Below are 55930 nucleotides of genomic sequence, written 5' to 3'. Positions count from 1 at the left end.
TGGAGCTTCAAAAAGAAGCGGTTGACGTTTTCCCCAATAGCGTGGCGGCATATGATTTCTTAGAGGTAAACGTCCCGCGAGGCTGAAGGCGGAGCTCTTATTTGACAATTTGTGATGACGTTGTATAATAAAACGTAATCATTACGCTTTATAAGGAGATGTTAATTATGAGAGTAAATGTTACTTTAGCCTGCACTGAAACGGGAGACCGAAATTACATCACAACAAAAAATAAACGCACCAATCCAGACCGTTTGGAGCTGAAAAAATATTCACCGCGTTTAAAGAAATATACCCTTCACCGTGAAACAAAATAATATTAAAGACCGGGAATCCCTTACGGCCCGGTCTTTTTTTACGTTAATTGACTGCCTGGTAAAGAGGAGCGGCCTGCTGGCACGCTGCGCACCATACGTCATAAATAGCCAAGTGAACGATATGAGGTTCATCATGATGGATGTTGTGGGAGCTGTTTTTAGCTTGAATCCAGCCGCTTTGGTTAGATAGAGACAATATGCTGCTGTGCAAGTTTTGCCACTCCTGTTCAGCAGCGAATTTCTCAGTCCGTTCTCCTGATGACAACACAAGAAGAGGCATGTTTCCTAAGTGGACTTGCCGCTTTTTGAGCTCCTGCAGACTTTTTGAAAACTCTGCATGTGTGCCCTCAAGCATCATCTTTCTCGTATGTGATTTGTGCATTTCTTCGGGTATAAAGGTAAAGCTGGCGCAATCGCCTAAAGCTGGGTCAAGAAGGACCATGCCGATAATATCATGCTTGTTTTTGCAGGCCCATAAACCGGTGATGACAGCTCCGTATGAGTGTGAAACAGCCAAATAAGGAGGTTTTACATCAGCTGCTTTAAGCAAACTCTCCAATTCTTTCACTTGTTGATCAGCTGTTCGTTTAGCTCTGCTTTGCCCGCTTTTTCCTATGCCTGCCCGATCATATGTGAAAATGCCAAATTCATCATCAATGTCCGCCATTAATGGTTTCCACGTCTCAGAAGAAGTACCATAGCCGGCCTCAAAGACAATCGTTACACCGCTTGATCCTTTCCGGTGCTGTGTATGAAACGCACATCCGTCAATTGTATATGTCTTTTCCATCCAAGCTGATTTCATTGGAGTCATCTCCTCTAATTGGTTCTACTAGGGAGACGGAGAACCTTAGCCGATCGTTTCTCTAAAAATAAAAAAAGAGATATCCTCTACAGGATATCTCTTATGGGCATTACCAGCCTCTTTCGTATTGAACAGGGGCCGGAATCTCTGTATTGAGCTGTTTCGCAGCAGTTCTTGCAAAGAATGGATCCCGCAAAAGCTCTCTGCCGATAAAGATAAGGTCGGCACGTCCGTTTTGCAGAATTTCTTCAGCCATTGAACCGTCTGTAATCATGCCGACGGCACCAGTAGCCATGTCCGCCTGTTCACGGATTTTCTCAGCGAAGCTGACCTGATAGCCAGGGAATACGTTAATGTCTGCGTGAACAAGGGCGCCTGAGCTGCAGTCAATTAAGTCAACACCCTGCTCCTTCATCCATTTTGCAAAACCGATGTGATCGGCAATGTCTAAGCCTTTATCAGTGTAGTCAGAAGCAGATACACGGACAAATAAAGGACCGTCCCATACTTGTTTGACTTCATCAATGATCTCTCTCAAGAAACGATAGCGGTTTTCAGGTGAGCCGCCATATTCATCTGTGCGATGGTTGGAAAGCGGAGACAAAAATTCATGAATTAAATATCCGTGCGCCGCATGAATTTCAATCACATCAAAGCCGGCTTCTTTTGCGCGGGCAGCCGCTTGCTTGAACTCCTGGACCGTTTCTTTTACTTTTTCTGCTGACATTTCTACAGGTGTTGCTGATTGTTCGTCAAACGCAATCGCCGATGGAGCGAAGATATCTCCTTCAAGCTCAGCTTTACGTCCGGCATGGGCAAGCTGAATGCCGATTTTTGAACCTTGTTCTTTGACCTGCTCAGTCAGTTTTGCAAAGCCTTCAATATGCTCGTCGCTCCAAATGCCTAAGTCTTGGTCAGTGATTCGTCCTTGAGGGTTAACCGCTGACGCCTCTACAATAATCAGTCCGACCTGGCCGATTGCGCGCGATATGTAATGTGCCATGTGGAACGGTGTTAATTTTCCGTCCTTTTCATGAGAAGAATACATGCACATTGGCGACATGACAATGCGGTTTTTTAACGTCATATCTTTAATTGTAATAGGTGTAAATAATTTTCTGGCCATTTCTTTCGCCTCCCGTAAGGTTTTTAGAGATTGATTATATCAAGTCATTTCTTTCCCGTCATATAAACTGCTCAAATGAACCGCTTTTGTCAAACATTTCTGTATAATAGACGAGAAATCAGTTTATTTTTCAGTATAGAAGCATTTTTATTCATAGGAGGGGCGGAATCAATGAATTGGCAGACGAAGGACGAATTGCTGGCACTTTTAACTTCTCTTGTGCAATACGAAAGCATCACCGGTTCAAAGGGCGAGGCAGCGCTTGCAGAGTATCTTTATTTTATTTTGAAGGACAAGCCCCATTTTCAAAAGCACCCTGATGATGTAACACTTCATCCGATGGACGATGGCAGATCTTTTCTTACGGCTCTAGTCAAAAAGAAGAATGTCAAAAAGACAGTGCTTCTGCTGAGTCATTTTGATGTCGTTGACATAGAAGATTACGGCGAATTTAAACATATGGCTTGCAAGCCTGCTGAGCTTTTGAGCTCCTTTTTAGAGAAAAAAGAGCTGCTCCCGGAACGTGTGAGAAGAGATGCCGAAAGCGGAGACTGGCTGTTCGGAAGAGGGACGATGGATATGAAAGCGGGGCTTTGTGTTCAACTGTCGATGCTGGAGAGGGCAATGAACGGGCATTTTGAGGGCAATCTGCTGTTGATAACGGTTCCGGATGAGGAAGTGAATTCAAGAGGCATGATTGAAGCGGTTCCTGCATTGAAGGAAATGGAGAAAAAGCATGATATCACATTAACCGCTTGCCTGAATGCCGAACCGATGTTTGAAAAATTTCCCGGCGATCAGCAGCAATATTTTTATACAGGAAGCATTGGCAAGGTGCTTGCGGGTTTTTTCTGCAAGGGGATTGAGACACATGTTGGAGAGCCGTTTTCAGGCCTAAACGCAAATTTAATGGTATCTGAGATTAACCGTTTGCTTGAACTGAATGCTGATTATTGTGAAAAGGTTGATGGCGAGGTCACTCCGCCACCGGTAAACTTAATGCAAAAGGACTTGAAAGAGGCATATTCAGTCCAGACACCGCATACAGCCGTCACATTATTTAATGTGCTGTCAATGAAACGCTCAGCTAGTGAGCTGCATCAGATGCTGCTTAAAACAGCAGAACAGGCGGCGGAGGAAATCATGTCGAACGTTCGGAAGAAAACACAGGATTTTCAACAATTTGAGCCATTTCAGCCGATTGAGCGGGACGTCACTGTTTTGACATTTGATGAGCTGGTCTCGCGTGCAAAAAAGCGTGCGGGGATCTCAGAAACAGAGCGGGCTCTAAATTATGCCTTTGCTAACAGGGGGGAGCTTGGAGACAGGGATTTTTCGACGAAAATTGTTTCTGAGCTTGCTTCGCTTTGTAAGGAGGATGCGCCGCTCATCGTTCTGTTTTATAGTCCGCCGCTTTATCCAGCTGTTTCTTCAAAGGATGATCAATTGATCAGAAATACAGCAGATCAGATAAAGCATTATGCGGCTGAGCGATACGGCATTGCATTACGGGAGGTTCAGTACTTCCCCGGACTTTCGGACTTGAGTTATCTTCAGCTGGAAAAACAGGAGGTTGATGCATACACAAGCAATATGCCGCTCTTTAACAGAGGATATTCATTGCCAAGCGGTAAAAATCAGGCTTTATATGTTCCGGTTTTAAATGTCGGTCCGGCTGGTAAAGACCCGCATAAATGGACGGAAAGATTGTATATGCCTTATTCCTTTGAAGTGCTTCCCGATTTGCTTTCATTTACGATCTCCGCGCTATTAAAGCAATCAGAATCTGCCGGCCAGCTGCTGCGGGAAAAATAAAAAACAGAAGGCACAGTGCCTTCTGTTTTTGTCTTACATCTAAGAATGTCTCTCTAAGGCGGCAACGGCAAACTGTTCTTTGATTTCTGCGCTCCGTTTAGTTGTTTCTTCAATACAGTGAATAATTGCTTCTTCAAAGCGGGAGTCCTGTAAAGCGCGAAGACCTGCCTCTGTAGTGCCCCCAGGACTGGTGATTTCTTTACGCAGCTTTTCCGGCTGTTTGCCGCTTTGAAGGAGCATATCTGTTGCCCCTGCCATTGTCTGCAAAATGAGTGCTTTTGCCGTTTCTTTATCTAATCCTACTTTTTGTGCCGCTTTTTCCATCGCCTCAATATAACGATACACATAGGCCGGGCCGCTGCCTGCGATTGCAGTGACAGCGTCAAGATCTCGCTCCTCAACCAGTGTTGCATCACCGATTGTTTTCAATAGAGCTTTTGCGGCACTAATATCATTCTGGCTTGCTTCAGCGCTTACGGAAAATCCGGTTGCTGATTTTCTGATTGCCGCTGATGTATTCGGCATGACGCGAATGACCGGGAGCTTTCTGCCAAAATAATGCTGAATGGTTTCGATGGTAAGGCCTGCAAGTACTGAAATGACAAGCTGGTCCTTGATATACGGCCGTATGCTGTCGATGCTTTCCGCCGCGTCTTTCGGTTTGAAAGCGAGGATAATGATATCGGTGTGAGTGAAAAACTCATTTTTATCTCTGCATGGACGCACGCCGTACGTTTCCTTTAATTCAATCAGACGCTCGTCATTTGAGCGATTTGTAATATAGATATGTTCTGGTTTTGTGATGCCGCTTTGCAAAATGCCGTTGATCATTGCTTCTGCCATTGACCCGGCGCCGACAAATCCTATCTTTTTCATTGATATCCTCCTTCTATCAGAACAACAAAAAACCTTTTCATCACGTAAAGGACGAAAAGGTTCGCGGTACCACCCTCATTAGCACAAATTGTGCTCAGCTCAAATCCCCGTAACGCGGGAAACGTTTAGGTTTTCCTAACCGCGACTTGAGGGCAGGTTCTACAAACAAGCGGGCCGCAACACCTTTCAGCCGGGGGTATCGCTCTCTTAGGCCATTGCCTTGTATACTATTCCTCGTCATAGCGTTCCAATGGTTCTCGTTTTAGTTTGTTGTTCATTATGCAATGGCGGACAAGCTAATGTCAATAGCTTTTTCAAAAAGGTTTGTTCTCATTCTGCAATAATGACACAAGACCGAGAAAAAGCTAAAATATGAATAATGAATGAAGACAAGGAGCGAAAGGATGACAACTGAAGATGTAATTGCGATCCGCGTCCCGACGCCGTTTGCTGTCGGCGATGTTATCGTTTACCTCGTAAAAGGTGATGCACTGACACTTATCGATGCCGGGCCGAATACAAAAGAGGCTGCCAGAGCCCTACAAGAGCAGCTTGCCGCTGTAAATGTGAAAATGTCAGATATCGAGCAGGTTGTACTGACTCACCATCATGCTGATCATGCAGGCTTGCTTATGTCTTTTCAGATGAAATCGAAGTGATTGGGCATGCGTTCAACGAACCTTATATCAGCCGAAATCAAGCCTTTATGGATTGGCAAAAACGTTTTTTTCAAAAGCTGCTGCCTGAATTAGGCGTTCCATTTGATACGGGGAAGGCGGAAAAGCTGATTCGATCAGCGTACGCATTTTCCTGTACGAGATCTCTGACAAAATCAATCAGAGAAGGTATGGGCATAGATGGGCTTGAGGGCTGGTCTGTGTTGGAGATGCCTGGACATGCTGAATCGCATATCGTTCTGTTCCATGAAAAAAGCGGAAGGATGCTTGGCGGCGATCTACTGCTGGCAAACAGCTCGTCTAATCCGATTTTGGAAGCGCCGAAAGCGGGAGACGTTAGGTCAAAGCCTTTAGTGGATTATCAGCGGTCATTGCGAAGGCTGTCTCAACTTGATCCAACAATCGTATTTCCTGGTCACGGCGAGCCTATCACCAGTGTACAAGCGCTGATTGAGAAGCGTTTTGACAAGCAGAGGAACAGGACGGAGGATGTGCGTCGCATGCTGGATGAAAAGCCGATGACCGCTTTTCAGGTCTGTCAGCAGCTTTTTCCTGCTGTATATGAAAAGGAATTGTTTTTAACGATGTCAGAAACGGCAGGTCACCTTGATGTGTTGGAGGCTGAAGAAGCCATCACGTCATATTGGGAAGGAAATACCGCATACTTTAAAACAATGAAGAGGTGAAATGGGTGAAACATATAGCGGGAAAAAGGATTTGGATAACCGGCGCTTCAGGAGGGCTTGGAGAAAGAATCGCATACTTATGCGCGGCTGAAGGAGCCCATGTCCTGCTGTCTGCTAGACGCGAGGATCGTTTGATAGAAATCAAAAGGAAAATAACCGAGGAATGGAGCGGACAGTGTGAGATTTTTCCTCTGGATGTCGGCCGCCTAGAGGATATCGCCCGGGTCCGCGATCAGATCGGCTCGATTGATGTACTGATTAACAATGCAGGCTTCGGTATATTTGAAACGGTTTTAGACTCTACATTGGATGACATGAAAGCGATGTTTGATGTGAATGTCTTCGGCCTGATCGCCTGTACAAAAGCGGTGCTTCCGCAAATGCTTGAGCAAAAAAAGGGCCATATCATCAATATCGCCTCTCAAGCGGGGAAAATCGCAACACCGAAGTCGAGCCTGTATTCCGCGACCAAGCATGCCGTGTTAGGTTACTCAAACGCTTTGCGGATGGAGCTTTCGGGAACCGGCATTTATGTGACAACAGTCAACCCGGGACCGATTCAGACGGACTTTTTTTCCATTGCTGATAAAGGCGGGGACTACGCCAAAAATGTCGGCCGCTGGATGCTTGATCCTGATGACGTAGCAGCTCAAATTACAGCTGCAATTTTTACGAACAAGCGGGAGATCAATCTTCCGCGTTTAATGAATGCCGGCACTAAGCTGTATCAGCTGTTTCCAGCTCTTGTAGAAAAGCTGGCAGGACGCGCGCTCATGAAAAAATAATGATGGAACTGCCTGTAGTGGAGTGGCTTGTTTCTCACGGGGCAGTTTTTGATAGTGGAAGGGAGAGATTGTTGAATGTCAGTTCATTCAGAAGTCCTTCATGCTCTGCTTAAAGATCCGTTTATTCAGAAACTGATTGATGCAGAGCCTGTATTCTGGGCAAATTCAGGCAAGAAAGAGGGGCCATTACCCCGTGCAGATGAGTGGACAACCGAGATAGCGGAAGCGGAAAAAAGAATGCGGCGGTTTGCACCTTACATTGCCGAGGTGTTTCCTGAGACGAAAGGCGCTAAAGGAATCATCGAGTCTCCGCTTTTTGAGGTTCAGCATATGAAGGAAAAGCTGGAAGCGGCATATCAGCAGCCATTTCCGGGAAGATGGCTTTTAAAGTGCGACCATGAGCTTCCGATTTCAGGATCGATTAAAGCGAGGGGCGGGATTTATGAAGTGTTAAAGCATGCTGAAAATCTCGCGCTTCAAGAAGGAATGCTTCGGGAAACCGATGATTACCGCATCTTACAGGAAGAGCGGTTTACCGGGTTTTTCTCCCGCTATTCGATTGCTGTCGGTTCGACAGGAAATCTGGGTTTAAGCATCGGCATCATCGGCGCGGCACTCGGGTTTCGCGTGACAGTGCATATGTCCGCCGATGCTAAGCAGTGGAAAAAGGATCTCCTCCGCCAAAAGGGAGTCACTGTTATGGAGTACGAAACAGATTACAGCGAAGCGGTCAACGAAGGGAGACGGCAGGCGGAACAAGATCCATTCTGTTATTTTATTGATGATGAACATTCTCGTCAGCTGTTCTTAGGATATGCTGTTGCTGCAAGCCGATTAAAAACACAACTTGACTGTATGAATATACAGCCGAGTCTTGAGACGCCTTTGTTTGTGTATCTGCCGTGCGGAGTCGGCGGAGGACCGGGCGGTGTAGCATTTGGGCTGAAGCTTTTATACGGAGATGATGTTCATGTGTTTTTCGCAGAACCAACTCATTCACCTTGTATGCTGTTAGGGCTTTATTCAGGACTTCACCAGAAGATCTCCGTCCAGGATATCGGCCTGGATAATCAGACTGCTGCTGACGGACTTGCCGTAGGGAGGCCGTCAGGATTTGTCGGCAAGCTGATTGAACCGCTTCTGAGCGGCTGTTATACGGTAGAGGACAATACGCTTTATACTTTGCTTCATATGCTGGCTGTATCTGAAGATAAATATTTAGAGCCCTCTGCTCTTGCGGGCATGTTCGGGCCGGTTCAGCTTTTTTCGACAGAAGAGGGAAGGCGCTATGGTCAGAAATATAAGATGGAACATGCCGTACATGTCGTCTGGGGAACGGGAGGAAGCATGGTTCCAAAAGATGAAATGGCTGCGTATAACCGAATTGGTGCTGATTTGCTAAAAAAACGAAATGAAAAATAAGCAGACAGTGAAAAGGTTTTCCGTTACAATCTTTGTAAGGGTTTTAACCTACAGAGAGTCAGGTGTAAACAGTGAAAAATAAAGAACTTAACCTACATACTTTATATACACAGCACAATCGGGCGTCTTGGTCTGGTTTTGGGGGGCATTTGTCGATTGCTGTATCTGAAGAAGAGGCAAAAGCTGTGGAAGGATTGAATGATTATTTATCTGTTGAAGAAGTGGAAACAATCTATATTCCGCTTGTTCGCTTGCTTCATTTGCATGTCAAGTCTGCGGCTGAACGCAATAAGCATGTCAATGTTTTTTTGAAGCACCCACATTCAGCCAAAATTCCGTTTATTATCGGCATTGCCGGCAGTGTCGCAGTCGGAAAAAGCACGACGGCGCGGATCTTGCAGAAGCTGCTTTCGCGTTTGCCTGACCGTCCAAAAGTGAGCCTTATCACGACAGATGGTTTTTTATTTCCTACTGCCGAGCTGAAAAAGAAAAATATGATGTCTAGAAAAGGGTTTCCTGAAAGCTATGATGTAAAGGCGCTGCTCGAATTTTTGAATGACTTAAAATCAGGAAAGGACAGCGTAAAGGCCCCGGTGTATTCCCATCTAACCTATGACCGCGAGGAAGGTGTGTTCGAGGTTGTAGAACAGGCGGATATTGTGATTATTGAAGGCATTAATGTTCTTCAGTCGCCCACCTTGGAGGATGACCGGGAAAACCCGCGTATTTTTGTTTCCGATTTCTTTGATTTTTCGATTTATGTGGATGCGGAGGAAAGCCGGATTTTCACTTGGTATTTAGAGCGTTTTCGCCTGCTTCGGGAAACAGCTTTTCAAAATCCTGATTCATATTTTCATAAATTTAAAGACTTGTCCGATCAGGAGGCTGACGAGATGGCAGCCTCGATTTGGGAGAGTGTCAACCGGCCGAATTTATATGAAAATATTTTGCCGACTAAATTCAGGTCAGATCTCATTTTGCGTAAGGGAGACGGGCATAAGGTCGAGGAAGTGCTGGTAAGGAGGGTATGAAATTGTGCATCATATTGAACTGTATGTCTCTGATTTGGAGGCGTCTAGGCGGTTTTGGGGCTGGTTCTTAAAAGAACTTGGTTATAAAGAGTATCAAAAATGGAGCTCAGGCATCAGCTGGAAGAAAGATCGTTTTTACCTAGTGATTGTGCAGGCGAAAGAGCCATTTCTAGAGCCGGAATACCATAGATGCCGAGTCGGTCTGAACCATCTCGCATTTCATGCTGAATCCAAGCTTCAAGTCGATCAGATGACTGAAAAACTGACGGCAAAAGGTTATCGTGTGTTGTACCGAGACAGGCATCCTTTTGCCGGAGGAGACGGGCATTATGCAGTCTATTGTGAGGATCCGGACCGGATTAAGGTAGAGCTCGTTGCCCCAAGCTGTTAATCGTGATCTTCGGACAGGCTGTTCAGCTTTTTCTCAATGCGATCCAGCTGCGCTTTTCGGTTTTTCGCATACTTGAAGCCTGTAACAGACGCAAAGATGACAGCGGCAAATATAATAAATACAAACAGCTGAAACATCACATCACCTATATTCATGTTCTTCACCTCATGTTTGCGGGAGAGATTCATTCTCTTCCGTTTTTTATGTAAAGCGGCTTTTCCAGACGGGAACGGTGTTTTGTGGTCTCCATTTTCATTTGCCGATAGGCGAACGCTAAAAATGGCAGGCCGAGCAGGGTAATGCCGCTCAGGACAGAAAAAATATAAATCGGCCGGCCAGCGCCAAACAGGTCTATACATATCCCCCCGACCCAAGGGCCGATGACGTTTCCGAGCTGTGAAAAACCGATTGCCCCGAAATAAGTGCCTTTTAATCCTGGTTTTGCAATCTGGTCTACATACAAATCCATCATAGAGAATAAAAGCACTTCGCCGATTGTAAATGTGATGACAATCATCACAATTGATGGAACACCGTGTGATACGGTGAAAATGGCCATGCTGATGCTAACCATCACATTACCGAGCATCAGAGAACAAAGCGGCGAAAACCGTTTTGCAAAATGGACAATGGGAAATTGCGTCGCCAACACAACGATTGCGTTTAATGTCAGCATCAGCCCATACAGCTTCGTTCCATTGCCGATCAAGGGGTTCTGCGCCATATACTGAGGGAATGTGGAACTGAATTGTGAGTAGCCGAAGGTGCATAGCGTAATGCCGACCAAAGCAATTGTAAAAAGATAATCCTTTTGCGTGACCATAAACGCTTCCCGCACGCTCATATTTCGGGACTGGGCTGGTGCTGATAAGGATGGATGTTTTTTAAATTGGAGGGCAAGCACAATTCCGTATAGTCCGTAAATGACTGCAGGCACCAAAAAGGGCGTAGTCGATTGCGATGAGCCGAAATATAGGCCAAGCACAGGTCCGAAGACAACGCCGATATTAATAGCCGCATAGCGTAAATTAAAAACTAGCAGTCTCGTTTTTTCTTCTGTCATATCAGACAACAAGGCCTTTGAAGCGGGCTCAAACAGTGATTTGCAAAGACCGTTTAATGCGTTTACTACAAAAAACACCCAGAGATTAGATGCTGCCGCAAAGCCTGCAAATACCAGCATCCATCCGAAAATCGATACAAGCATCATGTTTTTTCTGCCGAATTTATCTGAGATATATCCGCCGTAAAAGCTTGCGAGGATGCCGACTGATGAGCTCGCGGCGATGACCAGCCCTGCATAGGAAGCTGATGCGCCTTGGACGGCTGTCAAATAAATCGCTAAAAAAGGAATGCTCATCGATGTTGCCATTCTGCCGAAAATGGTTCCGATTATAATTGTCCAGCTGATCGGGTGGATATCTTTCCATTTCTTCATGAATTATATTCTCTCCTGTATGTATGATCTTTCTCTATCATATATGAAAAAATTTCCTTCTCCAATAGATCGTTCAAAATATTTCGTTATTGACATGTAGTATGCCTGATTGTATGGATGGCAATATACTATGCGTTGAGGATGCGTGTGGCTGACGGAGTTTACATCTTGAAAGAAGGAAAATGACGGGATGTCCGATGAAAAGCAAAGCGATTGGTCAGTGAGGGTGTGTTTGAAACATTAAAAGAGTTTAAGCCGCCAGGACGTAGATCATATCGGCAGTGAAACCGGCTATGAGATCAAGATGTAAGCTGAAAACCGATGGACCGCATGACAGAACAAGAGAGCACATCTCTTCGAAAAAGTGTATACGCGTGATCATGGACAGCTTATTCCGTTTTGCGCGAGCACTGAGGGGAATTTTACGGCAGGCCATATGAATCTATGGAGCGTGAGAAAATCCTGCTTTTTTCTGTAAGCCTGAGACTGTTTATTTGTTTCAGGCGGTGTTTTCAAAGGGAAGCCGCATCAGCGGCTGAAAGAACTGACAGTCATGCGTTTAAGAGAACAGGCCTTGGTTTGTGACATAGTCATAAATGATATCTTCTATATGCGCATGCAAATCCTCATCCGGTTCTTCATTCCGTCTCTCTTGTAGAGCCGCTTTCAGGCTTTGTTTTTCATACGGGCTTAACGGATCTATAGCAACGTTTCTGCCGTATTGCCGCAATGCCTGTTCCATCATTTTTTCGACAAATTTCTCCATCATGACTCTCCTATCCTTATGCTTCACTTTTATTCTACTAAATGTTTTTCTTCTCTCAAACCCTTGGATCATATTTTCTGTCAGACAAGAATCATTTACCAGTATAAAACGAACATACTTTCGCATATAATGAGAACGAACATAAGTTCTTTTTAGAGGTGTGTATGATGAAAGAAAAAGTGATTTTTCTCGTTGACATGCAATCGTTTTATGCATCTGTAGAGAAAGCGGAAAATCCACATTTGAAAAATAGGCCCGTCATTGTTTCGGGTGACCCTGAAAAAAGGGGCGGAGTCGTATTGGCTGCCTGCCCGCTGGCGAAACAAAAAGGTGTGGTGAATGCTTCACGGCTGTGGGAGGCGCAGGAAAAGTGTCCTGAGGCTGTTGTGCTCCGGCCGCGTATGCAACGGTATATTGATGTATCACTGCAAATTACGGCCATTCTCGAGGAGTATACAGACCTTGTGGAGCCTTATTCTATCGATGAACAGTTCATGGACATTACAGGCAGCCAGAAGCTGTTTGGGACGCCGATGGAGATCGCGAAAAGCATTCAGGGCAGAATCATGCGGGAGATCGGCGTTTATGCGCGGGTCGGAATCGGCCCTAACAAAGCGCTGGCCAAAATTGCGTGTGACAATTTTGCCAAAAAGAATACGAACGGTATTTTTACCTTAACGAAAGAAAATATGAAAACCGAAATGTGGACGCTCCCGGTGGGCAGCATGTTTGGCGTCGGGAGCCGCATGAAGCATCATTTAAATCGAATGGGCATCAGCACGATCGGCGGGCTCGCGGCTTTTCCGCTCGATCTTTTAAAAAAGAAATGGGGCATTAACGGCCACGTGCTGTGGATGACGGCAAACGGAATCGACTATTCCCCTGTGTCAACTTCGTCTCTGGACGGGCAAAAGGCGATAGGCCATGGAATGACTCTCCCGAGAGACTACGAACACTTTGACAAAGAAATCAAGGTCGTATTGCTTGAGCTGAGTGAAGAAGTGTGCAGGCGAAGCCGAAACGCCGGGGTCATGGGGCAGACGGTGTCAGTGAGCTGCCGGGGTGCTGATTTTGATTGGCCGACGGGCTTCAACCGGCAAGTGAAGCTGGCAGAGCCGACTAATTCTACGCAGGATGTATATGAGGCTGTACGCCGGCTGTTTCTTACATTTTGGGACGGGAAACCTGTCCGCCGTCTCGGTGTCAATCTGTCTCAGCTCTCATCTGATGACATATGGCAGCTCAATTTATTTCAGGATTATGCAAAGAAAATGAGCCTAGGCTATGTGATGGACGGCATTAAAAATCGATTCGGCGACACAGCAATCATCAGGGCGGCGTCACTGACAGCGGCAGGCCAGGCATTTGAACGTGCGGCTAAAATAGGGGGGCATTATAAATGAACGATCATTTAAAAAGGGGCAACCTGCTGTGGGAAGGGAGCAGGATGTTTCTGCCGGAACATAAGCAAAGCCTGCTGGAGAGAAAGCGGCTTAAACAGAAGCTGCAAAAGCCGATCCTTGACCCCGATAAGCTGGAAGAGATGAATCAAACGCTTTGCGCCGCGATGGAGTTCGCTCAGGATATCACTGTCAGCTGCTTTCAGGACGGTGAGATTGTCCGCTGCACCGGGAAGATCTGCCGGTATGAAGAGTTTGAAAAAGCAGTATGGATAAAAGGAGATGAGGATCAGCTTTATAAGCTGAGACTTGATCAAGTGCTTGATATTGTACTGTAAAGTCTCTCCTCCTGCTTGGGGGAGAAATAGGCTAAAATGATGAAACATTGTTCCCTCGGCAGTCTGGAAACGTATGATACAGGAAAGAAGGCATTTACAATTCCAGCCAGGCAAAATATAATTTTTATATTGTGAGAAAAAGAGCTGACATTCGTTTTGCCAGACGGAGGGAGATCAAATCGTAATGGATATTCGAACAATCACGTCTTCAGATTATGAAATGGTAACGTCTGTACTGAATGAATGGTGGGGCGGCAGACAGCTGAAAGAAAAATTGCCGAGACTATTTTTTGAGCATTTTCAGGACACAAGCTTTATTACATCCGAACATAACAGCATGACGGGATTTTTAATCGGATTTCAATCGCAATCCGATCCTGAAACGGCGTACATTCATTTTTCCGGTGTGCATCCGGATTTCAGAAAAATGCAAATTGGGAAACAATTGTATGATGTATTTATCGAAACAGTAAAACAAAGGGGCTGCACCCGGGTGAAGTGTGTCACTTCACCTGTGAATAAGGTATCAATCGCATATCACACAAAATTGGGGTTTGATATTGAAAAGGGCACCAAAACGGTAAATGGCATCTCAGTGTTTGCAAACTATGATGGCCCGGGCCAAGACAGGGTACTGTTTGTCAAAAACATATGAGGGGGAAATATGATGGATTTTTTATCAAAAACACCTGAGCCTCCTTACTATGCAGTCATTTTTTCTTCTGTCAAAAGCGAAAATGACACAGGATATGGAGAAACAGCGGAGTGGATGGTATCACTTGCGGCGGATCAGCCTGGATTTTTAGGCGTGGAAAGCGTACGTGAAGCGGATGGAAGGGGCATCACAGTTTCCTATTGGGACAGTATGGACGCAATTAACCATTGGAAGCATCACACTGAACATCAAGCGGCAAAAGAAAAAGGAAAAAGCCTTTGGTACGAGTCGTATGCAGTCCGCGTCGCAAAAGTCGACAGACAGCGGCTGTTTCAGGAGAACACGAATGATTGAATTTCTCCAGCATAAGGAAGCCGCTATAGCGCGTGAGATTTTAGCCATACAGATCCCCGCCTACATAAAGGAAACAGAGATTATCGGTTTTGACGGTATTCCCGCTTTACAAGAGAAGGTGAAGGATATTCAAGCATCCCATGAACGGTTTGCGGGATATCGGAAAAACGGCAAGCTGATCGGTGTCATTTCATATGAGAAAAACATGCATTATCTCACCATTTGCAGGCTTGTTGTGCATCCTGACGGTTTCAGAAAAGGAATTGGACGAGCGCTTCTGCAATTTGTCATTGATCATAATGAAGACGCTGAGAAAATCGAAGTAGTCACAGCCGAGAACAATACCCCGGCTGTGTCACTCTATACACAGGCCGGATTCCAAAAGGCAGAAACCGTCAAAGCAGCGCAGGGTCTATTGCTGACGGTCTTTCATTTGTATCCGAAAAGAAAAGTTGAGGTCATTCTCTACAACGAAAAATGGGCAGAATGTTTCGATGAAGAAAAAGAACGGCTGAAACTTGTGTTCGGGCCGGAGATTATCGCTGTTCATCACATCGGAAGCACATCAATACCGAACATGGCAGCGAAGCCAATCATTGATATGTTAATTGAAGTCAGAAGCATTGAAGCCGTGAGCCAATTTGATGAACAAATGAAGGCTAACGGCTATACACCAAAAGGTGAAAACGGCATAGCGGGCAGGCGTTATTTCCAAAAGGGCGGAAATAAACGCACTCATCATGTCCATATGTACGAACAGGGAAACCCTGCTATTGAAAGGCATCTGTTATTCAGAGATTATCTCAGAGCTCATCCAAACATAGCGAAAGAATACGCCGTTCTCAAAAAACGGCTGGCGGCCCAGCATCCTGACAGCATCAATCAGTACATACAAGGGAAAGATGAGTGGATCAAGACTGCAGAAGAAAATGCGAAGCGGTGGAAAAAAGGCAGAAACAATGCGAATGGCAGTGTTGTATGCTACAATAGCGAAAATGATGAAAACGGGGGTTTCACCTTATGAACATACATGTGACAGATGCAGCAAAACAGGCACTGCAGCAGGCGTTTGACGCCAACCCGGGAAAAAAAGCCCAGCTTCGTTACGATGCAGAAGGATGCGGCTGCGCTGTAAGCGGTGTCCCGACAATCTGGCTGGCAGAAGAATTAACGGGACAGTGCGAGCAGCTGGAAACGAACGGCATTCCGCTGTATATCCAATCGTCGCAAAAAGTGTTTTTTGACGATCAAATGACGATCGATTACAATGAAAAAGCCAAAACATTGGCGCTGAAAAGCCCGGCTGAAATGCTCAGCCCCAGAATGAGCATATTAGTAAAGTAGGAGACGCGAAACGTGGAACAAAAGCTGAAGGCAATGAAGAACACAGCACAAAATAAAACGTGGGTATCCTTCCTGAATCAAAACCATCCCTATACCTTGCTTCACTGGTCAATCGGAGGAGCAGAGTCCATCAAGAAAGATGTCTGGCTATTGCAGGATGAAATGACCTTCGAGACGCAGGAGTTTACAACGATAGATCTTGCGATTGAATGGATCAGAGAAAATATGGATGGCATTACCGACGTTCTGTAACATAAAAAAGCGAAAGAGCCGAAGAGGCCTTTCGCTTTTTTATTCTGTTGAATCATTCATGTTGTCTAAAAACTCCTGCACTGTTTTTCGGTACGTATCCCGATTTTTGGTATATGACATGGCGTGTTCACCGTTCTCGGCAATGTACAGCGCTTTCGGCCCGCGTTTCTTTTTATAAAGCCGCTCGGTTGAAGAAACAGGAATGTAGTCATCATCCTTACTGTGAATAAAGAGGACCGGCTTTTCGATTTTATCAATGACAGCAAGCGGAGATACTTCGCGTGCGCGATAGCCGCCCCTCAGCTTCAAAAAGAAGTCGGCGATAGGGAGCAGGGGCCAAGACGGGAGCCTGTATTCCGCTCTCAGCCGGTAGGCAAGCTGTTCATCAAAACATGCGAACGGACAATCGGCAATATAAAAATCAGCGCCATCGCTGCAGTGTGCACCAGCATAAAGCAGGGCGGTCACAGCTCCCATAGACTCACCGTGAATTCCGATCAATCCGCGATGATTTGTTTTGTTTTTGAGCCAGCTGACAACCTTATTGAGATCATCCTTTTCGTAAAACCCGTAGCTGGTCGTCTTTCCGCCGCTTTGGCCATGCCGGCGATGGTCATAAATGAGCACATTCCAGCCGAGATCTAGAAATAAATGCATATACTTAAGAGAATTCAGTACATTCATCGTCACCCCGTGGCAGATGATGATGGTATTTGGTGTGTCATGCGGTGCGACATGGTATCCTTTTATGTCGTACCCGTAAGCGGAGGGTATCACAAAAGCGGTTTTCTCCATTTGTTCAAATGATTCAAACACATCATGTCCGTTGTCTGTCTCTCTTTTGATAATGTCTTCATCCGTTTTTTTCTTGATGAATAGAATCATATTTGAAAAAACAATTCCGATTGCGATGACAGCTGTTACGAGAGCGCCAATGGCCAAAAGGATTTTCTTCAAAAGTCACAGCACCTTTCAACTAAATATAGGTAATTCGTGTTTAAAATCATTATACCTAAACACTGCTCCGCTGAGAAAGTGATCAGAAGAGAGTCTGCTTGTTCAGTGTATATGCTCCGTGATAAACTGTCTTCAAAACAAAACATGGGGGAAGTCTGAATGAAAAAACAAAAATCCGCTGACAAACACCAGCTAAAAGACGGCCTTCAATCCGATATCAAAGCAAAGCTTATGGAGATGAAGAGCCAATTGAAGGAAGAGGATGAAAAGAGGCAGGAAAGAGAAAAAGCAGAACAGATTAGAAAGAAAAAAGAGATCGAAAAAAATAAGAGCTTTGAAGAACTCCTAAATGAAAGCCAAATGGATTGGCATCAATATAAATAAACCAGCACCCGTACAGGTGCTGGTTTTTCTGCTATGAGCGATGAGCTTTGTAAATGTCTTGTTTCGTATGAGATTGGAGCGCTTTGATTTCCTCTTCGGTTAAACGCCGTGCATTTGCTGCCTGAATATTTTCCCGTAACTGCTCAATCTTACTGGCGCCTGTAATCACTGAAGCGACAGCCGGCTGTGCTAGCAGATACTGCAGCGACTTTTCTGTCATGGAAAGATCGGGAGCCACTTCCTCCATTGCCTTGCGGGCATTTGTCAGTTCCTCGAATGAATAGGACAAGTACCCGTTTTGTTTCATACTGTCTGAAGCTTGATCAAGCGGTTTTTCAGTTAAGAGCCCTTTGGCAACAGGACCTCTGGCGACTACGCTGATTTGATGTTCCTCTAAAAGCGGGAGCCATTCCTCAGGGCGTCTGTCAAACAGGCTGAATTGCATCATAATGCTGACGATGTTTGATTTTTTTACATATTCTTTAATCACATTCGGGCGGATGGAAGAAATGCCGTAGTAGCGGATGACACCTTCTTGTTTTAATTCCTCAAACGCTTCGATCGTTTCATCAATGTTGTCCTCTATCGTGCCGCCGTGAAGCTGATAAAGGTCGATATAATCTGTTTTCAGCCGTGTAAGGCTCTTTTTTACAGCCTCTTTTATGTAAGCTTTTGAAGGGTCCCAATACCAGCCCTCGCTTCCGTCATCCCAACGGTTTCCCGCTTTTGTTGCCAGTATAATATCCTGGCGACTGTTTTGGATCGCATCACCGACAATTTCTTCGTTGCGTCCCCGGTCATACAAATCCGCTGTATCCAAATAGTTGATGCCAAGCTCGATCGCTTCATCCAGAATGGACAATGCTTTGTTTTTTTCAGTTCCAAGAGACATACAGCCGAGTCCGACTTCACTAATGTCTAAATCAGATGTACCCAATTTGCGCTTTTTCATGTGCACACTCCTTTTTTAGGCTTTGTATTGACCGTAATATAAAGGAGCTAAAGTTTCAACTTTTATGGCTTTGAGATCCAATCTTTCACATATTGAAATGTGCGTCCATACTCTTTTAACTTCGCCCGAATTTCCCATGCTTTTCCGACTAAGACAACACCTTTTGGCATGCGGTGCACTTTCACGAAGAAGCCCCCTTTTGCTCTAGTATGATAAAATGTATGGGGCATCATATAGAGACAGAACGGGAGATGAAGAAATGAAATCATTAGAAGAAAAAACAATTGCCAAAGAACAGATCTTTTCGGGTAAAGTCATTGATCTTTATGTCGAGGATGTAGAGCTGCCAAACGGCAAAGCCAGTAAACGTGAAATTGTGAAACACCCTGGAGCTGTAGCGGTACTAGCCGTCACAGATGAAGGGAAAATCATCATGGTCAAACAATTCCGTAAGCCGCTTGAGCGGACGATCGTTGAAATTCCGGCCGGTAAGCTTGAAAAAGGTGAGGAGCCGGAGTATACGGCACTTCGGGAACTTGAAGAGGAAACCGGTTATACAGCAAAAAAACTGACAAAAATAACTGCGTTTTATACATCACCCGGATTTGCAGATGAAATCGTTCACGTTTTTCTTGCTGAGGAGCTTTCTGTGCTTGAAGAAAAACGGGAGCTTGATGAGGACGAGTTTGTTGAAGTGATGGAGGTGACGCTTGAAGATGCGCTAAAGCTGGTTGAATCGCGTGAAGTATACGATGCTAAAACAGCCTACGCCATTCAGTATCTTCAGCTGAAAGAAGCGCTCCAAGCACAAAAATGAAAAAGATTTACGCGGATTTACATATTCATATCGGCCGGACCTTTACAGGAAGGGCTGTCAAAATAACAGGTGCCAAAACATTAACGCTGGACAGAATATTGGTTGAAGCCAGTGAACATAAAGGAATTGAACTCCTCGGCATTATCGACTGTCATTCTCCGGAAGTCATTCTAGAGCTTGAGGAAGGCATTTCATCTGGAAAATATCGCGAGCTTGACGGGGGAGGAATTCGTTATCGCAGCACGACTCTTTTATTGGGGAGCGAGCTGGAGATTTATGATGAAGCTTGTAGCGGACCGATCCATGTGCTCGTATTTATGCCGACGTTGGCTGATATGAAACAGTTTTCAAACTGGCTGTCAGCCCGGCTGAAAAATATTCATTTAAGCTCGCAGCGGATTTATGAAACGGGCTTAAACCTGCAAAAAAAAGTGCAGGATATGGGCGGCTTGTTTATCCCCGCCCATATCTTTACGCCGCATAAAAGCTTATATGGAAAAGGGGTTAAATCAAGCTTAACTGAGGTTTTTGATCCATCTATGATAGACGCGGTGGAGCTTGGATTAAGCTGTGATACAGACATGGCATCACACGTATCGCAATTGAATCCGTATCCTTTTTTAACAAATTCTGATGCGCATTCGTTGGGGAAAATCGGCAGAGAATATAATGAACTATATGTGCAGTCAGCTGATTTTACTGAATTTGCTCTTGCATTAAAGGGACAAGATGACAGGAAAATTATCGCAAATTATGGCTTGGACCCGTTATTGGGGAAATATTATCAGACGGCTTGCGAAGCGTGCGGAGAGCCTGCTGTAAGCGGGGAAACAGCGTGCGCGAATTGCGGAAATGCCAGATTTACCAAGGGAGTCAGCGAAAGATTGCGTGAATTGAGTGATCAGCTTGAAGTTCGCGTCCCGCGTCCGCGATATGTACATCAGATCCCGCTGCAATTTGTTCCGGGTGTAGGCCCGAAAACGCTGGACAAACTAAAAAAAGCCTTCGGAACAGAAATGGCTGTTCTTCATGAGGCTGCAGAAGAAGATTTGGCTCGCGTTGTCCCGCCGAAAACCGCGGCGCTTATCGTAAAAGCGAGATCCGGAAAACTGGAATTGAAAGCCGGAGGAGGAGGAACCTACGGTAAAATTAAACCGTGAGCTAAAGATTAACTCAGTTCCTCCTGTACTTTTCTTTTTGTGCGTATAAAGGTAATCAGCTGGATGATTTCATCTTCACTCAGCGGCTGGCCATCAACAGAAATGGTAAAGTCAAGGCTGCTCCACGTGGCCAATTCTATGGCCTGAGGAGCAGTCTGCTTTTGTTTCTCGCGGCCTAAAAGTTCATCGCAGGTTGTGTCAAAGAGGTCAGCCAGCATGGCAAGCGCTTCAAGTGAAGGCCGTCGGTAGCCTGACTCGTAGCCGGCATATGTGCTTTTTGCGATACCGAGAAGGTCAGCTGTATATTGAAGCGACCAATTTTTCTTTTTTCTCAATTCAGTTAAACGATCTAGATTCATGAACTTCCGCTCCTTTTTCACCTTGAGCTGATTATATCATATAGGTATTAGGAAGTGTACGCGAATTGAATAATAATGTCTTGCGTATTTTATTTTCCGTGTCTATAATTGCATTAAAAGTATGCGAAAAGCGAATACCTTCTCGCAACCCATCTTTAGATACAGTGAAGAGGTGCATGGTATGAAAAAATTATTGATGTTGACAACTGGGGGAACGATTGCTTCAGTTGAAGGGGAAAATGGGCTGGCTCCCGGAGTCAAGGCTGATGAATTATTAAGTTACGTATCAAAACTTGATAACGATTACACAATGGAAACTCAGTCGCTTATGAATATAGACAGCACCAATATGCAGCCTGAATACTGGGTGGAAATAGCGGAAGCCGTTAAGGAAAATTATGATGCCTATGACGGGTTTGTTATTACTCACGGTACAGATACAATGGCCTATACATCTGCAGCACTATCGTATATGCTGCAGCATGCCAAAAAGCCGATTGTCATCACCGGCTCGCAGATTCCGATCACGTTCCAAAAAACCGATGCCAAAAAAAATATTACTGATGCCATTCGATTTGCCTGTGAAGGCGTGGGCGGCGTTTATGTTGTATTTGACGGCAGAGTCATTCAGGGAACGCGTGCGATCAAATTAAGAACGAAAAGCTACGACGCATTTGAAAGCATCAATTACCCATATATCGCTTTTATCAATGAAGACGGGATTGAATACAACAAACAAGTAACGGAACCTGAGAACGACACCTTCACAGTTGACACTTCACTATGCACAGATGTATGTCTGCTGAAGCTGCATCCAGGCTTAAAGCCCGAAATGTTTGATGCCCTGAAAAGCATGTACAAAGGAATTGTCATTGAGAGTTATGGCAGCGGAGGGGTGCCGTTTGAAGGCAGGGACATTTTGTCAAAAGTGAATGAGCTGATCGAAAGCGGCATTGTCGTCGTCATTACGACTCAATGTCTTGAAGAAGGCGAAGACATGAGCATTTACGAGGTTGGCCGCAGAGTCAACCAAGACTTAATTATCCGATCAAGAAATATGAACACAGAAGCAATTGTGCCAAAATTGATGTGGGCGCTAGGTCAGTCTTCGGATCTTCCTGTCGTCAAGAGAATTATGGAAACGCCGATAGCTGATGACGTTGTCCTGTAAAATGTAAAAACGATAACCAGCAAAGAGAAAGAAGGTTAAAGATTATGTTAAACGGCCAAAAAGAATATCGCGTGGAAAAAGACTTCCTTGGGGAAAAACAAATTGAGGCAGATGTTTATTACGGAATTCAGACGCTCCGTGCTTCTGAAAATTTCCCGATCACAGGATACAAAATCCATGAGGAAATGATTAACGCACTGGCGATTGTGAAAAAAGCTGCGGCTCTTGCCAACATGGACGTGAAACGGCTGTATGAAGGAATTGGCCAAGCTATCGTACAAGCCGCTGACGAGATTCTGGAAGGCAAGTGGCACGATCAGTTTATCGTCGATCCGATTCAGGGCGGTGCCGGAACTTCTATGAACATGAACGCGAATGAGGTTATCGGAAACCGGGCGCTTGAAATCATGGGACATAAAAAGGGAGATTATATCCATTTAAGTCCAAACACACATGTGAACATGTCACAGTCTACGAACGATGTGTTCCCGACTGCTATTCATATTTCCACATTGAAGCTCTTAGAAAAACTGCTGAAAACAATGGAAGATATGCATAGTGTGTTCAAGCAAAAAGCACAGGAGTTTGACTCTGTTATTAAAATGGGCCGGACACACCTTCAAGATGCGGTTCCGATCCGTCTTGGCCAGGAATTCGAAGCTTACAGCCGTGTTCTCGAGCGTGATATCAAACGAATCAAGCAATCGCGCCAGCACCTATATGAAGTCAACATGGGCGCAACTGCTGTTGGTACAGGGCTGAACGCTGATCCTGAATATATCAAACAGGTAGTAAAGCACCTTGCTGATATTAGCGGGCTTCCTCTTGTCGGCGCTGACCATCTTGTTGATGCGACACAAAATACAGATGCCTATACAGAGGTATCAGCTTCATTAAAAGTCTGCATGATGAACATGTCGAAGATCGCAAACGACCTGCGCTTAATGGCGTCGGGACCGCGCGCCGGACTTGCGGAAATTTCTCTGCCTGCACGTCAGCCGGGTTCATCTATTATGCCGGGGAAAGTCAATCCGGTTATGGCGGAGCTGATCAACCAAATTGCGTTCCAGGTTATCGGAAACGACAATACAATCTGCCTTGCTTCAGAAGCCGGCCAGCTTGAGTTGAACGTCATGGAGCCCGTGCTTGTCTTTAATTTGCTTCAATCCATCAGCATCATGAACAACGGCTTCCGTTCGTTCACTGAAAACTGCTTAAAGGGCATTGAAGCCAACGAAAAGCGGTTGAAGCAATACGTAGAAAAAAGCGCAGGCGTGATCACAGCTGTCAATCCGCATCTTGGATATGAAGCGGCTGCCAGAATTGCCCGGGAAGCGATTATGACAGGCCAATCAGTCCGTGACCTTTGCCTGCAGCATGATGTGCTGACTGAAGAAGAATTGGATATTATTTTAAACCCATATGAGATGACCAAACCAGGTATCGCAGGGAAAGAACTATTAGAAAAATAAAATTTGTATAAAATACAGCTTATTCATCTCCGAATAGTCGGATGAATAAGCTGTTTACAACATAGGGATGAGGAAGTATAGTATACGTGTTGCATTATATATTGAAAGCGTTTTAGCTTTTACATGAAGGGGGACTTCTTTTGAAGGATGTAAGATTGCCAACACTATTTGAAATTATTATTGTACTAGGAGTATTTTTAGCACTTGTTCTATCGTTTACAGTCTTTCTCGACTTGCCGATACAGCTGGCGCTTTTTGTTTCATGGTTTATTGCAATGCTTTTAGGTATAAGACTCGGTTATTCTTATAAAGATTTACAAAATGCGATTGTACATGGGATATCAAATGGCCTTGAAGCCGTACTGATTCTCGTTTCAGTTGGGGCGCTCATCGGAACATGGATTGCCGGAGGCGTTGTGCCGACTTTGATTTATTACGGACTGGAATTTATTCACCCAAGTATCTTTTTACTGGCAACGTTAATTATTTGTTCCATTATGTCTGTGGCAACAGGAACGTCATGGGGAACAGTCGGAACTGCCGGCATTGCCATGATCGCAATTGGAGAGGGTTTAGGCATTCCGCTTCCTCTAGTAGCGGGAGCTATTCTTTCAGGTGCTTATTTTGGGGACAAGCTGTCTCCGCTGTCTGACAGTACAGTTCTAGCTTCTTCACTATCAAAAGTCGATGTATTGGCTCACGTGAGAGCAATGCTTTATTTATCAATACCTGCTTATGTCATTACAGCTATACTCTTTACAGTTGTTGGATTTATGTACGGCGGGAAAAATATTGATCTTGATAAAGTTGAATTCTTAAAATCATCTTTGCAAAACACGTTTGACATTCATATTTGGATGCTGATCCCGGCAGTTCTCGTCATAGTCTTATTGGCGATGAAAAAGCCATCTATGCCGGTTATCGTAATTGGCGCTTTACTCGGTGCAATCTGGGCTGTTGTTTTCCAAGGAATGGATATTGCCCATGCGATTGCAACTGCGTACAACGGCTTCTCTATTAAAACTGATGTTGAATTTTTGAACGGCTTGTTAAACCGCGGTGGAATTGTCGGTATGCTTGATTCTCTCGTCGTCATCATCTTTGGCCTTGGTTTTGGCGGTCTGCTTGAGAAACTCGGCGTGTTAAAAGTCATTGTTTCAACGTTTGAAAAGAAATTAACTTCAGCCGGCAATGTCACATTGTCTACACTGATCGTAGCGTTTTTAGCAAACATCTTCGGCTGTGCGATGTATGTATCTCTTATTTTGACTCCGAAAATTATGGAAGACAGCTATGATCGCTTACATCTGGACAGAAGAGTGTTATCACGTAACTCAGAGGTCGGGGGAACATTGACTTCGGGGATGGTTCCTTGGTCTGATAATGGGATTTACATGGCTGGTATTTTAGGTGTTTCTACCTTCTCTTATCTGCCGTTTATGTGGCTCAGTTTTGTAGCAATAGGTCTTGCAATTATCTATGGTTATACAGGAAAATTTATATGGTATACGAAAAACAATACAGTTAAAGCCGAAAAACTAGGCTAATAGGGGAGGATCACTGAATGATAGCGAAACACATGATTCGGACACTGATGATCGAAACGCCTTCGGTTCCCGGAAATCTTGGAAGGGTGGCTACGGCCATCGGCCTTCTGGGCGGGGATATTGGTGAAGTGGAGACGGTAAAAGTCGGACCCAATTACACAATGCGGAATATTACCGTTCAAGTGGAGAATGAAGAACAGCTTCAGGAAGTGATCGCGGCTGTACAGGCCCTCGGAGAAGGGATCAGGCTTCACACCGTATCTGATGAAGTCCTGTCCGCACATGAAGGCGGAAAAATCCAAATGAAAAGCAAAATGCCGATCCGTTCACTGGCAGAGCTGGGACGTGTCTACACACCAGGTGTTGCGGACGTGTGCCGACTGATCGAAAAAGAACCTGAAAAAGCTTCTATTTATACAACGATCAGCAATTCTGTTGCAATTGTAACGGATGGAACCGCAATTTTAGGCCTTGGGAATATCGGCTCTGTGGCTGGCATGCCTGTCATGGAAGGAAAGGCTGCTTTGTTTGATCAGCTGGCGGGTATTAGCGGCATTCCGATACTGCTTGATACGAGTGATCCTGAAGAAATCATCAAAACAGTAAAACATATTTCTCCGGGCTTTAGCGGCATCCTTCTTGAGGATATCGGTTCGCCGCATTGTTTTGAAATCGAGGATCGCCTAAAAGAGGAGCTGAACATCCCTGTTATGCACGATGACCAGCATGGTACAGCTGTAGTGACGCTGGCAGCTGCCATCTCGGCATGCAGGAGTGCGGGGGTTGACCTGAAGGAAGCGAAAGTGGGGCAAATCGGCCTTGGCGCAGCAGGCGTGGCCATCTGCCGGATGTTCATGGCTTATGGTGTGAATGCTGTATACGGAACAGACAAATCAGAGTCAGCAATGAACCGTCTCGAACAATACGGCGGACAGGCAGTTTCCAGTATTGAGGAGCTTATGGAAACATGTGATATTGTCATTGCTACAACGGGCGTTCCGGGTTTAATAAAACCGGCATTTGTACGTTCTGGTCAAGTGATTTTGGCTTTATCGAATCCGAAGCCGGAAATTGAGCCGGAGGCCGCGCTGCAGGCTGGCGCCGCATATGCAGCTGACGGGCGTTCTGTTAATAATGTACTCGGTTTTCCTGGGATTTTTAGAGGAGCGCTTAACGCAAAAAGCACGGAGATTAATCATGATATGCTTGTCGCAGCAGCAGAGGCCATCGCAGCCTGCACTAAACAAGGTGATGTGGTCCCTCAGCCGCTTGATTCAAAAGTCCATCATGCGGTAGCAACAGCTGTCGAGCATGCAGCTCTTACAGCAGTGAAATAAATGTAGCTAAACAGCACCTGTCGTAGCAGGTGCTGTTTTTTTCTTATCATTGTTCAATTTTGTTATCATTACTATGAAAATAAAAAAGGGAGTGATCACATGGCAAAAAGCCAAGCGAAAAAGAAGCGGGGGCATCGATTGAGAAACGGCGGACGTGACGTCTTATTATCAAGAGGCAGCACACCATCTTTCAGCACACATGGAAGAATGACAAAAAGCAAAAAAGAGATTTTGAATAAACGGAAGCATAAGAATCCTTATGATCATACAGCAGTTGATGATAAGGATTTTTTTGTGCCCCAAAAAGCCGCCTAGCATTCGTCTCTATCGTTTCTTTTTGAAAAAGGGCATGTTTTTCTGTTTCTTTCATACAATCTATTAAATCAAATCACTAGAACGGGCGGGAGGAAACGGTATGCGAAAAATCTCTTATAAGGACATGTTTCTCAGGCATGTCAAAGATCATCTCTCTCTTTATATATTTGTGTCAGTGCTGTTTTTCATGGGTGTCATCTTTGGCGCGATTATTGTCAACAGTATGACCATCAGCCAGAAAGAAGATTTATACTACTACTTAAGTCAATTTTTTGGACAGCTTTCGGATGGAAAACAGGCAAGTTCAGCTGATATGTTTGGGCAAAGTATCTTTCATAATGCAAAGTATTTAGGCCTGATGTGGATACTCGGAATTTCCGTCATTGGGATGCCGATTATTTTCATTATGATCTTTCTGAAAGGGATCGTCGTCGGCTTTACTGTCGGGTTCCTAGTCAATCAGATGGGAGTAAGCGGGTTTTTCCTATCATTTGTCTCCGTTTTGCCGCAAAATGTGCTGCTGATTCCGGCTTATCTCATTATGGGCACATGTGCAATTGCGTTTTCTTTAAAGTTAATCAGACAGCTGTTCGTGAAACGAAGCCTGCATGACGCGCCGATTCAATGGTTCGGGCGGTATGCCTTTGTGCTGCTGGTCATTCTGTTTTTAGCGCTGATCTCATCTCTGTTTGAAGCATACTTATCTCCTGTTTTAATGGAAAAGCTTACATCTAGACTTTTTTAAAATCATTATTAAAAGAAAACCATTTTATTTATCAGTTTATAATAATTATAGTTGGAACTCTGCGCGTATTTTGTTATAATGAGTCATGGAATGCGGCGTAGGAGGGAAAGACATGGAAAACCGTATTGATCGAATTAAGAAACAACTGCACTCATCCAGCTATAAACTTACGCCACAGCGTGAAGCGACAGTAAGAGTGCTGCTTGAAAACGAAGAAGACCATTTAAGCGCAGAAGATGTATACCTCCTCGTAAAAGAGAAATCTCCTGAGATCGGTCTCGCTACAGTATACCGTACGCTTGAATTATTAACTGAATTAAAAGTCGTAGATAAAATTAACTTTGGAGACGGTGTGTCCCGTTACGACCTTCGGAAAGAGGGCGCAGCTCACTTTCATCACCACTTGGTGTGCATGGAGTGCGGAGCCGTTGATGAAATTGAAGAAGATTTGCTTGAAGACGTGGAAGAAATCATTGAACGTGATTGGAAATTTAAGATTAAAGATCATAGATTGACGTTTCACGGCATTTGCCACCGCTGTAACGGAAAAGAAACTGAATAGACGGTGCCGAGCGCGAACCTTTTCTCATGGGGAAAGGGTTTTTTGCTGTTTCTATGTATAAAACCTTTCTGATTTGGCATATGGTTTATATAACTGGAACCATAGGGAAAGGATCGATTAGGACATGGGAAGATTCCTGAAAACAGCTGTCGATGCATTGAAAGTTTTCATCCTGTTTACCGGTTTTACCGCTTTGTTCTATTATGCTATGATATGGGTGAATCAAGAGTATGAAAACTATCATCGGTATGATAAACCGGAAGGCTCCGCTGTAAAAGTTGTTGAAATGGATCAGGATGAAAAAGGCGGATGGTTCGACCGGTTGATCTTTTTTTACCAAAACGGGGAGTAGATCAAGAGTGAAAGATCAAATAAGGGATTTCATCCACTACGTCATGGTAGAGAGAGGGCTCTCTCAAAATACGATCGTATCCTATGAACGTGACTTGAAAAGCTATTCTCTCTACTTAACAGAAACCCTTCATGTGACGGATTGGAATCACGTTACCCGCATACATATTATCCAATACTTAAAGCATTTGAAGGACTCGGGGAAATCCGGCAAGACATCGGCGCGGCATTTGGCATCCATTCGCTCTTTTCATCAATTTCTGCTCAGGGAAAAAGTAACGGATAAGGACCCTTCCGTTCATATCGAAACACAAAAGACGGAACGGGCGCTTCCGAAGGTGCTCGCACTCAATGAAGTCGAGCGATTATTGGACACGCCTAAGCTGACGAGCCCTTTCGGATATCGGGATAAAGCAATGCTGGAGCTGCTTTATGCGACAGGCATACGAGTCAGTGAAATGACTGAGTTGAAAACGACAGATGTTCATTTATCTATGGGGTTTGTCCGATGCTTCGGCAAAGGAAGAAAAGAACGGATTGTGCCAATTGGTGAAGCCGCCGCTTCCGCCATTGAGGAATATATGACAAAAGCCAGGGGAAAACTGTTAAAAAATAATGTATCTGACGCCCTCTTTTTAAATCATCACGGCAAACAGATCAGCCGCCAGGGATTTTGGAAGAACCTGAAAAAAATCGCGTTGGAAGCCGGCATTAAGAAAGAGCTGACTCCACATACGCTAAGGCATTCCTTTGCGACGCATCTGCTTGAGAACGGGGCAGATTTAAGAGCGGTGCAGGAAATGCTCGGTCATGCGGATATATCCACGACGCAAATTTATACGCATGTGACGAAAACAAGGCTGAAGGATGTGTACAAGCAGTTTCATCCGCGAGCATAGCCGCAGGTGGCTGCGGCTTTTTTGTTTAGAGCGACAGAAAATATTGAAGTTTCTCATTATTTCCAAATGCATTGTCAACTGGAATGAAAACGGTTTATACTTGAGTTGTCAGACCTCTTAGCGATACAATAGACGTATAGAAAAAAAGGAGGCTTTCAAGATGCCTGCATACAAATATAATCGTGTGTTTTTAATTGTGATGGACTCAGTCGGAATCGGCGAAGCGCCGGATGCCGCTGACTTTAATGACGAAGGCGCTCATACGCTCGGTCATATTGCCGAGCATATGAACGGATTACATATGCCGAATATGGCAAAGCTCGGCCTTGGTCTTATCGAAGATATCAAAGGTGTAGAAAAAACAGAACATCCGCTTGCCTACTATGGAAAAATGCAAGAAGCGTCAAACGGAAAAGATACGATGACCGGCCATTGGGAGATTATGGGTTTATACATTGATAAACCATTTAAAGTGTTCCCGGAAGGCTTTCCTGATGAATTGCTTCAAGAGCTGGAAAAGAGATCTGGCCGCAAAATTATTGGAAACAAGCCGGCTTCCGGCACAGCGATTTTGGATGAGCTTGGTCAGGAGCACATGGAGACAGGGGCTTTAATTGTTTACACGTCTGCTGACTCTGTTCTGCAAATTGCCGCTCACGAAGAGGTTGTGCCGCTTGAGGAGCTGTATCGCATTTGCGAAACGGCGAGAGAGCTGACGCTTGATCCGAAATATATGGTTGGCCGCATTATTGCACGGCCGTTCGTCGGAGAGCCGGGTCAATTCAAACGGACGCCAAACCGCCATGACTATGCCCTTAAACCGTTTGATCGTACTGTCATGAATGAATTGAAAGACAGCGGCTTAGATGTGATTTCAATCGGTAAAATCTCTGATATTTACGACGGAGAAGGCATTACTTCTTCACGCAGAACGGTTTCTAATATGGACGGAATGGACAAGGTGATCGATACGCTGGGAGAAGACTTTACGGGTCTGAGCTTTGCGAACCTTGTTGATTTTGACGCGTTATTCGGACACCGCCGTGACCCTGAAGGCTACGGACGCGCGCTTGAAGAATTTGATGCGCGGCTTCCGGAAGTGTTTGAAAAAATGAGAGAAGACGATCTGTTAATTATTACAGCCGACCACGGCAATGATCCGATTCATCATGGGACTGACCATACACGCGAGTATGTGCCGATTCTCGCTTACAGCAAAAAACATAAGAAAGCGCAAATGCTGCCGCTTGCAGATACATTTGCCGATATTGGCGCAACGATCGCTGATAATTTCCAAACGAATAAACCGAAATACGGGAAAAGCTTTTTATCTTTATTACAATAGGGGGACTGTTTCTTGAAGGACAGAATTGAACGCGCAGCAGCTTTTATTAAACAAAACCTGCCGGAATCTCCGAAGATCGGCCTTATTTTAGGCTCAGGTCTTGGCATTTTGGCTGACGAAATCGAAAATCCGGTCAAGCTGAAATATGAAGACATACCTGAATTCCCGGTATCTACTGTTGAAGGGCATGCTGGACAGCTTGTGCTTGGCACTCTTGAAGGAGTTTCCGTCATTGCAATGCAGGGCCGCTTTCATTTTTATGAAGGCTACTCAATGGAGAAAGTCACATTCCCTGTACGCGTGATGAAAGCGCTCGGTGTGGAAGCGTTGATCGTGACAAATGCCGCAGGCGGTGTCAACACTGAATTCCGTGCGGGAGACTTAATGATTATTACCGATCATATCAACTTTATGGGAACAAACCCGTTAATCGGGCCAAACGAAGCAGATTTCGGCGCCAGATTTCCAGATATGTCTTCAGCCTATGACAAAGATCTGTCCAGCCTGGCTGAAAAGATTGCGAAAGACCTTAATATCCCAATTCAAAAAGGCGTGTACACTGCTGTGACAGGACCTTCTTACGAAACACCGGCAGAAGTCCGTTTCTTAAGAACGATGGGCTCTGATGCAGTCGGCATGTCTACTGTTCCGGAAGTCATTGTAGCGAATCATGCGGGAATGCGGGTTCTTGGCATTTCCTGCATCTCTAACGCGGCAGCCGGAATTCTGGATCAGCCTTTAAGTCACGATGAAGTGATGGAAGTGACCGAAAAAGTAAAAGCTGGATTCTTAAAGCTTGTTAAAGCGATCGTCGCTCAGTACGAATAAAAATGAATCAATGCAGGACCAAAAGACAGCTGTGTCTGATATCACACAGCTGTCTTTTTTATGCCCAAAATTCGAAACATTTTCCATCAGTGGCGTATAAAACCATCCCGCTTGGAAAAAATAAAAAGGATTATGAAATGGAGGGCTTTTGAGATGAAACGTCTTTTATCCACTTTGTTGATTGGTATAATGCTGCTTACATTTGCACCGTCTGCATTTGCAAAACAAGACGGAAAACGTACATCGGAGCTTGCTCATGAAGCGAAGTCTGCGGTGCTGATAGAACGTGACACGGGAAAAGTGCTTTACAACAAGAACAGCAATGAGAGACTGGCGCCTGCAAGCATGACGAAAATTATGACGATGCTTTTGATTATGGAAGCTTTAGATAAAGGCAAAATCAAAATGAGTGATAAAGTCCGTACAAGCGAGCATGCGGCGTCAATGGGCGGCTCACAGATCTTCCTTGAGCCCGGCGAAGAAATGACTGTCAAAGAAATGCTGAAAGGCATCGCAATCGCTTCGGGAAATGACGCTTCCGTCGCCATGGCTGAATTTATTTCCGGCTCTGAAGAAGAATTTGTGAAGAAAATGAATAAAAAAGCAAAAGAGCTGGGATTGAAAAATACATCCTTTAAAAACCCAACAGGACTGACCGAGGAAGGACACTACAGCTCTGCTTATGACATGGCAATCATGGCTAAGGAATTATTGAAATACGAATCAATTACGAAGTTTACCGGCACGTATGAAGATTATCTGCGTGAAAATACAGATAAAAAGTTTTGGCTTGTAAATACAAATCGCCTTATCAAATTTTATCCTGGTGTAGACGGCGTAAAAACAGGCTATACAGGCGAAGCGAAATATTGTCTGACTGCTTCGGCTAAAAAAGGAAACATGCGGGCCATAGCGGTTGTATTCGGAGCGAGCACGCCTAAAGAAAGAAACGCGCAAGTGACAAAAATGCTTGACTTCGCCTTTAGCCAATATGAAACGCATCCTTTATATAAACGAAATCAAACAGTAGCAAAAGTAAAGGTCAAAAAAGGGAAACAAAAATTGATCGAACTCACTACATCTGAGCCGATTTCAATATTGACGAAAAAAGGCGAGGATATGAACGATGTGAAAAAAGAAATCAAGATGAAGGACAATATTAGTGCTCCGATTCAAAAAGGCCAAGAGCTTGGCACTCTTGTTCTGAAAAAGGATGGAGAAGTACTCGCTGAAAGTCCTGTTGCTGCAAAAGAAGATATGAAGAAAGCCGGGTTTATCACATTCTTAAAGCGGACGATGGGAGACTGGACAAAATTTAAGTAATTATGCCGAATGACCACTAGTTTTGTCACGGTGAAGGAATTCATTCCGTCGAAATCGAAACACTCATTATCCGATCATATCAAGGAGGAATGAGCATGAGCCTTGGAATTGACATGAATGTCAAAGAATCTGTGCTTTGTATTCGATTAACAGGCGAACTCGATCACCATACGGCTGAAACCCTGAAGCAAAAAGTGACTCAATCATTGGAGAAGGATGATATTCGCCATATCGTGCTGAACTTGGAGGACCTTTCCTTTATGGACAGCTCGGGGCTTGGCGTTATTTTAGGAAGATACAAGCAAATTAAGCAAATTGGCGGAGAAATGGTTGTTTGCGCTATCTCTCCTGCGGTGAAGCGATTGTTTGATATGTCGGGTCTATTTAAAATTATCCGATTTGAACAATCTGAACAGCAGGCACTCCTGACACTGGGGGTGGCATCATGAAAAATGAAATGCACCTTGAGTTTTCTGCCCTCAGTCAGAATGAATCGTTCGCCCGTGTGACAGTTGCTTCATTTATAGCTCAGCTGGACCCGACAATGGATGAACTGACTGAAATCAAAACAGTCGTGTCAGAGGCTGTCACGAATGCGATTATCCATGGATATGAAGAGAACTGTGAAGGGAAAGTTTACATTTCAGTGACGCTGGAAGATCATGTCGTATATATGACTATTCGTGATGAAGGCTTAGGCATTACAGATCTTGAAGAAGCCCGTCAGCCTCTATTTACGACTAAGCCTGAGCTTGAGCGCTCTGGAATGGGCTTTACCATTATGGAAAATTTCATGGATGATGTCAGTATCGATTCATCGCCTGAAATGGGAACAACGATTCGCTTAACAAAGCACTTATCAAAAAGCAAAGCGCTTTGTAATTAAGGAGATTTGTTATGGATGTGGAGGTTAAGAAAAACGGCAAAAACGCTCAGCTGAAGGATCATGAAGTAAAGGAATTAATCAAACAAAGCCAAAATGGCGACCAGCAGGCAAGAGACCTCCTCATAGAAAAAAACATGCGTCTTGTTTGGTCTGTCGTACAGCGGTTTTTAAACAGAGGATATGAGCCTGACGATCTCTTCCAGATCGGCTGCATCGGGCTGTTAAAATCTGTTGACAAATTTGATTTAACCTATGATGTGCGTTTTTCAACGTATGCAGTGCCGATGATTATCGGAGAAATCCAACGATTTATCCGTGATGACGGAACCGTAAAGGTATCAAGGTCATTAAAAGAGCTTGGAAACAAAATCCGGCGCGCGAAGGATGAGCTTTCGAAAACACTGGGCAGAGTGCCGACGGTGCAGGAGATCGCTGACCATTTGGAGATTGAAGCTGAGGATGTTGTACTGGCCCAAGAGGCGGTAAGGGCTCCATCTTCGATTCACGAAACCGTTTATGAAAATGACGGAGATCCGATTACCCTGCTTGATCAAATCGCTGACAACTCAGAAGAAAAATGGTTTGACAAAATTGCGCTGAAAGAAGCGATCAGCGATTTGGAGGAAAGGGAAAAACTAATCGTCTATCTCAGATATTATAAAGACCAGACACAGTCCGAGGTGGCTGAGCGGCTCGGGATCTCTCAGGTGCAGGTTTCCAGGCTTGAAAAGAAAATATTAAAACAGATCAAGGTTCAAATGGATCATACGGATGGCTAGTCTGCAGTGCAGGCTAGCTTTTTTGTGTGCAAAAGCGTGGTAATTTATGGTCTTTTCGAGCGGATGAATGAGAACAAAATCGAACCACATACTACATATATAACCACCGAAAGATGGTGATCAATGATGGAACGACGAATATTTATCCGGCTTCGCCACCGGGTGCTGGCACATCCAGGGGATATTATTACCGTTGGAGATGCCGCGCAAATAGAAGGGCAGCTTCAGCTGAAAAAGAAACTTTCGGCTATGCCGCTTTATCAGGTGAGCGAAAAAGATAAAAATATCGTAATTCTGGATATCATACAAGTCCTCAGAGCCATTCATTTACAAGACCCGACACTTGATGTTCAAACCGTAGGCGGAGCAGAAACCATTGTTGAAATTCAGTATCGAAAGCGAAATTTATCAACGGTTCTATTTATCGGTGTCTGGCTGCTTCTGTTTATTGGATCGTGTCTTGCCATCATGAACTTTCATGAGGATGTAAGCATGAGAGATGTTCATATCGCACTATATGAAATCATAACCGGAGAGAGGAATGACTATCCATATTTGCTTCAAATCCCATACAGCATCGGTTTGGGACTGGGGATGATCGTGTTTTTTAACCACATATTTAAAAAGCGCCTAAATGAAGAGCCCAGCCCGCTGGAGGTTGAGATGTTTAACTATCAGCTTGATCTCGATCAATATGTGGCCATGCATGAGAATCAAGAAACCATAAAGGATCTGCATGATCGTTAGTGTATTGTTCATTATTTTTGTCGGGCTCGGCGGAGGCATAACGGTGGGGGCGGGTTTCGTTGCTTTTTTAACCGTAATGGGAATCATTCCGCGGCTGATGCAGCTCACCAAAACAATGAGATTTGTTCAGGCTTATGAAGCGGCTGTTATTCTTGGCGCGGTTTGCGGGGGATGGGAGACGCTTCATATGAATCATCTTTATCTAACAAAATGGATAGCTGTGCCGGTCGGGCTTCTGGCAGGTTTGTTCGTCGGGATGCTAGCGGCTGCTCTTACAGAGGTTTTAAATGTCCTGCCGATTTTGGCAAAACGAATCGGGCTCAGAAGTAAAATCATTATTCTGTTAATGGCCATCGTGATTGGGAAAATCGCGGGATCCTTATTTCATTGGCTGTACTTTATTGACCATTCATAAGGAGGTTTCAAGATGACAAACATAAAAGAAAATTACAAATCAAAAGTGAAAACATATCAGCCTAAGCCGCCTTACGTCTGGAACTGTGTAAAAGCCTTTTTAGTGGGCGGACTGATTTGTGCAATCGGGCAAGGTCTGCAAAATTTTTATATCCATTTTTTTGATTTCAATGAAAAAACTGCGGGGAATCCAACAGCTGCAACGCTGATATTAATTTCCGCCCTGCTTACAGGGTTCGGCATCTATGACAGAATCGGACAATTCGCAGGCGCAGGTTCAGCCGTACCTGTCACAGGTTTTGCCAACAGTATGGCAAGCGCGGCTCTTGAATATAAAAGTGAAGGATTAGTGCTTGGAGTAGCGACAAATATGTTTAAACTGGCAGGAAATGTTATTGTTTTCGGAGTTGTAGCTGCATACATCGTTGGAATGATTCGGTTTGCTTTTGAGAAACTGATGTCATAGGAGGAGAAGAAAATGAAATTAACAGGAAAGCAAACCTGGGTATTTGAACATCCCATATTTGTCAACTCAGCGGGAACGGCAGCAGGACCAAAGGAAAAAGACGGACCGCTCGGCTCTTTATTTGATAAAACCTATGACGAAATGCATTGTAATCAAAAAAGCTGGGAAATGGCGGAACGGCAGCTCATGGAAGACGCTGTTAATGTTGCGCTTCAAAAAAACAATCTGACAAAAGATGATATTGACCTATTGCTGGCAGGCGACTTGCTGAACCAAAACGTGACGGCTAACTATGTCGCAAGACACTTGAAAATCCCATTTCTTTGTATGTTTGGCGCCTGTTCAACATCAATGGAAACAGTGGCTGTCGCATCAGCCTTAGTTGATGGCGGGTTTGCCAAAAGGGCACTCGCTGCCACTAGCAGTCACAATGCAACTGCGGAAAGACAGTTTCGCTATCCGACAGAATACGGAGGCCAAAAACCGGACACTGCTACCTCCACTGTAACCGGAAGCGGTGCAGTTGTCATCAGTCAGACAGCGGGTGATATCCAAATCACAAGTGCGACTGTCGGGAAGGTTTCTGATTTAGGAATTACAGATCCTTTTGATATGGGATCGGCTATGGCTCCGGCTGCAGCTGATACGATTAAGCAGCACTTTAAAGATCTCAACCGGACAGCGGATGACTATGATCTAATCCTGACAGGTGACCTGTCAGGCGTCGGTTCTCCAATCGTAAAAGACATTTTAAAAGAAGATGGATATCCAGTCGGCACAAAGCATGATGATTGCGGGCTTCTGATTTACACTCCGGATCAGCAGGTCTTTGCCGGGGGGAGCGGCTGTGCTTGTTCAGCGGTTGTCACCTACTCTCATATTTTTAAGCAGCTGAGAGAAGGAAAACTAAACCGTGTATTTGTCGTGGCGACCGGGGCGCTATTAAGCCCGACGATGATCCAGCAAAAAGAAACCATCCCGACTATCGCCCACGGGGTTGTATTTGAGCGTGCAGGAGGTGCATCTTAATATGGACTACCTTTTGGCTTTTGTCTGCGGCGGGGCCATTTGTATCGTCGGCCAGCTGCTCTTGGATATTTTTAAATTGACGCCAGCTCATGTCATGACATCATTTGTTGTAATCGGTGCAATATTAGATGGTTTCGGCATTTACGATAAATTTATTGAATTTGCCGGAGGAGGCGCCACCGTTCCGATCGTCAGCTTCGGTCACAGTCTTCTGCACGGCGCCATGCATCAGGCGCATATACACGGATTTATCGGAATCGGCATGGGGATTTTTGAGCTGACCTCGGCCGGTATCTCAGCCGCTATTCTTTTCGCCTTTATCGTAGCTGTTATTTTCAAACCGAAAGGATAATGCCGACATGACGACAAAACGCAAGGTCATACTGGTAACAGACGGGGATGTTTATGCCGCTAAAACAATTGAATACGCCGCAAGCAAAGTGGGAGGCCGATGTATTTCACAATCAAAAGGGAATCCTTCCACCCGCAGCGGCGCCGAGCTTGTCAAGCTGATCGCCTCAGCACCGTATGATCCTGTATTTGTCATGTTTGACGACTCCGGCCTTCAAGGAGAGGGCCCGGGAGAAGCCGCTCTAACCTATGTCGCAACCCATCCGTCTATTGAAGTGCTCGGTGTGATTGCGGTCGCGTCAAAAACACATCAGGCTGAATGGACCAGGGTCGATGTAAGCATTGACCGCAATGGAGAAATAACTGAATACGGCGTCGATAAAGTCGGGGAAAGGGAATTTGATGACCACAGAATGAGTGGAGATACAGTCTATTGCCTTGATAAACTTGATCTCCCGCTTATTGTCGGTATCGGGGATATCGGCAAAATGGGCAGAAAAGACGATATCTCAAAAGGGTCGCCAATCACCATGAAAGCGGTCGAGTTTATTTTAGAAAGGAGCGGGTATCATGCCGGACCACAAGGAAGAGAAAATTCGGGTTTATCGGAATCCAGCTAAAAATGAAGAGTATTTCAAAAACCGTGTCGGGATGGGGACGAGCTATGATGTAGGTGTTCGCAAGCTCACGATTTTAGATAAAGAGATCCAGCTTTACTATCTAAATGGATTATGCGATACAGCCTATATTATTCATTTAATGAGAGAGCTTGTTGCCATTAACAATCGGAAAGAAGACCCTGATGAGCTGGTCGACATCGTCGAAAACAGGCTGCTTAACGCCCAGGTCGAAAAAGTAAAAACCTTGGATGAAACCACCGACCAAGTGCTGTCCGGGCTCGTCGCTGTCATTGTTGAAGGTGCAGGCTTCGCATTTATAATTGACGTCAGAAGCTATCCGGGCAGAAACCCGGAAGAACCTGATACGGAAAAGGTAGTCAGGGGAGCCAGAGACGGATTTGTTGAAAATATCGTCGTCAATACGGCCCTTCTCAGAAGGCGGATCAGAGACGAACGCCTTCGAGTCAAGATGACTAAAGTTGGTGAGCGGTCAAAGACGGATTTAAGCATTTGTTATATAGAAGATATAGCTGATCCGGATCTGGTTGAGATCGTAGAAAAAGAAATTGCATCCATTGATGTCGATGGATTAACAATGGCAGACAAAACTGTCGAGGAATTCATTGTTAATCAAAGCTATAATCCTTTTCCGCTCGTGCGCTATACAGAAAGACCGGATGTGGCCGCAAATCATGTTCTAGAAGGCCATGTTATCATTATAGTGGACACATCGCCGAGTGTGATCATTACCCCGACGACTTTATTTCACCATGTGCAGCATGCTGAAGAATATAGGCAGGCGCCTTCAGTCGGGACCTTTTTAAGATGGGTAAGATTTTTCGGTATTCTTGCTTCTACTTTATTTCTTCCGATCTGGTTTCTCTTTGTGCTTCAGCCTGATCTGCTCCCGGACAATATGAAATTTATCGGTTTAAATAAAGATACGCATATCCCTATCATCCTGCAGATATTTTTAGCTGACTTAGGAATCGAGTTTCTCAGAATGGCTGCCATTCACACCCCGACGGCTTTATCGACAGCAATGGGTTTAATTGCCGCTGTTCTGATCGGGCAGATTGCGATTGAAGTCGGCCTTTTTTCGCCTGAGGTGATTCTGTACGTCTCACTTGCGGCGATTGGAACCTTTACGACGCCTAGTTATGAATTAAGCTTGGCAAACAAAATGAGCCGTCTTGTCCTCATGATACTCGTTGCCTTATTTCATATAAAAGGGCTCGTCATCGGATTTACAGTGCTAATTATTGCCATGGCAAGCATCAAATCCCTTCAGACACCGTACTTATGGCCGCTGATTCCCTTTAACGGAAAGGCGCTGTGGCAGGTTCTTGTCCGCACAGCGAAACCTGGCGCAAAAGTAAGACCCAGTATCGTTCACCCCAAAAATCGCTTAAGACAGCCTACCAATTCATAATCGCATTGAAACTGACTGAAGAGTATGATAATGTATGTCTTAATTATGAAGGGACAGTCCATAAAACTGTCCTTTCATCCATAAGCGGAGAAAGAGGGAATGACATTGTTCTTACACGGCACAAGCAGACAAAATCAACATGGTCATTTAGAAATCGGAGGTGTGGATGCTCTCTATTTAGCTGAGAAATATGGTACACCTCTTTACGTATATGATGTGGCTTTAATACGTGAGCGTGCTAAAAGTTTTAAGCAGGCGTTTATTTCTGCAGGGCTGAAAGCACAGGTGGCATATGCGAGCAAAGCATTCTCATCAGTCGCAATGATTCAGCTCGCTGAGGAAGAGGGACTTTCTTTAGATGTCGTATCCGGAGGAGAGCTATATACGGCTGTTGCGGCAGGATTTCCGGCAGAACGCATCCACTTTCATGGAAACAATAAGAGCAGGGAAGAACTGCGCATGGCGCTTGAGCACCGCATCGGCTGCATTGTGGTGGATAATTTCTATGAAATCGCGCTTCTTGAAGACCTATGTAAAGAAACGGGTCACTCCATCGACGTTCTTCTTCGGATCACGCCCGGAGTAGAAGCGCATACGCATGACTACATTACAACGGGCCAGGAAGATTCAAAGTTTGGTTTCGATCTTCATAACGGACAAACTGAACGGGCCATTGAACAAGTATTACAATCGGAACACATTCAGCTGCTGGGTGTCCATTGCCATATCGGCTCGCAAATCTTTGATACGGCCGGTTTTGTGTTAGCAGCGGAAAAAATCTTCAAAAAACTAGACGAGTGGAGAGATTCATATTCATTTGTATCCAAGGTGCTGAATCTTGGAGGAGGTTTCGGCATTCGTTATACGGAAGATGATGAACCGCTTCATGCCACTGAATACGTTGAAAAAATTATCGAAGCTGTGAAAGAAAATGCTTCCCGTTACGGTTTTGACATCCCGGAAATTTGGATCGAACCGGGCCGTTCTCTCGTGGGAGACGCAGGCACAACTCTTTATACGGTTGGCTCTCAAAAAGAAGTGCCGGGTGTCCGCCAATATGTGGCTGTAGACGGAGGCATGAACGACAATATTCGTCCTGCGCTTTACCAAGCTAAATATGAAGCTGCGGCAGCCAACAGGATCGGAGAAGCGCATGACAAAACGGTATCAATTGCTGGAAAGTGCTGTGAAAGCGGAGATATGCTGATTTGGGATATTGACCTGCCGGAAGTAAAAGAAGGCGATCTTCTTGCCGTTTTTTGTACAGGCGCTTATGGATACAGCATGGCCAACAATTATAACCGTATTCCGAGACCCGCCGTTGTATTTGTCGAAAACGGTGAGGCTCATTTAGTCGTGAAGCGAGAAACATACGAAGATATTGTAAAACTTGATCTGCCATTTAAAACAGGTGTAAAGCAATAAAAAAAGAAAGCGCCGATTTTTCGGCGCTTTTCCTATTTGAATATAGATACAATCGCATTCCAGATAGATACGAAGAAATCAATGACTTTCTGAATGAAGTTTTTGCCTTCATCTGATTCTATGAATTTCGTAATCTTATCTTTCGCTTTATCAAGCTGGTCACTGACCTGTCCCCAGTCAATGTCAGCGTTTTTCATCTTATTGAATAGGGAGACAAGCTGGTTCTTTTGGCTGTCAGTAAGTGTGACGTTTAAATCAGAAGCTGCGTCATCCACTTGTTTTTCGATGTCAGCTTTATTATCAGGCACCCCGTTTTTAGCAAACTCTTCTTTGATTTTTGCAATCAGGGCTGCCGCATTTTCGTTACCGATTTTGTCTCCAAGCTCTGATGTCGTGACAAGCTCTTGGTTGGCGACCTGCTTAACATCCTCCGAGATCGCTTCGTCTGAAGAAACTTCATACGCCTTAATCAATCCAGTTAAAGCCGCAGTCCCGGATACTTCAAACGGCGCTGTAACGTACACCTTCGCATCTTTAACACCGGCTGTCATTAGTGCATTCAGGTACATTTCATCCGTGATGCCGCTGATATTATGGGTCTCAACATTCAATCCGGAGCCTTTTTTGGCAATGGTGATTGACGATGAAGAAATCGCTCTCGATCCGATTTGCGCGTTCGATATATATTTTCCTAAATATTCATGTTCTTCCTTATTGGTCACGGTTACCGTTGTGGCATTATCAGGGACATTCATTTCATCAAGCACTTTTTGTTTGTCGGATTCTGACAAATCAGCACCCAGTGTTACAATGACATCTCCAACTGCGGCATCCGCGAGACTGACCTTCGGAACCGTCAGCAGCAAAACGGCCGCTGCCAGCATTCCAATCCAAATTTTCTTCAAAGCAGTTTGACCTCCTTCAATTTCACAAGCAGCTGGATAGTGCTGCTTTGTGAGGACCTGAATCATGAAAAATACAGTTCCGTTAGGTTAGACGGAGATAAAGAGATTCAGGTTTCATTTTTATTTTTTAGTAAAGCCCGGGAGATTCGTTTTCCCCCGAAAGGTGTGGTATAATAGCCGCGACAAGGAGAGACAGGCTATAACCTATCATACATAATCTCCTTTGAAAATTAAAATAAAGAAAGTAGGCATACAATTGAAAACAGGTTACTTTTTATTAGAAGACGGGAACAAAATTGAATTTGAACTTTATCCTGAAGCTGCACCTGGAACTGTTGCAAACTTTGAAAAGCTTGCGAACGAAGGCTTTTATGACGGGCTTACATTCCACCGAGTGATTCCTGGCTTCGTCAGCCAAGGCGGATGCCCGCACGGAACTGGTACAGGCGGTCCGGGATACACAATCAAATGTGAAACAGAAGGCAACCCGCATACACATGAGGCGGGCGCACTTTCTATGGCACATGCCGGAAAAGACACTGGCGGCAGCCAATTTTTCATCGTTCATGAGCCGCAGCCTCATTTGAACGGTGTTCACACTGTATTCGGTAAAGTAACAAGCGGATTAGAATTCGCGAAAAACATGTCTAATGGCGACGTCATGAAAGAAGTTCGTGTAGAAGGCTAATCGGCAGGCAAAAGGCTTCCTCATATAGAGGGAGCTTTTTTATTTGTAACTAATTGAATAGTTTACTAAATAGTATTGTTGATATGTGTTTTTGATTTTAGGGTGAGTATTTTAAGCTAGAGGAGGAAGTAAAGTGAATAATGAAATATACGAAATTGTAGAGAAGATCAATTATCTGAATAATAAAGAGCAATTGGAATTGCTCGATTTAATGATGGGATTCTTTCAACAAACAGTACTGGATAAAGAAAGTTTGGATTCGGCTAGGGTAATTCAGATGTTTAATACGTTGCTAAAGGAAATTAATCGTGAGTATACTCCTGAAGAAGTTGAAAAAATGTATTTGCTAAGAGATATGTTGGGTTTGAAACAAGCATTGATAAATAGTATTAAAACTGTGTAAAGGGGGCGTACAATGGTTTTTATTGCTCAGTAATATAAAAGAACTCAATAGAGCATACAGCGCTCAGATTGCAATAAAATTATGTATTTTATTTAAATTAAATGAATTAGAAATAGGGGAGGAATTTGACTGAATAATATTGAGCCAAGATCGAGCTTATCACACGAGAACTCATCCTATTTATTATAACAGAATTGGAAAAGATTAAATCTCTCTATTAATTCCGTATTAATATTCTTTAAGTTTAGGGAAAGAGAATACTGCACTGAAAAAACAGCTGAGAAATTTTCCATTTTTTAAAATATAATGAAATAATTGTTGTTAATGAAAGCGTTTTCGTGTTATTTTATATGTGAAACAAATAATAAGATAGGGAGTGATTCTTTGAAAAAGATCAAGTCATTGTTTCTTATGTTCTTGGTCATTGCTATGTTTATTGGCATATTGCCAGACATTAAAGCCAAAGCCGATAGTGAGGATGTATTGGATACTTCTTCACCAGTATTAAGTGATATTGAGGGGAAGGAAGAGCTTGAAATTAACGGAGAAAAGTACACGTATACTTACGACTTCACTGATCCTGCAGTGAATAGAGTTAATGTTACTGATGAAAGTGGTGTTGAGATAAAATTTGAATATGACACTAAGACGAATACACTATATAAAAACAATGAGCTTGATTTTAATCTTGTCAAGGAAGAAGACGGAATTATATCACCTTCAGATGCATCCACTATGAAAATTCCACCGGGCGGGAAATACATGGGTAAATACAACTATAAGTACAACTTGAAAGGCGTTTCAGTTGGTGTAGCTACAGCAGCCATAGCTGCAGTCTCAAAAGCACCTTATAACGTCATACTGAGTATTGTATCATTTTTAGCAGGTACGCAAACAACTGCATATTATACGGTATTCCAGTATCGTTATGCTTTTAAGTGCAATGCTTATCCTTATGCTAATAGAACAAAGTTCTATGAAGATTCTTCAAGGAAAAAAGTTCTAAGAACAGCTGACAGTGCTAAGTTCTTTGGAAGTAGACCAACTCCGGCAAGTTGTCAACCATAAAAACGAGGTGAGAAAATATGCAACAAGAAAAAACAACAGCTATTAATAGGGTTATAAAAAGATATATCCTTTTGTTCCTTGTTTTATGTGCATGTTATTTTGTTTACATGGGGGTACTCGGTAATAAATTTACTTTGATCCCATTGATTATTTTCATTGTCGGTTCTGTAATTGGCGAGCTCATAAGAATAGCGAGGATAAAAAGATAAAAGGGGGAAACGCCCCCTTTTTTATATGATACTGTTTAAATAAAAGAAGAATTTTATTTAGAGAGAAAATTGAAACAAAAAAGACTCCCGTTTAGCGAATCAGTTTTAATCAAGCTTTTTAATATAACGGGTATAAACCCATCCGCTTTGATCCTCACCAGCTTCATTGCGAAAGAGAACCTTACTCCAATTCTTTTTCTTTTCTTCAACAAAGACAATTGATGACTTGTCTAATACGTACGCTACATTTGAATTTGTTTTAGGACGTGTTCTAACTACTAATGTATCTTTTATAACCATTCTGTAATTGGTTTTAAGTTCTTTATTCATTGGAATGTCTTTTAAAACGTTTTTAGCTTCCGATACTGTTTCTGGTTTTTTTTCAATGAATTCATCTATTATATATTTTGAAGTTAATGCCTGGTTAATAGGAGAGATTAAATCAGTGTAAATGAGGTTCGCCAGTAATAATAAAGCCGTTGAGTGTTTAGAAATAAAGTAAAGAACAGTGTTCCATAAACGATTCAATCCCTCGAAGTAATTTTGTCTAGTTATCCCATCATTATTGGTTAAAGCTATAACTGTTTCTTCAACGTAATCAGAAATTTCGTCGATCTCACTTATGATTTTAGAAGAGATTTCCTCATTTGTAACATATAAGCTTGAATTTAGAATAGCTTGGTCTTTGAATACTGTTCTAAGTTGCTGCATGTATGTTGCTATCTGAACTCTATTAGAACCTAAGTCATGCATTAAACTATTTCTTAACTGTTGAGTATATTTTTCTTTAAAGTTCGTGGGTCTTAAAGCCGTCCTCATCTGATTCAAGGCAGATTCAACCCCTGATGATTTTAAGATATCTGAAGTGTGCATTTTAGGTAGGAGGTTTATTCTGTTTAAAGCAAATTGTTTCTTATAAGATTTAATTAGCTCTAATTGTGATTCGGAAACTGCTTTCATGGCATCTTGCATAGGACGAGTGTTGATATTAATTTGAGATTGTAAAGATGATGTAGTCAATAAAGATTGCCCCTTTGTTTTTTATTATAATTTTACCACAAAGTGGACTTTAATAGACGAAAAGACATATCCAATAAGGATACGCCTGTTTAGTTTACATGCCTATATGCTTCCCAGATATACTTGACGTTTAATTTATTCCCTCTTTGATCGCTGTCTGATCCTGTTATAAACCCAAGTTCGTTTATACTTCCGTATGTAGTAGAGTTTCCCCCAACCAGGGATAATCCCATTTCATTTACACATTACGTATGGCCTCCATTGTCATTATCAATTAATAACATGGAATCGCCTATAGATAATGGGTAAACCTTTACAAGAGTTGGAGTGAAAGGCAGCAATATTTGTTTACTAATTGTTCCATCGCCTACATACGTTCCTTTAGCCATCTGAGGAACATCAGAGGATAACGCATATTCCGAGTGTAGTTTACCACCAAGAAACTCAGCGTTTCCATCTATAGAACCTGTAATGATTCCCTTGTCATTACGTACTGGTACTGGCGGTCCGGGATACACAATCAAATGTGAAACAGAAGGCAACCCGCATACACATGAGGCGGGCGCACTTTCTATGGCACATGCCGGAAAAGACACTGGCGGCAGCCAATTTTTCATCGTTCATGAGCCACAGCCTCATTTGAACGGTGTTCACACTGTATTCGGTAAAGTAACAAGCGGATTAGAATTCGCGAAAAACATGTCTAATGGCGACGTCATGAAAGAAGTTCGCGTAGAAGGCTAATTGGCAGGTAAAAGGCTTCCTCATATAGAGGGAGCTTTTTTATTGGGTAAAAATGTTCAATAAAAAACCGCCGAGTGCTGATGGCGGTTGGTAAACCGGGTTTTTAAGGAAGGAGATTTCTCAATCCCCAAATAAATACATTAAAAAGTTTTGGTGACGTTTTGATCAGTAAATTGATGATTAATCATTTTAGCTTTGCTTACAAAGTTATTTTCAAAGACAATTCCTGTGTTTAAACCTCCGGAGCCAAACACAGATTTGGACAAAGTTAAAGGCCTGATCATAAAAGCGCCGCCTACGTTAATTACACTGTTCCCGGAAACGTTGTTTATATTAATAGGATAATCAATCATACTATCAAGTCTCCTTTCATATCATTCTATTTTTTATATGTATTAGTGCTAGAGTTGATTAGCGTAAACTTATCGGCAAAAATATTTAGGAGATGCCTGTTTTCATTGATTTAAAAAAACTCGCCCAGCTATCTGTCTATTCTTTTAACTACTCTGAATGCGGCAGCTGCTTTTCTGGCGAATGTAATAGGATCATCCTGTGCTGACTCAAAGTGCATATACATTGCTCACGGCTCACTAAATAACCAGTGGTTATGCAATGCAGTAATCGTCATGCGCAGCTATGATAGTTCGGTGAGCAAAGAATTTACCTCTTCATGTACGAAACTAAGTGAAATACTTTATCATTGCGAACCTCAAACGGGGAAAATGGGGAATGGCCAAGGAATGAGGTAGGCAAACAAACACCTGACTCGGTGGCAGAACGAACTGCCCAAAATTTTGGCAAACTCCCTGTGTATCTTTTGTTTCCTCCCATTTCATGCTGTTGCTCCTCCTATGTCAAAAAAGAATATATGAGTGACGAGTATAGGAGAGAAGATCCCGCCATAGACAATGTTGTTGGACGACTGAAGGTGAAATTGTGCTGATTATACAAAAAGTGGATTGGGAATGATAAAAGAACAAAAAAGTTTAAGGAGAATCACATGCAAGTTTTGACGGGGTTGCTCGAACAGTACGGATATGCCGTCTTGTTTATTGTCTTGATGTTAGAGCTTCTAGCTTTACTTGGACCGGGAGAGTTTGCCGGTGTTCTCGTGTTTCAAGAAAAGTTAAACTGGGTGCTAAGCATGTTAGCGGCCGGATTGGGGAGCTGTGTGGGAGTGAGCATGTCGTATTGGATCGGGTATAGACTGGGCCCAGCTGCAATTCAGAAAGCTTTTGCGTCGAGAGGTGTTCTATTAGCCGTTATTGTTCTAACTTTTCTTTGGACAGTATACAAAGGGCAAGACCGGAAAATCGAACTCTCTTTCTTATTTTTCCTAGTCATTGGCGGAGAGCTTTATGAAGAGGGAATCAGGCGGCTCTTTCATTCTCTTCATCCTGTCCATGCTCCTTTGGAAAGTCATGTATTATACCCATTTCCAAGCGAACAGACGTTAACGGCATTTGTCATTTTTGGTTTTTGCGCTTATCTTTTTGTTCGTCATTCTCACAAGGCGCGTCTGCAAACTGTTGCGTTTTTTTGTTTGGGATCGTTTTATTCCTCATCGGGCTGAGCCGTGTGTACTTTAATGAGCAGTATCCGAGCGATGTTGCTGCGGGTTGCGCCTTCGGCGGTGTTTGGCTGGGTTTAAATGTTTTGGTCATGGAGCTTTTCCGTTTCTCCAGAAGATTTACCAAGCTGAGAAACCGAACCTAATTAGTATGTAAAGAACGGGGGATCAAAATTAAGCAAACTTTAAAGTAGTACCGTTCATTGGGATTGGTATTTTGTAGTAAAATAAATCAAACAAACGTGATGTAATGAAAAGGAGATCGCGATATGGACAACAAAGGCTGTATAAAATGCGGCAGTACTGAAGCCGGACAAAAAGAAATAGCTACAACCGGCACGGGATTATCAAAGCTGTTTGACGTGCAGCATAACCGATTTCTAGTGGTTTACTGTAAGAACTGCGGATATTCAGAGTTTTATAATAAAGAGTCTTCAACTGCCGGGAATATATTGGATTTATTTTTTGGAGGCTGATCCATGTTTTCGAGCTTGAATGATTTTAAACATATTAAGAAAGCAAAAAACGTGGTGCGGTTATCACCTGTGAAATAGGCTGCCGCAAACATTCCAGTAACCTTCATGACGTGAATTGTTTTGTCAAGTGCCATGGGTATCATGGACTGGGAGATCAATGGAATGCAGTAAATGAACAAACTGTTCGTAACCTCATGCCTTATATACGATCTAAAGATTTAGCATATGAGAACTCTCTTTCTTCTGAGTCCATCGCTTCTGAATTATGCGATTCATTTCTTTCAATATTTGCAGGCTTAGTTATGATCGACAAGAAAAATAGGCATGATGTGGGTAGAAGATGTGTTTGTAAAATCACTTCAATGGTCCTAATGGGATTTTTTTTCGATTCGTGATAACATAAATTGAAGACCGTTGTTTATTGGAGGAAATCAGTTGAAATCAGAAAATGTTTCGAAGAAAAAATCAATATTAGAATGGGCAAAAGCAATTGTGATTGCTGTCGTTCTTGCTTTGCTCATCCGCAACTTTATTTTTGCGCCGTATGTCGTTGACGGTGACTCTATGTATCCTACACTTCACGATCGTGAAAGGGTCTTTGTTAATATGACAGTCAAATACATCGGCGAGTTTGATAGAGGGGACATTGTCGTGTTAAACGGAGATGATGTTCACTATGTCAAACGTATTATCGGCCTTCCCGGCGATACGGTTGAGATGAAAAATGACCAGCTCTATATCAACGGGAAAAAGGTGGACGAGCCTTATTTGGCGGCTAATAAAAAGAGAGCGAAACAGAATGGTAAACATTTGACCGATGATTTCGGCCCGGTTAAAGTGCCTGATAACAAGTATTTTGTGATGGGTGACAATCGTCGCAATTCAATGGACAGCCGTAACGGCCTTGGCCTCTTCACGAAAAAACAAATTGCGGGTACATCAAAGTTTGTTTTCTACCCGTTTAACGAAATGCGCAAAACAAATTAGGATCAAGCAGCTTCCCGAGAGGCTGCTTTTTTATATCTTTTTTGCGGTCATCCCCTTAAAACAGAACATAAATTCGTATATCTATAGAAAAGAAATTTTTGCAGAAATGTGAAACATATTCCCGTTATGCATCGTTATATTAATAATTTACGAGAATTTACGGTTTTTTATTCATGAAAAAAAGGAATAACTCATATGAATGAATAGATTCATATTGGCTGGAGGTTTAGAAATGGGAAGAATAAAAACCAAGATTACCATTCTGTTAGTGCTTTTGCTTTTACTTGCAGGCGGTTATATGTACATAAATGACGTTGAGCTGAAGGATGTTCCGACAGCAATTGGACAAACCTTGTCCTCGGAAGAAGAGGAATACACCATCCAGGAATATAAAGTGACGAAAATTGACGGCTCAGAGTATCATGGAGTAGCAGAAAACGGAACGAAAATCATCTTCAACGGAAAAAAATTAAATCAGGATTTATCTGATATAAAAGAAGGTGACAAGATTAAGGCATACTTCAGCAAATCAAAGCGGATCGACGGATTAATCAAGGTTGCAAAAGTGAATGATTAAAAAACATCACCTTTCGGATCGAAGGGTGATGTTTTGTTTTTCTCAAATTGTAAGTTTATTTCATTGCGTACTTTAAAAAGGATCGCTATAATAGCCAATAAGGACAAATGAATAAAGATTGTATCCTTCGGGGCAGGGTGGAAATCCCGACCGGCGGTAGTAAAGCACATTTGCTTTAGAGCCCGTGACCCGTGTGCATAAGCACGCGGTGGATTCAGTTTAAGCTGAAGCCGACAGTGAAAGTCTGGATGGGAGAAGGATGATGAGCCGCTATGCAAAATGTTTAAAAATGCATAGTGTTATTTCCTATTGCGTAAAATACCTAAAGCCCCGAATTTTTTATAAATTCGGGGCTTTTTTGACGGTAAATAACAAAAGAGGGGAGGGAAACAAATGGAAGAGTATTATATGAAGCTGGCCTTAGATCTTGCGAAGCAGGGCGAAGGACAGACCGAATCCAATCCGCTCGTCGGCGCTGTTGTCGTAAAGGACGGACAAATTGTCGGAATGGGCGCCCATTTAAAATATGGTGAAGCTCATGCAGAAGTTCATGCCATCCATATGGCTGGAGCACATGCAGAGGGTGCCGACATTTACGTTACACTCGAACCGTGCAGCCATTACGGAAAAACACCGCCATGTGCAGAATTGATTATCAACTCTGGTATCAAAAGAGTGTTCGTGGCGATGAGAGATCCTAATCCGCTTGTGGCTGGAAGAGGGATCAGCATGATGAAAGAAGCTGGCATTGAGGTAAGGGAAGGCATCCTGGCAGACCAGGCGGAGAGGCTGAATGAAAAATTTCTGCACTTTATGAGGACAGGCCTTCCGTACGTCACGCTAAAAGCGGCTGCCAGCCTTGACGGCAAGATAGCTACCAGCACGGGTGACAGCAAATGGATCACGTCAGAGGCTGCAAGACAGGATGCTCAGCAATACAGGAAAACACACCAAAGCATTTTAGTCGGAGTTGGCACAGTGAAAGCCGACAATCCGAGCTTAACCTGCAGACTGCCGAATGTAACAAAACAGCCGGTTCGGGTCATACTTGATACCGTACTCTCGATTCCTGAGGACGCTAAAGTGATTTGCGATCAAATAGCGCCGACATGGATTTTTACGACGGCACGCGCAGACGAGGAAAAGAAAAAACGGCTTTCAGCTTTCGGAGTGAACATATTTACACTTGAAACCGAGCGCATTCAAATTCCTGATGTTTTGAAGATCCTAGCGGAAGAAGGCATCATGTCGGTGTATGTGGAAGGCGGTTCAGCTGTTCACGGAAGCTTTGTCAAAGAAGGCTGTTTTCAAGAAATCATCTTCTATTTTGCCCCTAAACTAATCGGAGGAACGCATGCTCCCAGCTTAATCTCCGGTGAAGGTTTTCAATCAATGAAAGATGTCCCCTTATTACAATTCACTGATATAACCCAAATCGGCCGTGATATCAAACTGACGGCAAAACCGACAAAGGAATAGGATGGTGACCATGTTTACAGGAATTATCGAAGAAACAGGCACAATCGAATCCATGAAAAAAGCAGGGCATTCAATGGCCTTAACAATTAAATGCTCAAAGATTTTAGAGGATGTTCATCTTGGCGACAGCATTGCAGTGAACGGCATTTGTCTGACTGTCACTGATTTTACAAAAAATCAATTCACAGTGGATGTTATGCCTGAAACAGTCAAAGCTACGTCACTGAATGATTTAACAAAAGGAAGCAAAGTAAATCTGGAAAGAGCAATGGCGGCAAACGGCCGTTTCGGAGGCCATTTCGTCTCAGGCCATGTCGACGGAACTGCGGAAATCACACGAATTGAAGAGAAAAGCAACGCAGTTTACTATGATTTAAAAATGGACCCGTCATTAACAAAAACATTGGTTTTAAAGGGATCAATTACTGTGGATGGCGTGAGCTTAACCATATTCGGCCTGACAGAAGACACAGTGACGATCTCCTTAATACCGCATACGATCAGCGAAACGATCTTTTCAGAAAAAACGATCGGCTCTAAAGTGAATATCGAATGCGATATGATCGGAAAATATATGTATCGATTTTTGCATAAAGCCAATGAAAATAAGACCCAACAAACCATTACAAAAGCCTTCTTAAGCGAAAACGGCTTTTAGAGAGGAAGATTTGCATGTTTCATCCGATAGAAGAAGCACTGGACGCTTTAAAAAAAGGCGAAGTCATCATCGTTGTAGATGATGAAGACAGAGAAAATGAAGGAGACTTTGTGGCTCTTGCCGAGCATGCAACGCCGGAAGTCATTAACTTTATGGCGACACATGGGAGAGGACTGATCTGCACGCCGCTCAGTGAGGAAATCGCAGACAGGCTTGATCTTCACCCTATGGTTGAGCATAATACAGACTCTCACCACACTGCATTTACCGTAAGCATAGACCATCGTGAAACGAAGACAGGTATCAGCGCTCAAGAAAGATCTTTTACCGTTCAAGCATTGCTGGACAGCAAATCCGTGCCATCTGATTTTCAGCGTCCGGGGCACATTTTTCCGCTGATTGCGAAAAAAGGAGGTGTCCTGAAAAGAGCGGGCCATACAGAAGCTGCTGTTGATCTTGCTGAAGCCTGCGGATCTCCAGGAGCCGGCGTCATTTGTGAAATTATGAATGAAGACGGAACGATGGCGAGAGTGCCTGAGCTCATTGAAATTGCGAAAAAGCATCAATTAAAAATGATCACCATTAAGGATTTGATTCAATACCGTTACAATCTGACAACACTTGTCGAGCGTGAAGTTGACATTACGCTGCCTACTGATTTTGGGACATTTAAGGTTTATGGATACACAAATGAGGTAGATGGAAAAGAGCATGTCGCATTTGTGATGGGAGAGGTGCCGTTCGGAGAAGAACCGGTATTGGTCCGGGTACATTCAGAATGTCTCACAGGTGACGTGTTTGGCTCTCATCGCTGTGATTGTGGACCGCAGCTGCACGCTGCGCTGAACCAAATTGCCGCAGAAGGCCGTGGAGTGCTTCTGTACTTGCGCCAAGAAGGACGAGGCATCGGTTTAATCAATAAATTAAAAGCTTATAAGCTTCAGGAACAAGGCTATGACACCGTAGAAGCCAATGAGGCGCTTGGATTCTTGCCGGATCTTCGCAACTATGGCATCGGAGCACAAATTTTACGCGACCTCGGTGTCCGGAATATGAAGCTTTTGACGAATAATCCGCGAAAAATCGCAGGCCTTGAAGGCTACGGACTCAGTATTTCAGAAAGAGTGCCGCTTCAAATGGAGGCGAAAGAACACAATAAAAAATATTTGCAAACCAAAATGAACAAGCTAGGTCATTTACTTCATTTCTAATCACAAATATCACAAAAAAGGATGGGAATCATATGAATATCATACAAGGAAATTTAGTTGGTACAGGTCTTAAAATCGGAATCGTAGTAGGAAGATTTAATGATTTTATTACGAGCAAGCTGCTGAGCGGAGCAGAAGATGCGCTGCTCAGACATGGCGTAGACACAAATGACATTGATGTGGCTTGGGTTCCAGGCGCATTTGAAATACCGTTTGCTGCGAAAAAAATGGCGGAAACAAAAAAATATGATGCTATTATCACATTGGGCACTGTCATCAGAGGCGCGACGACACATTACGATTATGTCTGCAATGAAGCTGCAAAAGGCATCGCGCAAGCAGCAAACACTACTGGTGTACCTGTCATCTTTGGAATTGTAACAACTGAAAACATCGAACAGGCTATCGAGCGTGCCGGCACAAAAGCGGGCAACAAAGGTGTAGATTGTGCTGTTTCTGCCATTGAAATGGCAAATTTAAACCGCTCATTTGAATAATTTGCTGAAAACAGTTTAAAAATATGGCGAAAATGATATAATGTGAGAAAACGGATCACCTATTCGTATCCGTTAATAGCAGACTGGACATTTTGGATATAGAGGGGTTTTTATGTTAATTCGTTATAAAAAATCGTTTGAAAAGATTGCGATGGGGCTTCTTTCGTTTATGCCGAATGAAAAAGACCTTAAGCAGCTTCAGCAGACAATTAAGGACTACGAAACGGATACAGACCGCCAGCTCTTTCTTTGGAAAGAGGACGAGGATATCGTTGGAGCAATCGGAGTCGAAAAAAAGGATTCTGAGGTTGAGATCCGGCATATCAGTGTGAATCCTTCTCATCGCCATCAAGGAATCGGAAAACAGATGATGGATGCTTTAAAGCATTTATTCAAAACGCAAGTACTGGTTCCAAATGAATTAACGCAGAGCTTTTTCGAACGTTGTCAAGGTCAGCAGGATCAAGACATTTCATACAATAATTAAGCAGAGGCTGTGATCAGTCTCTGCTTTTTTTTCTGCGTTCTATTTCTTTTTCACGTTCACGGATGACGTCAGTCCGATCCCGCAAACGGTGTTTGTCGATCAGAAATATGTTGCTGAGTGCACTGGGCTGCCCCCATGTATACTTTTTTTTCCTGCATTCGATCCTGCATGCTTCCTCCAGTTTCTTATCTTTGATTGGCAGCATAATGCTTTTATAGGCAGAGCCCGTTTCAATTTGTTCGTAAACCGATTGCATAAGTTCGAGCAAACGGCCATGATCAAGCCCTAAGTCTTCGACTGCCCGGTGTTCTGCTTGAAGAATCCGGATGCTGTTCGCCATCAGTCTTTTTGCCCCGGCTGTATTCTGCCTTCTGTGATGATATAAAGCCACTGCAAGCTGAATAAAGCCCACCCAATAGCGTTTTCGTTTCTTTGGCGGGTCTTCCTTCCAGAATTCTTCTAATATTTCATGGCATTCAAAATAATCCCGTGTCGCGTGAAACTCAACGAGATACTCTATATAAGCTTTCGGATACAAGGTGTTTCCTCCTTTAATGTGCTTTTAGTGTACCATAGAAGGGATAAAAGGAAAAAAGAACGCTCGGCCTCTATTGCTTCTTAGAAAGGAAAACCAGAAGCTAAGGCTTTTTCTCCCGCTTCTGCGCTCCGAGCAAACACCTCTCGTGTTTTGAATATTCTGCACAAACTTGTTCAAAACAGGAAATGAAATAGTATTGGACGAGAGCTTTTTGGTGGCTTATACTATAGGGTAGCCAGTTTTTCCGGCAATGAGAGTGATACTTGAAAATGGTGAGATGATGGAAGAATATCAAGTGAAAATTGATACGTTTGAGGGCCCATTGGACCTGCTGCTTCATTTAATCAATCGTCTTGAAATTGACATATATGATATACCTGTGGCGAAGATCACTGAACAATATTTATTATATGTACATACGATGCGTGTGCTTGAGCTCGATATGGCCAGCGAGTATTTGGTTATGGCTGCCACGCTGCTCAGCATTAAAAGCAGAATGCTGCTCCCAAAGCAAGAGGAGGAGCTTTTTGAAGATGAATTGCTTGAAGAAGAAGATCCGCGGGAGGAACTGATTGAAAAGCTGATTGAGTATCGAAAATATAAAGATGCGGCGAAGGAATTAAAAGAACGGGAAGAAGAAAGACAAAAATCGTTCACGAAACCGCCGAGTGATTTGAGTGAATATGCAAAAGAAGTAAAACAGTCTGAGCAAAAGCTCTCTGTCACGGTCTATGATATGATCGGAGCTTTTCAAAAAGTGCTGAAACGCAAAAAAATAAACAGGCCGATGGAAACAACAATTACAAGACAGGACATACCAATCGAAGCCAGAATGAACGAAATCGTGCACAGCTTGAAATCTAGAGGAACGAGAATCAACTTTATGGATCTGTTTCCATATGAGCAAAAAGAACATTTAGTAGTGACCTTTCTAGCTGTTCTCGAGCTGATGAAAAATCAGCTGGTCCTCATTGAACAGGAGCACAATTTTTCAGATATTTACATTACGGGGAGTGAATCCATTCATGGGGCTTGATATCGTGAATTGGAAAGCTATTGTGGAAGCCCTTCTTTATGCGGCAGGCGATGAAGGGCTTACAAAAAAGCAGCTGTTAACAGTGCTTGAAATCGAAGAGCCTGAACTGAACACGATCATGGCGGATGTGGCGGACGAATACCGCGGAGATACACGAGGGATTGAACTTATTGAGTATGCAGATACGTACATGCTCTCTACCAAAAAAGACTTTGCGCCTTACTTG

At 43.6% G+C, this 55930-nt stretch carries 69 protein-coding genes, 4 pseudogenes and 1 riboswitch (2 of these 74 only partly in view); of the genes and pseudogenes, 57 read left to right on the top strand and 16 right to left on the bottom strand.

Annotated elements, in window-relative coordinates:
• Together rnz and rpmG are read left to right on the top strand one after the other, a co-directional pair.
• Positions 1-86: the end of a ribonuclease Z gene (gene rnz, locus MKY50_RS12185; protein ID WP_134991284.1), read on the top strand. Its footprint begins 838 nt before the window's first position; only the last 86 of its 924 coding nucleotides appear in the window; its start codon lies beyond the left edge, outside the window; its stop codon occupies positions 84-86.
• Between the two features lie 81 nt (positions 87-167).
• On the top strand, positions 168-317 hold the full coding sequence (rpmG, locus tag MKY50_RS12180) for a 50S ribosomal protein L33 (RefSeq protein ID WP_003226511.1): 150 nt from the start codon (positions 168-170) through the stop codon (positions 315-317).
• A 43-nt stretch (positions 318-360) separates the two neighbouring features.
• Here rpmG and MKY50_RS12175 read toward each other — a convergent pair whose 3' ends face one another.
• Entirely contained in the window at positions 361-1122 is a 762-nt protein-coding gene (locus MKY50_RS12175; protein WP_003230373.1) for an alpha/beta fold hydrolase, read from the bottom strand.
• 109 nt (positions 1123-1231) lie between these two features.
• Complete coding sequence (gene namA / locus MKY50_RS12170; protein WP_003230377.1) at positions 1232-2248, bottom strand: NADPH dehydrogenase NamA; 1017 nt, start codon at positions 2246-2248, stop codon at positions 1232-1234.
• A gap of 171 nt (positions 2249-2419) precedes the next feature.
• Here namA and MKY50_RS12165 point away from each other — a divergent pair, with 171 nt between their 5' ends.
• A complete protein-coding gene (locus tag MKY50_RS12165) occupies positions 2420-4063 on the top strand; it encodes a M20/M25/M40 family metallo-hydrolase (protein WP_229762716.1) in 1644 nt (547 codons plus the stop codon).
• Between the two features lie 39 nt (positions 4064-4102).
• On the opposite strand, the gene proC is transcribed toward MKY50_RS12165, so the two are convergent.
• On the bottom strand, positions 4103-4939 hold the full coding sequence (proC, locus tag MKY50_RS12160; RefSeq protein ID WP_106073537.1) for a pyrroline-5-carboxylate reductase: 837 nt from the start codon (positions 4937-4939) through the stop codon (positions 4103-4105).
• Between the two features lie 404 nt (positions 4940-5343).
• Here proC and MKY50_RS12155 point away from each other — a divergent pair.
• The 5 genes and pseudogenes from MKY50_RS12155 (at position 5344) to MKY50_RS12135 (ending at position 9931) form a co-directional block, all read left to right on the top strand.
• Positions 5344-6302, top strand: a pseudogene (locus MKY50_RS12155) (MBL fold metallo-hydrolase).
• Between the two features lie 5 nt (positions 6303-6307).
• Positions 6308-7087 (top strand): SDR family oxidoreductase, encoded by a 780-nt coding sequence (locus MKY50_RS12150; protein ID WP_032722073.1) that lies wholly within the window; start codon positions 6308-6310, stop codon positions 7085-7087.
• A gap of 75 nt (positions 7088-7162) precedes the next feature.
• Entirely contained in the window at positions 7163-8509 is a 1347-nt protein-coding gene (dsdA, locus tag MKY50_RS12145) for a D-serine ammonia-lyase (RefSeq protein ID WP_003230387.1), read from the top strand.
• Between the two features lie 71 nt (positions 8510-8580).
• Positions 8581-9540, top strand: coding sequence for a type I pantothenate kinase (coaA, locus tag MKY50_RS12140; RefSeq protein ID WP_014480189.1), 960 nt, complete (start codon positions 8581-8583; stop codon positions 9538-9540).
• A gap of 4 nt (positions 9541-9544) precedes the next feature.
• Positions 9545-9931, top strand: coding sequence for a VOC family protein (locus tag MKY50_RS12135; protein WP_080287617.1), 387 nt, complete (start codon positions 9545-9547; stop codon positions 9929-9931).
• On the opposite strand, the gene MKY50_RS12130 is transcribed toward MKY50_RS12135, so the two are convergent.
• From MKY50_RS12130 to MKY50_RS12120, 3 genes are all read right to left on the bottom strand, one after another.
• Positions 9928-10086, bottom strand: coding sequence for a hypothetical protein (locus MKY50_RS12130; protein ID WP_032679889.1), 159 nt, complete (start codon positions 10084-10086; stop codon positions 9928-9930). The two genes, MKY50_RS12135 and MKY50_RS12130, sit on opposite strands and share 4 nt — an antisense overlap.
• Before the next feature lie 29 nt (positions 10087-10115).
• Positions 10116-11369 (bottom strand): MDR family MFS transporter, encoded by a 1254-nt coding sequence (locus MKY50_RS12125; RefSeq protein ID WP_015714218.1) that lies wholly within the window; start codon positions 11367-11369, stop codon positions 10116-10118.
• A 559-nt stretch (positions 11370-11928) separates the two neighbouring features.
• Complete coding sequence (locus tag MKY50_RS12120; RefSeq protein ID WP_014477257.1) at positions 11929-12135, bottom strand: YqzH family protein; 207 nt, start codon at positions 12133-12135, stop codon at positions 11929-11931.
• A gap of 164 nt (positions 12136-12299) precedes the next feature.
• Here MKY50_RS12120 and MKY50_RS12115 point away from each other — a divergent pair, with 164 nt between their 5' ends.
• The 7 genes from MKY50_RS12115 (at position 12300) to MKY50_RS12085 (ending at position 16478) form a co-directional block, all read left to right on the top strand.
• Positions 12300-13538, top strand: a complete 1239-nt coding sequence (locus MKY50_RS12115) for a DNA polymerase IV (protein WP_341116730.1) — start codon at positions 12300-12302, stop codon at positions 13536-13538.
• Positions 13535-13873 carry a YolD-like family protein gene (locus tag MKY50_RS12110; RefSeq protein WP_003230403.1) on the top strand — a complete coding sequence of 113 codons (339 nt, stop codon included), beginning with the start codon at positions 13535-13537 and terminating at the stop codon, positions 13871-13873. Before MKY50_RS12115 ends, MKY50_RS12110 begins: the two co-directional genes overlap by 4 nt.
• 184 nt (positions 13874-14057) lie before the next feature.
• On the top strand, positions 14058-14528 hold the full coding sequence (locus MKY50_RS12105) for a GNAT family N-acetyltransferase (RefSeq protein WP_004398668.1): 471 nt from the start codon (positions 14058-14060) through the stop codon (positions 14526-14528).
• A gap of 9 nt (positions 14529-14537) precedes the next feature.
• Positions 14538-14882, top strand: a complete 345-nt coding sequence (locus MKY50_RS12100; protein WP_032729078.1) for an antibiotic biosynthesis monooxygenase family protein — start codon at positions 14538-14540, stop codon at positions 14880-14882.
• Positions 14875-15906, top strand: a complete 1032-nt coding sequence (locus MKY50_RS12095) for a GNAT family N-acetyltransferase (RefSeq protein WP_341116727.1) — start codon at positions 14875-14877, stop codon at positions 15904-15906. Before MKY50_RS12100 ends, MKY50_RS12095 begins: the two co-directional genes overlap by 8 nt.
• The gene (locus MKY50_RS12090; protein ID WP_003226552.1) at positions 15903-16226 is read left to right on the top strand and encodes an iron-sulfur cluster biosynthesis family protein; all 324 of its coding nucleotides are present in this window, start codon (positions 15903-15905) and stop codon (positions 16224-16226) included. Before MKY50_RS12095 ends, MKY50_RS12090 begins: the two co-directional genes overlap by 4 nt.
• Positions 16227-16238: 12 nt before the next feature.
• Entirely contained in the window at positions 16239-16478 is a 240-nt protein-coding gene (locus MKY50_RS12085) for a YqkC family protein (RefSeq protein WP_003230411.1), read from the top strand.
• A 39-nt stretch (positions 16479-16517) separates the two neighbouring features.
• Here the strand turns inward: MKY50_RS12085 and MKY50_RS12080 are convergent, their stop codons facing one another.
• A complete protein-coding gene (locus MKY50_RS12080; RefSeq protein WP_086344042.1) occupies positions 16518-17435 on the bottom strand; it encodes an alpha/beta hydrolase in 918 nt (305 codons plus the stop codon).
• A 159-nt stretch (positions 17436-17594) separates the two neighbouring features.
• Between MKY50_RS12080 and MKY50_RS12075 the strand changes: the two genes are divergently transcribed.
• Complete coding sequence (locus tag MKY50_RS12075; RefSeq protein WP_003230416.1) at positions 17595-17819, top strand: YqkE family protein; 225 nt, start codon at positions 17595-17597, stop codon at positions 17817-17819.
• 31 nt (positions 17820-17850) lie between these two features.
• On the opposite strand, the gene MKY50_RS12070 is transcribed toward MKY50_RS12075, so the two are convergent.
• Together MKY50_RS12070 and mciZ are read right to left on the bottom strand one after the other, a co-directional pair.
• Positions 17851-18771 (bottom strand): aldo/keto reductase, encoded by a 921-nt coding sequence (locus MKY50_RS12070; protein ID WP_341116726.1) that lies wholly within the window; start codon positions 18769-18771, stop codon positions 17851-17853.
• Positions 18772-18833: 62 nt separating this feature from the next.
• Entirely contained in the window at positions 18834-18956 is a 123-nt protein-coding gene (gene mciZ / locus MKY50_RS12065) for a Z-ring formation inhibitor MciZ (RefSeq protein WP_003230420.1), read from the bottom strand.
• A 74-nt stretch (positions 18957-19030) separates the two neighbouring features.
• Between mciZ and nudF the strand changes: the two genes are divergently transcribed.
• Positions 19031-19588 carry an ADP-ribose pyrophosphatase gene (gene nudF, locus MKY50_RS12060; protein ID WP_004398600.1) on the top strand — a complete coding sequence of 186 codons (558 nt, stop codon included), beginning with the start codon at positions 19031-19033 and terminating at the stop codon, positions 19586-19588.
• On the top strand, positions 19585-20748 hold the full coding sequence (locus MKY50_RS12055) for a TIGR00375 family protein (protein ID WP_033884655.1): 1164 nt from the start codon (positions 19585-19587) through the stop codon (positions 20746-20748). Before nudF ends, MKY50_RS12055 begins: the two co-directional genes overlap by 4 nt.
• 8 nt (positions 20749-20756) lie before the next feature.
• Here the strand turns inward: MKY50_RS12055 and ansR are convergent, their stop codons facing one another.
• Positions 20757-21107 carry an HTH-type transcriptional regulator AnsR gene (gene ansR, locus MKY50_RS12050; RefSeq protein WP_004399024.1) on the bottom strand — a complete coding sequence of 117 codons (351 nt, stop codon included), beginning with the start codon at positions 21105-21107 and terminating at the stop codon, positions 20757-20759.
• A gap of 181 nt (positions 21108-21288) precedes the next feature.
• Between ansR and ansA the strand changes: the two genes are divergently transcribed.
• The 23 genes from ansA to lysA all read left to right on the top strand — a co-directional run bounded on the left by ansA (position 21289) and on the right by lysA (position 41151).
• Positions 21289-22278 carry an asparaginase gene (gene ansA, locus MKY50_RS12045; protein ID WP_004399032.1) on the top strand — a complete coding sequence of 330 codons (990 nt, stop codon included), beginning with the start codon at positions 21289-21291 and terminating at the stop codon, positions 22276-22278.
• Between the two features lie 44 nt (positions 22279-22322).
• Positions 22323-23750, top strand: coding sequence for an aspartate ammonia-lyase (aspA, locus tag MKY50_RS12040; RefSeq protein WP_341116725.1), 1428 nt, complete (start codon positions 22323-22325; stop codon positions 23748-23750).
• A 140-nt stretch (positions 23751-23890) separates the two neighbouring features.
• Positions 23891-25297, top strand: a complete 1407-nt coding sequence (gene mleN / locus MKY50_RS12035) for a malate-H+/Na+-lactate antiporter MleN (protein ID WP_003230432.1) — start codon at positions 23891-23893, stop codon at positions 25295-25297.
• A 17-nt stretch (positions 25298-25314) separates the two neighbouring features.
• Complete coding sequence (locus tag MKY50_RS12030; protein WP_003230433.1) at positions 25315-26634, top strand: NAD-dependent malic enzyme; 1320 nt, start codon at positions 25315-25317, stop codon at positions 26632-26634.
• A 99-nt stretch (positions 26635-26733) separates the two neighbouring features.
• A complete protein-coding gene (locus MKY50_RS12025) occupies positions 26734-26949 on the top strand; it encodes a hypothetical protein (RefSeq protein ID WP_003246030.1) in 216 nt (71 codons plus the stop codon).
• Between the two features lie 100 nt (positions 26950-27049).
• Complete coding sequence (gene spoIIM / locus MKY50_RS12020; RefSeq protein WP_004398593.1) at positions 27050-27694, top strand: stage II sporulation protein M; 645 nt, start codon at positions 27050-27052, stop codon at positions 27692-27694.
• Between the two features lie 112 nt (positions 27695-27806).
• The gene (gene fur, locus MKY50_RS12015) at positions 27807-28256 is read left to right on the top strand and encodes a ferric iron uptake transcriptional regulator (protein WP_003223972.1); all 450 of its coding nucleotides are present in this window, start codon (positions 27807-27809) and stop codon (positions 28254-28256) included.
• A gap of 124 nt (positions 28257-28380) precedes the next feature.
• On the top strand, positions 28381-28608 hold the full coding sequence (locus tag MKY50_RS12010; protein ID WP_003230440.1) for a YqzK family protein: 228 nt from the start codon (positions 28381-28383) through the stop codon (positions 28606-28608).
• A gap of 7 nt (positions 28609-28615) precedes the next feature.
• Complete coding sequence (xerD, locus tag MKY50_RS12005) at positions 28616-29506, top strand: site-specific tyrosine recombinase XerD (protein WP_341116720.1); 891 nt, start codon at positions 28616-28618, stop codon at positions 29504-29506.
• Between the two features lie 160 nt (positions 29507-29666).
• Entirely contained in the window at positions 29667-30851 is a 1185-nt protein-coding gene (deoB, locus tag MKY50_RS12000; protein ID WP_015251776.1) for a phosphopentomutase, read from the top strand.
• A gap of 12 nt (positions 30852-30863) precedes the next feature.
• Complete coding sequence (locus MKY50_RS11995; RefSeq protein WP_003230447.1) at positions 30864-31679, top strand: purine nucleoside phosphorylase I, inosine and guanosine-specific; 816 nt, start codon at positions 30864-30866, stop codon at positions 31677-31679.
• Positions 31680-31832: 153 nt separating this feature from the next.
• Positions 31833-33002 carry a D-alanyl-D-alanine carboxypeptidase DacF gene (gene dacF, locus MKY50_RS11990; protein ID WP_014480174.1) on the top strand — a complete coding sequence of 390 codons (1170 nt, stop codon included), beginning with the start codon at positions 31833-31835 and terminating at the stop codon, positions 33000-33002.
• Positions 33003-33097: 95 nt separating this feature from the next.
• Entirely contained in the window at positions 33098-33451 is a 354-nt protein-coding gene (spoIIAA, locus tag MKY50_RS11985) for an anti-sigma F factor antagonist (RefSeq protein WP_004398633.1), read from the top strand.
• A complete protein-coding gene (gene spoIIAB / locus MKY50_RS11980) occupies positions 33448-33888 on the top strand; it encodes an anti-sigma F factor (RefSeq protein ID WP_003230452.1) in 441 nt (146 codons plus the stop codon). Before spoIIAA ends, spoIIAB begins: the two co-directional genes overlap by 4 nt.
• An 11-nt stretch (positions 33889-33899) precedes the next feature.
• Positions 33900-34667 carry an RNA polymerase sporulation sigma factor SigF gene (gene sigF, locus MKY50_RS11975; protein ID WP_003230458.1) on the top strand — a complete coding sequence of 256 codons (768 nt, stop codon included), beginning with the start codon at positions 33900-33902 and terminating at the stop codon, positions 34665-34667.
• Positions 34668-34793: 126 nt separating this feature from the next.
• The gene (spoVAA, locus tag MKY50_RS11970; protein ID WP_015714205.1) at positions 34794-35414 is read left to right on the top strand and encodes a stage V sporulation protein SpoVAA; all 621 of its coding nucleotides are present in this window, start codon (positions 34794-34796) and stop codon (positions 35412-35414) included.
• Positions 35404-35829, top strand: coding sequence for a stage V sporulation protein SpoVAB (gene spoVAB, locus MKY50_RS11965; RefSeq protein ID WP_003230463.1), 426 nt, complete (start codon positions 35404-35406; stop codon positions 35827-35829). The genes spoVAA and spoVAB overlap by 11 nt, the downstream gene beginning before the upstream one ends.
• Before the next feature lie 12 nt (positions 35830-35841).
• Entirely contained in the window at positions 35842-36294 is a 453-nt protein-coding gene (spoVAC, locus tag MKY50_RS11960) for a stage V sporulation protein AC (protein WP_003223947.1), read from the top strand.
• Positions 36295-36306: 12 nt separating this feature from the next.
• Positions 36307-37323: a stage V sporulation protein AD gene (gene spoVAD / locus MKY50_RS11955; RefSeq protein WP_015251779.1), complete on the top strand. Its 1017-nt coding sequence runs from the start codon at positions 36307-36309 to the stop codon at positions 37321-37323.
• Position 37324: 1 nt separating this feature from the next.
• Complete coding sequence (gene spoVAE, locus MKY50_RS11950; RefSeq protein WP_003230467.1) at positions 37325-37675, top strand: stage V sporulation protein AE; 351 nt, start codon at positions 37325-37327, stop codon at positions 37673-37675.
• 7 nt (positions 37676-37682) lie between these two features.
• Complete coding sequence (spoVAEA, locus tag MKY50_RS11945; protein ID WP_003230469.1) at positions 37683-38294, top strand: stage V sporulation protein SpoVABEA; 612 nt, start codon at positions 37683-37685, stop codon at positions 38292-38294.
• The gene (gene spoVAF, locus MKY50_RS11940) at positions 38245-39726 is read left to right on the top strand and encodes a spore germination protein SpoVAF (protein ID WP_003230471.1); all 1482 of its coding nucleotides are present in this window, start codon (positions 38245-38247) and stop codon (positions 39724-39726) included. Before spoVAEA ends, spoVAF begins: the two co-directional genes overlap by 50 nt.
• A gap of 105 nt (positions 39727-39831) precedes the next feature.
• Positions 39832-41151, top strand: a complete 1320-nt coding sequence (lysA, locus tag MKY50_RS11935) for a diaminopimelate decarboxylase (RefSeq protein ID WP_004398851.1) — start codon at positions 39832-39834, stop codon at positions 41149-41151.
• A 32-nt stretch (positions 41152-41183) separates the two neighbouring features.
• Here the strand turns inward: lysA and MKY50_RS11930 are convergent, their stop codons facing one another.
• A complete protein-coding gene (locus MKY50_RS11930) occupies positions 41184-42056 on the bottom strand; it encodes a DUF1002 domain-containing protein (RefSeq protein ID WP_014480169.1) in 873 nt (290 codons plus the stop codon).
• Positions 42057-42312: 256 nt separating this feature from the next.
• Between MKY50_RS11930 and MKY50_RS11925 the strand changes: the two genes are divergently transcribed.
• The 3 genes from MKY50_RS11925 to MKY50_RS11915 all read left to right on the top strand — a co-directional run bounded on the left by MKY50_RS11925 (position 42313) and on the right by MKY50_RS11915 (position 44215).
• Positions 42313-42744 (top strand): peptidylprolyl isomerase, encoded by a 432-nt coding sequence (locus MKY50_RS11925; RefSeq protein WP_003223931.1) that lies wholly within the window; start codon positions 42313-42315, stop codon positions 42742-42744.
• A gap of 133 nt (positions 42745-42877) precedes the next feature.
• Complete coding sequence (locus MKY50_RS11920; RefSeq protein ID WP_042975721.1) at positions 42878-43147, top strand: hypothetical protein; 270 nt, start codon at positions 42878-42880, stop codon at positions 43145-43147.
• Between the two features lie 384 nt (positions 43148-43531).
• Complete coding sequence (locus MKY50_RS11915; protein WP_015714201.1) at positions 43532-44215, top strand: hypothetical protein; 684 nt, start codon at positions 43532-43534, stop codon at positions 44213-44215.
• A 314-nt stretch (positions 44216-44529) separates the two neighbouring features.
• On the opposite strand, the gene MKY50_RS11910 is transcribed toward MKY50_RS11915, so the two are convergent.
• Together MKY50_RS11910 and MKY50_RS21740 are read right to left on the bottom strand one after the other, a co-directional pair.
• Positions 44530-45444 carry an SH3 domain-containing protein gene (locus MKY50_RS11910; RefSeq protein WP_247470541.1) on the bottom strand — a complete coding sequence of 305 codons (915 nt, stop codon included), beginning with the start codon at positions 45442-45444 and terminating at the stop codon, positions 44530-44532.
• 89 nt (positions 45445-45533) lie between these two features.
• Positions 45534-45833, bottom strand: a pseudogene (locus MKY50_RS21740) (DUF7361 domain-containing protein).
• A 103-nt stretch (positions 45834-45936) separates the two neighbouring features.
• On the opposite strand from MKY50_RS21740, the pseudogene MKY50_RS11905 reads away from it, so the two are divergent.
• Positions 45937-46188, top strand: a pseudogene (locus tag MKY50_RS11905) (peptidyl-prolyl cis-trans isomerase); the annotation flags it as partial.
• 140 nt (positions 46189-46328) lie between these two features.
• Here MKY50_RS11905 and MKY50_RS11900 read toward each other — a convergent pair.
• Entirely contained in the window at positions 46329-46541 is a 213-nt protein-coding gene (locus tag MKY50_RS11900; RefSeq protein ID WP_003230479.1) for a spore germination protein, read from the bottom strand.
• 647 nt (positions 46542-47188) lie between these two features.
• On the opposite strand from MKY50_RS11900, the pseudogene MKY50_RS11895 reads away from it, so the two are divergent.
• From MKY50_RS11895 to MKY50_RS11885, 3 genes and pseudogenes are all read left to right on the top strand, one after another.
• A pseudogene (locus tag MKY50_RS11895) lies at positions 47189-47394 on the top strand (hypothetical protein).
• A gap of 333 nt (positions 47395-47727) precedes the next feature.
• Positions 47728-47904: a lipid A 1-phosphatase gene (locus MKY50_RS11890; RefSeq protein WP_445662043.1), complete on the top strand. Its 177-nt coding sequence runs from the start codon at positions 47728-47730 to the stop codon at positions 47902-47904.
• 123 nt (positions 47905-48027) lie between these two features.
• Complete coding sequence (locus MKY50_RS11885; RefSeq protein WP_003230483.1) at positions 48028-48234, top strand: zinc ribbon domain-containing protein; 207 nt, start codon at positions 48028-48030, stop codon at positions 48232-48234.
• Here the strand turns inward: MKY50_RS11885 and MKY50_RS11880 are convergent.
• Positions 48177-48413 (bottom strand): hypothetical protein, encoded by a 237-nt coding sequence (locus MKY50_RS11880; RefSeq protein ID WP_116316571.1) that lies wholly within the window; start codon positions 48411-48413, stop codon positions 48177-48179. The genes MKY50_RS11885 and MKY50_RS11880 overlap by 58 nt on opposite strands.
• Positions 48414-48669: 256 nt before the next feature.
• On the opposite strand from MKY50_RS11880, the gene sipS reads away from it, so the two are divergent.
• From sipS to ribT, 7 genes are all read left to right on the top strand, one after another.
• Complete coding sequence (sipS, locus tag MKY50_RS11875; protein ID WP_116316572.1) at positions 48670-49221, top strand: signal peptidase I sipS; 552 nt, start codon at positions 48670-48672, stop codon at positions 49219-49221.
• A gap of 232 nt (positions 49222-49453) precedes the next feature.
• Positions 49454-49798 carry a hypothetical protein gene (locus tag MKY50_RS11870; RefSeq protein WP_003230488.1) on the top strand — a complete coding sequence of 115 codons (345 nt, stop codon included), beginning with the start codon at positions 49454-49456 and terminating at the stop codon, positions 49796-49798.
• Positions 49799-49917: 119 nt separating this feature from the next.
• Positions 49918-50062, top strand: a riboswitch (FMN riboswitch).
• A 129-nt stretch (positions 50063-50191) separates the two neighbouring features.
• A complete protein-coding gene (ribD, locus tag MKY50_RS11865; RefSeq protein ID WP_004398763.1) occupies positions 50192-51277 on the top strand; it encodes a bifunctional diaminohydroxyphosphoribosylaminopyrimidine deaminase/5-amino-6-(5-phosphoribosylamino)uracil reductase RibD in 1086 nt (361 codons plus the stop codon).
• A gap of 10 nt (positions 51278-51287) precedes the next feature.
• Entirely contained in the window at positions 51288-51935 is a 648-nt protein-coding gene (gene ribE / locus MKY50_RS11860) for a riboflavin synthase subunit alpha (RefSeq protein ID WP_014480161.1), read from the top strand.
• A 14-nt stretch (positions 51936-51949) separates the two neighbouring features.
• Positions 51950-53146, top strand: coding sequence for a bifunctional 3,4-dihydroxy-2-butanone-4-phosphate synthase/GTP cyclohydrolase II (locus tag MKY50_RS11855; protein WP_003230496.1), 1197 nt, complete (start codon positions 51950-51952; stop codon positions 53144-53146).
• Between the two features lie 32 nt (positions 53147-53178).
• On the top strand, positions 53179-53643 hold the full coding sequence (gene ribH, locus MKY50_RS11850; protein WP_003223915.1) for a 6,7-dimethyl-8-ribityllumazine synthase: 465 nt from the start codon (positions 53179-53181) through the stop codon (positions 53641-53643).
• A 112-nt stretch (positions 53644-53755) separates the two neighbouring features.
• Entirely contained in the window at positions 53756-54130 is a 375-nt protein-coding gene (gene ribT / locus MKY50_RS11845; RefSeq protein WP_003223910.1) for a GNAT family N-acetyltransferase RibT, read from the top strand.
• A 13-nt stretch (positions 54131-54143) separates the two neighbouring features.
• On the opposite strand, the gene MKY50_RS11840 is transcribed toward ribT, so the two are convergent.
• Entirely contained in the window at positions 54144-54668 is a 525-nt protein-coding gene (locus MKY50_RS11840; RefSeq protein WP_076458070.1) for a DUF309 domain-containing protein, read from the bottom strand.
• 280 nt (positions 54669-54948) lie between these two features.
• Between MKY50_RS11840 and scpA the strand changes: the two genes are divergently transcribed.
• Entirely contained in the window at positions 54949-55704 is a 756-nt protein-coding gene (scpA, locus tag MKY50_RS11835; RefSeq protein WP_015714192.1) for a segregation/condensation protein A, read from the top strand.
• Positions 55694-55930, top strand: partial view of an SMC-Scp complex subunit ScpB gene (gene scpB, locus MKY50_RS11830; protein WP_003223904.1) — the start only. 357 nt of this gene lie beyond the right edge of the window; the window shows 237 of its 594 coding nt (coding positions 1-237); it begins with the start codon at positions 55694-55696; its stop codon lies beyond the right edge, outside the window. Before scpA ends, scpB begins: the two co-directional genes overlap by 11 nt.

It is taken from the genome of Bacillus sp. FSL R7-0685 (genome assembly GCF_038002425.1).
Taxonomy (GTDB): Bacteria; Bacillota; Bacilli; order Bacillales; family Bacillaceae; genus Bacillus; species Bacillus subtilis.
The sequence above is the reverse complement of the archived record's forward strand: the minus strand, read 5'-3'. Positions and strand labels throughout refer to the sequence as shown.

Coding starts and splice junctions, on each gene's coding strand:
- rpmG (WP_003226511.1), top strand. CDS start 168: ATGAGAGTAAATGTTACTTTAGCCTGCACTGAAACGGGAGACCGAAAT.
- MKY50_RS12175 (WP_003230373.1), bottom strand. CDS start 1,122: ATGAAATCAGCTTGGATGGAAAAGACATATACAATTGACGGATGTGCG.
- namA (WP_003230377.1), bottom strand. CDS start 2,248: ATGGCCAGAAAATTATTTACACCTATTACAATTAAAGATATGACGTTA.
- MKY50_RS12165 (WP_229762716.1), top strand. CDS start 2,420: ATGAATTGGCAGACGAAGGACGAATTGCTGGCACTTTTAACTTCTCTT.
- proC (WP_106073537.1), bottom strand. CDS start 4,939: ATGAAAAAGATAGGATTTGTCGGCGCCGGGTCAATGGCAGAAGCAATG.
- dsdA (WP_003230387.1), top strand. CDS start 7,163: ATGTCAGTTCATTCAGAAGTCCTTCATGCTCTGCTTAAAGATCCGTTT.
- MKY50_RS12130 (WP_032679889.1), bottom strand. CDS start 10,086: ATGAATATAGGTGATGTGATGTTTCAGCTGTTTGTATTTATTATATTT.
- MKY50_RS12125 (WP_015714218.1), bottom strand. CDS start 11,369: ATGAAGAAATGGAAAGATATCCACCCGATCAGCTGGACAATTATAATC.
- MKY50_RS12120 (WP_014477257.1), bottom strand. CDS start 12,135: ATGGAGAAATTTGTCGAAAAAATGATGGAACAGGCATTGCGGCAATAC.
- MKY50_RS12115 (WP_341116730.1), top strand. CDS start 12,300: ATGATGAAAGAAAAAGTGATTTTTCTCGTTGACATGCAATCGTTTTAT.
- MKY50_RS12110 (WP_003230403.1), top strand. CDS start 13,535: ATGAACGATCATTTAAAAAGGGGCAACCTGCTGTGGGAAGGGAGCAGG.
- MKY50_RS12105 (WP_004398668.1), top strand. CDS start 14,058: ATGGATATTCGAACAATCACGTCTTCAGATTATGAAATGGTAACGTCT.
- MKY50_RS12100 (WP_032729078.1), top strand. CDS start 14,538: ATGATGGATTTTTTATCAAAAACACCTGAGCCTCCTTACTATGCAGTC.
- MKY50_RS12095 (WP_341116727.1), top strand. CDS start 14,875: ATGATTGAATTTCTCCAGCATAAGGAAGCCGCTATAGCGCGTGAGATT.
- MKY50_RS12090 (WP_003226552.1), top strand. CDS start 15,903: ATGAACATACATGTGACAGATGCAGCAAAACAGGCACTGCAGCAGGCG.
- MKY50_RS12075 (WP_003230416.1), top strand. CDS start 17,595: ATGAAAAAACAAAAATCCGCTGACAAACACCAGCTAAAAGACGGCCTT.
- MKY50_RS12070 (WP_341116726.1), bottom strand. CDS start 18,771: ATGAAAAAGCGCAAATTGGGTACATCTGATTTAGACATTAGTGAAGTC.
- nudF (WP_004398600.1), top strand. CDS start 19,031: ATGAAATCATTAGAAGAAAAAACAATTGCCAAAGAACAGATCTTTTCG.
- MKY50_RS12055 (WP_033884655.1), top strand. CDS start 19,585: ATGAAAAAGATTTACGCGGATTTACATATTCATATCGGCCGGACCTTT.
- ansR (WP_004399024.1), bottom strand. CDS start 21,107: ATGAATCTAGATCGTTTAACTGAATTGAGAAAAAAGAAAAATTGGTCG.
- ansA (WP_004399032.1), top strand. CDS start 21,289: ATGAAAAAATTATTGATGTTGACAACTGGGGGAACGATTGCTTCAGTT.
- aspA (WP_341116725.1), top strand. CDS start 22,323: ATGTTAAACGGCCAAAAAGAATATCGCGTGGAAAAAGACTTCCTTGGG.
- MKY50_RS12030 (WP_003230433.1), top strand. CDS start 25,315: ATGATAGCGAAACACATGATTCGGACACTGATGATCGAAACGCCTTCG.
- MKY50_RS12025 (WP_003246030.1), top strand. CDS start 26,734: ATGGCAAAAAGCCAAGCGAAAAAGAAGCGGGGGCATCGATTGAGAAAC.
- spoIIM (WP_004398593.1), top strand. CDS start 27,050: ATGCGAAAAATCTCTTATAAGGACATGTTTCTCAGGCATGTCAAAGAT.
- fur (WP_003223972.1), top strand. CDS start 27,807: ATGGAAAACCGTATTGATCGAATTAAGAAACAACTGCACTCATCCAGC.
- MKY50_RS12010 (WP_003230440.1), top strand. CDS start 28,381: ATGGGAAGATTCCTGAAAACAGCTGTCGATGCATTGAAAGTTTTCATC.
- deoB (WP_015251776.1), top strand. CDS start 29,667: ATGCCTGCATACAAATATAATCGTGTGTTTTTAATTGTGATGGACTCA.
- dacF (WP_014480174.1), top strand. CDS start 31,833: ATGAAACGTCTTTTATCCACTTTGTTGATTGGTATAATGCTGCTTACA.
- spoIIAA (WP_004398633.1), top strand. CDS start 33,098: ATGAGCCTTGGAATTGACATGAATGTCAAAGAATCTGTGCTTTGTATT.
- spoIIAB (WP_003230452.1), top strand. CDS start 33,448: ATGAAAAATGAAATGCACCTTGAGTTTTCTGCCCTCAGTCAGAATGAA.
- sigF (WP_003230458.1), top strand. CDS start 33,900: ATGGATGTGGAGGTTAAGAAAAACGGCAAAAACGCTCAGCTGAAGGAT.
- spoVAA (WP_015714205.1), top strand. CDS start 34,794: ATGGAACGACGAATATTTATCCGGCTTCGCCACCGGGTGCTGGCACAT.
- spoVAB (WP_003230463.1), top strand. CDS start 35,404: ATGATCGTTAGTGTATTGTTCATTATTTTTGTCGGGCTCGGCGGAGGC.
- spoVAC (WP_003223947.1), top strand. CDS start 35,842: ATGACAAACATAAAAGAAAATTACAAATCAAAAGTGAAAACATATCAG.
- spoVAD (WP_015251779.1), top strand. CDS start 36,307: ATGAAATTAACAGGAAAGCAAACCTGGGTATTTGAACATCCCATATTT.
- spoVAE (WP_003230467.1), top strand. CDS start 37,325: ATGGACTACCTTTTGGCTTTTGTCTGCGGCGGGGCCATTTGTATCGTC.
- spoVAEA (WP_003230469.1), top strand. CDS start 37,683: ATGACGACAAAACGCAAGGTCATACTGGTAACAGACGGGGATGTTTAT.
- spoVAF (WP_003230471.1), top strand. CDS start 38,245: ATGCCGGACCACAAGGAAGAGAAAATTCGGGTTTATCGGAATCCAGCT.
- MKY50_RS11900 (WP_003230479.1), bottom strand. CDS start 46,541: ATGATTGATTATCCTATTAATATAAACAACGTTTCCGGGAACAGTGTA.
- MKY50_RS11885 (WP_003230483.1), top strand. CDS start 48,028: ATGGACAACAAAGGCTGTATAAAATGCGGCAGTACTGAAGCCGGACAA.
- MKY50_RS11870 (WP_003230488.1), top strand. CDS start 49,454: ATGGGAAGAATAAAAACCAAGATTACCATTCTGTTAGTGCTTTTGCTT.
- ribD (WP_004398763.1), top strand. CDS start 50,192: ATGGAAGAGTATTATATGAAGCTGGCCTTAGATCTTGCGAAGCAGGGC.
- ribE (WP_014480161.1), top strand. CDS start 51,288: ATGTTTACAGGAATTATCGAAGAAACAGGCACAATCGAATCCATGAAA.
- MKY50_RS11855 (WP_003230496.1), top strand. CDS start 51,950: ATGTTTCATCCGATAGAAGAAGCACTGGACGCTTTAAAAAAAGGCGAA.
- ribH (WP_003223915.1), top strand. CDS start 53,179: ATGAATATCATACAAGGAAATTTAGTTGGTACAGGTCTTAAAATCGGA.
- ribT (WP_003223910.1), top strand. CDS start 53,756: ATGTTAATTCGTTATAAAAAATCGTTTGAAAAGATTGCGATGGGGCTT.
- scpA (WP_015714192.1), top strand. CDS start 54,949: ATGGAAGAATATCAAGTGAAAATTGATACGTTTGAGGGCCCATTGGAC.